Here is a 57671-nt window from a genome sequence, read left to right as displayed (position 1 = left end):
AGAGGAACAATTAAAAAAAGCTAACATAGCACTTGATACTAAAAGAAATAGTGTTATTAATGCTGATAATTCCTTAAAGAATATGAAAACTACAATTTCAAGTACAGAAACTGAAATAAAAGAAATGGAAAGACAGATAAGTCAAACTTCTAACACATTAGAGAATATAGATAGTGGGAATATAGATGAATTAGGAGATAGTTTTGATAAAGCTAAAGAAGAGGCAGTAGCTTTTGGGGCACAAATAACAATCATAGGTGAAGGTGTTCAAAAAGTTGGTGAATCTGTTACTAATACTGGTAAGAAAATAGTAGGAGCTATGGGAGAATTGGTTACTTCCGGTGCTGAATATTCGGCAGAAGTAGCTGGTACAGAATTTATATTAAAAAGTCTAGATTCAACTACGCAAGATTTAATAAATAGTAGTAGTGAATTAGCTTCTAATATAGGATTAACAAATAAACAATATAAAGATAGTGCTACAAATATAGCTAATTACTATAGAAATATGGGGTTAACTACAGAAGAAACTAATAATCTTACAGAATCAACTATGGGATTAGTAGCAGACTTGGGGGCAATTACAGATATTCCTTTTGATGAATCATTATCTGCATTTAAATCTGCACTTCAAGGAAACTATGAAGCACTTGATAAGTTTGGGGTTAATGTTTCAGCTACTACTTTAGCAAATACTGAATATGTTAAAAGTTTGGGGAAATCTTGGGATAGTTTAAGTAATAATGAAAAAATAATGGCTATTTACAATGAAGTAGCAAGACAGAGTGCATCAGCAACTGGATTAGCAGCACAAGAAGCACAAGAATTTGGTATGCAAAGTAAATTGCTATTTCAAAAAATAGATGAATTAAAAGGATCTATAGGAGAAAAGTTATTACCATTATTACAACCTTTCTTAGAAAAGATTAATGAAATAGTTGGAGTTATATCGAGTTGGGTAGAAAAAAATCCAGAACTGGTAACAGCTATAACTGGTGTAGTAACAGTAATTGGAGCAATTTTATTAGTTGTAGGAACATTAATAACTACATTAGGAACTGCAATAATAATGTGGGGAGCAATATCTACTGCAATAGCAACTGCGAGTATACCGTTTTTAGCTATAACAGGAGTGATAGTAGGAGTTATAGCAGTTGTAGGTTTGTTAGCAGGTGGAGTAGCAAGTAATTTTGAAAATATAAAATTAGCAATAGAAAATCTAAAATCAAAGTTTAGTGAGAACTTTGGTAATATACAAGAAACTTTCAATAATACTTGGTCTATGTTACAAGATATTTATAATACAATAGTTCAACCTTTATTTGATATGGTAGGAGTATTAATAGAAGCTACAGTTAACTTTATATCAGATTGTATGCCAGGAATATCTCAAGCTTTTCAACTTGTATTTAATATTATGAAAACTGTTTGGGAGTCAGTAGGAAAACCAATAGTAGATTTTATGATGGAGATATTCAAAGTAGTCGTAGATTGGTTTGTAGCAAATTTACCATTCTTAAGTCAAGTATTTAATCAAGTAATAAATACATTTGTAACTGTTTGGAATAACCTAGGGAAACCATTATTTGAATTTGTAAAGACTTATATTAATTATGTGATAACATTTCTTAAACCTGTTATAGCTATATTAGGTACTGCTTTTAGTGGGGCATTTACAGTAATAAAGGTAGCATGGAATATATTATATCCTATATTTGATTTGTTAGTAGGAGTAATATCAAAAGTAGCAGGGGTAGCTGTTACTGCTATGAGTAAATTTATGAGTGCTATAACTACTGCTATGAATGCAGTATTAACTCCTATACAATGGGTAATTGATAAGTTATCAGATCTATTTAGTTGGTTAGGTAGTGTTAGTTCTAAAGTAGGAGGAGTTTTAGAAAAAATTAATCCATTTAAAAATTTATTTAAAAGTGCTGATTTGCCTTCTAGTATTGGAACAGTAGGAATTGGAGTAGATACTAGTGGAATATCTACATTAGGATTAAATGACATAGCTTTAAGTGGTTCTTATTATACTTCTACAACTAGAGCATCTTTAGGTGCAACAGATATGATTAGACAAATTAATGGAGGATCTAATTCATTTTCTCAAACTGAAGTTTTAGATAGTATCGCAAGACAATTTACACAAGAATTAAATAATATAAAAGAAGAAAATAGTAATTCTATGAGCCTTATTGCTAAAGCTTTAGAATCAATGTCAAATGCAATTAAAGATTTAAAAGTAGAAGCAGTAATAGATGGTGAAAAATTATCTAGTAGGTTAAATAAAATAGATGGCAAAAACTTGAGTTTATATGGAAGGTGGAATAGTGCGTGATAAGACAAATTAAATTTAATAATTTAAAGTCTTTTGATGATTTTGAATTAAAAATAAAATCAATTGAAATAGCATATCCAACTCCTAAAACTATAAAAGAGAGTGTACCATTTCAAAATGGAGATTATGATTTCACAGAATTATATGGAGAAACAACATATAACAATAGAAGTATAAAAATTGCATTTATATATGATGGCTTTAAAGCAATAACTAGAACTAAGTTAAATTCTTTTTATACAAAAGTTATAAATTGGTTATATAATGCAGGAAAAAGTGAATTAATAATTGATTATGAAGTTGGAAGTTTTCAAGGTAGAGTTATTAATATATCATCTATAGAAGTTTTAACATGTGTTGGGGAAATAACTGTAGAGTTCGATTGCTATCCATTTAGAATTTATAAACAAAGTGAAGGAAATATTCCATGGGATGATTTTAATTTTGAATTAGATTATTTACAAGAAACTAATTTTAATGTATTAGTTAGCAAATCTATAAATATAATTAATTCAAGTTCAAAAAGAATTTCTCCAACGGTTATATGTTCAGAAAGTTTTGAGGTAATTAAAGGTGACACAACATATAAATTTAATTCAGGTACTACAAAAGATTGGAGATTTACCTTAGATAAAGGAGATAATAATTTAATTTTAAAGGGTACTGGCAATATAGAGTTTGTATTTAGAAAAGAGGTGCTTTAATGTATCAAATAACTATAAAAAATAATAATGAAGAAACAATAATTAATGCTTTATCTACTGATATTGAAGCACCAAGATTACTTTCTGGAAGTATAAAACATGGAATAAATACTATAGATAATTTTACTTTTAATATAGCTTTTAATAATCCTGGATATAATAAGTTAAATGCTCTTACTACTTTAGTAGAAGTTTTAAATATTAAAAATAATACCTTAGAATTTAAGGGAAGAGTATTAATTCCAACTGAAAATATGAGTAGTGATGGAGGAATTATTAAAAGTGTTACTTGTGAAAGTGAATTAGGTTATTTAATGGATAGTAGTACTGTTTATGGAGAGTATCATAATATTTCAGTGCGAGATTTTCTAAAAGTTATAATAGATAATCATAATTCACAAGTAAGTGAAGATAAGAAATTCCAAGTTGGAATAGTAACTGTAATAGATAATAATGATAGCCTGTATAGATATTTAGGGTATGTAAAAACTTTTGATGCTATTAAAGATAAGCTTATAGATAGGCTTGGTGGAGAACTGAAAATAAGATATGAAGATGGAATAAGGTATTTAGATTATTTATCAAGTATAGGAGAATTAAAAAATACAGAAATAAGAGTAGCTAAGAACTTACAAACAATAGAGCAGGAGAAGGACCCAACTTCTATAATAAGTAGATTAATACCTTTAGGAAATAAGTTAGAAGATAGTGAAGAAAGATTAACAATAGAAAGTGTTAATAATGGAATTAAATATATAGATGATATTGCAGCTATAGGAGAATTTGGGGTTATAGTTGATTCTGTTACTTGGGATAATGTTACTGATTCTTCTAATCTATTAAGAAAAGGTCAAGAGTATCTTAAAGAAAATAATAGAATTAAGAAAAAATATAAAGTAACAGCTTTAGATCTTAGCACTATAGGATTAGATTTTGATAGCTTTGAAGTAGGGAATAGTTATCCAGTTATTAATCCTTTAATGAGTATAAATGAAAATCTTAGAGTTATTGAAAAAACTATAGATATATATAATCCTCAAAGTTCATCTTTAAGTATTGGAGATAAATTTGAAGATATTAAGGCTTATCAATTAGGAATAGTAAAAGCTAATAGAAATATCCAAATTATAAATGATAACTTGAACACAACAATAGCAACAGTAGCTACAGTTTCAACAGAAGTTAATAATACTGTAGAAGTAGTTAAAAATACAAATGAAATACTAACTAATACAAATGAAACTCTAGCAGATTTAACAGGAACAATATCTAATATAAATCAATCTTTACAGGATAATATCAATAAAACTCTAGAATTAGCAAATACAATAACAAATATAAATAAATCATTGCAAGATAATATAAATAAGACTTTAGGACTAGAAAATACAACTTCTAATATACAAAATACTTTAAATAATACTAATGAAAAACTTGAAAAATTAAAACGCAGAGTAATGTTGGAGGTATATTAATGGAAGAGGTAAAAAGAATAGCAGCTACAACATTAACAGATACAGAAACAGAATTATATAAAAATTCAAATGGATCTATTGTAAAAACAATACTCTTATATAACTCTAATAGTTCAGAGAAACAGGTAACACTAAATTTAGATGGTGTTACTTTTTTATTTACGCTAAATTCAAATGAATTTAAGGTAATAGATACTCCTATAATGACAAATTCAATAAAAGGAAAAGGGCAAGGAGTTAATATTCACATTACAGGAATACAATTAGGAGGTGCTTAAAATGGGAGTTATAGCAGATAAAATAAGAAGAGCTATATTTGGTGGAGAAGTTAGAGATAGCATAGCAGATGGAATTGAGGTTGTAGAGCAGTTAAGAGAAGATTATGATAGACAAGTAATTAATGCTGGAAATAGTAATGCAGAAATTGTAGATGCAAGAGGTGGCCAAGCTAAATTAAAAAATAGGTTAGATAACTTTGATTCGCATCTGGAACAAATTAATACGGAAATAGGAGTTTTACCTGAAACTTATATAGCTAAATCTGGAATATGGGGAGAAATAAATTTAAGAGGAATAAATATAGAATGGTTCGGAGCAGTGGGGGATGGCAATACAGATTGTACAATAGCTATAAGAAATGCAATGGATTTCGCTGGGAATATTCCTGTAATAATACCAGAAGGTAATTTTATATCTAAATATATTTATTTAAATTCAAATCAAAAAGTAATTTTAATAGGTAATTTGATTTGTGAGCAGAATGAATTGGGAAATTTATTTTATTTAGATAATAAAGAAAATGTTACGATATTAGGCATTGGAGGAAAGGCAAAAGGTAGTACTAAGGATACTAATAATTTCATTAAGGCAATTAACTCAAACAATATATGCATAGAAGGGGTTAAATTAGAGGGATTTAAGAATAAGGGAATTGATATAGGGGATAATTGTTTTGATGTAATTGTAAGAAAAAATATTGTTAGTGGTTCAACTAGTGTTTCTGGAGCAGGAATATCTGCATTGGGTATTAATTGTAAAAATGTAATTATATCTGACAATATAGTTAGCAATTGTAGAATAGGGATAGCTGTTAATGGAGGAAGTAATCATATAGTTTCAAACAATGTTTGTAAAGATAATATACTAATGGGGATAGGAATTGATGGGATTGTTGCTGAAAGTGGTGACGGTGTTAAGGATAGTATTATAAAAGGTAATATAATTACAGGAACTATAGGAGATTCTTATGGAGGATTGTATATAGGAAATGGTGCAAGTAGAAATTTAATTTCTAACAATGTAATTACTAATAATGGTCGTGCTGGAATAAGAATATCGGGTGGAGAAGGTTTTAAAAATATTAGAAATATAATTCAAAATAATAATATATACAATAATACAAATGGAATAGAAGCTTCGTATTCTGAAGAAAGTTTGTTTTTAAGCAATATTATAAGTAATAATGGTAAAGGGATAATTTTATTCAACTCTGATGAAAATAATATATCTAACAATGAAATATTGGGTAACTTAGATGATGGAATAAAACTTCAATCGGGAAATAATAAAATAAATAATAATAAAATAAAACTAAATAATGTAGGGATAAGAATTGCATATGGAGGCTCTAATCCATCTTATAATGTAATTGAAAATAATGATATAACTAAGAATACAACATCTAGCATAATAAATGCTGATATTAATACATTTAATCATAATAAGGGTTATATTACTGAGAATCAGGGGATTGCAACAAAACTAGTATCTGGTGGGAAAATACCTCATGGTTTATCTGGAAATCCTTCTGTAAGTCCGTACGGTTCTGTGTTAGTTCAAGCAAAAGGAGGAAGTGCAATTGGACCCCAGAATATAATGGTTACATCAGATGAAACAAATATAACTATTTATTTTTCTGGAAATGAATCATATGATTTTTATTGGAGGGCATCTGTTGGATCAATAAATTAATTATGTTAAAATTATTATTATAGTATCATTTATGGGGGAAGGTAATGAAGGAAGATTTTAAAGCAAGTGAATATAGATTATTTGCAATGTTCATAATTTTTATATATAGGATTGGGAATAGAGTATATTATTCTAATTCATTGTTACGAGGTATTTTACTAGTCGGTTTGAATATAATACGTAAAATATTTATAGATATATTGTTCCAAGTAGATATACCATTTAAAGTAAAGATAGGTAAGGGTTTAAGATTAAAACATCCAAGAGGAATAGTAATACATCCTAATGTAGAGCTTGGAGAAGGTTGCTCTATTTATCATCAAGTTACTATAGGAGTCAATGAATTTAGTAGCAATGGAGGCGTTGCTAGAATTGGGAATAATGTTTTCATAGGAGTCGGAGCTAAAATAATTGGAGATGTAATTATTGGAGATAATGTACGAATTGGAGCAAATGCAGTTGTAACAGAAGATGTTATGAATAATTATACTGTTTATTCAAAACAATTCATAAAGGAAAGATCTAAATAATAGAGTATTAAAATTTAATACTCTATTATTAAAAATTGATTACTTACGTTGAGGTATCTAAAAATTTACAACTAAAAATAAAATAATGCCAGCTAGGCGATAAAGCAGTATGTAATATCCTAGCTGGCAAGGTTAACTACTAAAAAGATAATAAAGTAAAGACAAGTAATATGTCAATAAGAGCTTACTAATTGTAGGCTCTTTTTTATATAGAAATTTAAAGGAGGGAGGCAATTTATGAATGATGAACTAATAAAACATCAGCTTGAAACGCATGAGAAAAGATTAAATAATCATTCAGAGCGATTGGATGAATTAGAAAAAGGAAGAGCTGCAACTGATGTTAAGATGGATAATCTTTGTGAAAAACTTGAAGCTCAAACGAAAAGTATAAATTGGCTTATAGGTATAATGGCAAGTAGTTTAATAGGATTCTTTTTTTATGTAATTCAACAAGGAATATTTAAATAAGAAAGGTGAAGTTGAAAAATGAGTAAAGTTTTAAAGTCTATATTAACAAGATTGAATAATAAAGGAACTATATTAGCTTTAGCAGGATTAGGAGTAAGTTTACTAGTACAATTAGGAGTTAATATTGATTCTGATAAGGTAGTTGGAGTTATAAATACAGTATGTAGTATTTTAATATTACTAGGTGTGCTAAATGATCCAACTGAAAACACTAAGGCTTATATACCTTATGTAAGTGATAAGTTAATAGAAACAAATATGGAGCAGGAGTAATCTTGCTTCTTTTTTATATAAAAATTAATTAATGAAAGAAGGAATGTAAAATGAAAACAATACAAAGAAAAATAAGTCCATATAACCATTATGATTATAATAATCCTAAATTTTTAGTATTTCACTATGTAGGAGCTCAAAGTTCTACTGCAGCAAATAATGCAACTTATTTCTTTAATGGAGACAGACAAGCTTCAGCTCATTACTTTGTTGATGATAATGAAATATGGCAATCAGTAGAAGATTTATGTGGAGCTTGGTCAGTAGGTAATACTAAAACAGAAGTAAATAATCAAAATTCAATTAATATAGAAATGTGTTGTATGGGAACTAATCTTTTAGTTACAGAAACAACAGAAAATAATGCTATTGAATTAGGAGCTTATTTAATGAAAAAATATAATATTTCTATGGCCAATGTAAGAAGCCATTATGATGTTACAGATAAATGTAAATTATGTCCTAACTTTGCTAATACTGAAAGATGGAATACATTTAAAAATAAACTTCAAGCTAAATTAAACAACACTAATATTTCAACTAATAATTCAACTTCAAGTGATGTTATTTATAGAGTTAAACTTGCTAATGGAGAACAAATAGGAGCATTTAGAAATTTAGATAGTGCTAAGAATTTAGCTAAAATTAATAAGTGTAATGTATATAGTAGTGTAGATAATGGATTAGTAGTTTCTTATGTTACTAATTCAGCTGTAGCAATAAAAACTATTAATTATAGAGTTAAAAGAAAAAACGGAGAACAACTTGGTGCATTTAATAGTTTAGATAATGCAGATACTTTAGCAAAAGCTAATCAAGCAATAATATATGATAGTAATGGTAATGTAGTTAAATCATATGTACCAGATACAGGATTAGGATATTTAAACTTAAAGCCACATATGTCAAGTTGGAGGGTTTATCCTGTAGATGGACCATATACAATTAATTATGCAGTAGGAGCATTAGCACCAGCTCAATATGGAGGACTATCTTATAAGATATTAGAAAAGAAATCTGCAGATGTGTATAAAATAAAAACAGAAAGATTTGGAGTAGTTGCAATATATGCACCAAGAGATAATGATAGTAGTATAACAGAAAATCCAATATATTAATTTAAAGCCTAGTATGTAGGAGGAATCTTACTTACTAGGCTTTTTTTTTTATTTTAGTAAATATAATTATAAATTTGGAATATTTAATTGAAATATTATTAAATATAATTTATTATATAATAAATTGTATTTTTATGGCAATATTTAAATGAATAGCAAGAATACTGTGGGAATTTTATATTGGTATTTGTAAAGGGAGATGATATAAATGAGTAAAAGTTATTTAAATAAAAAATGGAATGTAAATGGAAATTTTATTGAGTTAAAAGATGGAGATGTATTAATAAATAATAAAGTAATTCATATTAGTGGATATGAAGTAAAAGGGTACATAGGTAAAGGTGATAATGGAGTTATTTTAGAAGTTAAAGAAGTAATTACTAAACAAATTAGAGCATTAAAAATATGGCTACCAAATCGTAAGAAAAAAAAGTCTAATGATGCAAGAGGATTAGAGGAAATAAAAAAGATAGCGAAGTTAGATCATGACAATATAGTTAAATATCTTCATTCTCAAATAATTGAAGGTTACAAGTGTTGTATTATGGAGAAGATTGATGGAGTTACATTGAGAGAGCATTTGAGAAGTAATAATCCTGGATTAAATGAACGATATGATATATTGCAAAATATATTCAAGACACTAAGATATTCTCAAGAAAATGGTATATATCATGGAGATTTACATTTAGATAATATAATAATAGGACATAATAGAGAAATGAAGATATTAGATTATGGAACTAGTATATTTAGCGGTAAATATTCGTTAGAACGAGATAGTAAATTATTATATGAATCTACTATTAGAATTATTGGAGAAAAATTTGATGAGAAAATGATGTTATTAGGAGTAAATGAAATAAAGATGCTTTCTCCTAATATTGTAAGAATTTTATGTAAGGCGATGAGTAAAATTGTAGTTTTATTAGATTTTGCGAGTTATCAGTTAGTAGATACAATTATAGAAGATATAGCTACAATTGTAATGTTAGTTCCTTTTTTTGATCTTAGATATATACTAAATAAAATAGTAAGTTATAACTATGAAAACTCATCTATAGAAGCAGGGAGATACTTTATGAGATGTTTATTAAAGGAAAGTGATTATGCTATAGAAAATTACAGAATATATAATTTTTTAAAAGATAGTAAAGACAGAGAGGGATCAATATATAAATTTTATGAAGATGTAAGAAAAGCTTTTATAGAAAAAATAAATAAAGAGATAAAAGAAAGCTGTATATATGTTAATAGATTTCAAGCAGAAATTTTTAATCAAGAACTATATTTTAAATATAATGGTGAAGGAGAACTTGAAATAGAAAGAAAAGAAATAGAAAGTCTTATAGTATAGTATCAAAATTTAATTATATTAAAAATAATATTGAATTATAAATTTGAAAATAATATAATTATGATATGTAGTATAAATAGAAAGGAGTTGATTGAGATATTTAATGAGCTTCCTAAATTTAGTGTTTTTATTAGGGATTTAACTTACGACGTAATATTTTTTATGTTTAGAGTAACATTTATATTTTTTATTGTACTTCTAATCGTAAGATTAATATTTTCTAAAAAACATTAATTATTATATTTAATTTTTAAATATATGGGAGGATTTTATTGCTAGAGCAGGAGATTAGTGAAAGTCTGCAATTGTAGGCCCTAAATAACATAAATGTTATTTGCACATTGTGCGCTTTAGTAAATTATATTAAAAATAAATTAAATAGATTTTTAAATAAATATTAACATTTAATTTAATGTTTTTATATACGATAAATAAATTTAGAGCTAGTAAATAAACGTAATGTTATTTACTAGCTTTTTATATAACAATAAGAAAGAGAATAGTAAGCAATTACTTTAAATTCTGTATTATAATATTGTAATTATTTAAAAATAATAAAAAGTAATTATAAAATATTGTTAATTAAAAATTAAATTGATAATATATTGTTATAAATTAATTTTTGAGGTGTATTTTATGTTTAAAGTTGATTTAGTTGGGAGAATAAATAAATATAAACTATCTAAAAATGAAATATTATTACCTTTATATGAAGCAGTAGTGAATTCATTTCAATCTATAGAAGAATTAGGGAATAAAAAAGAATTAGAAATAAGAATTAAGGTTTTAAGGGATATAAGACAAGATGTTTTAGAAAATAAAGATAAGGGAGAAAGTTATCCTATTACCGGATTTATCATTGAGGATAATGGAATAGGATTTAATGAGAATAACTATAATTCCTTCCTTACATCAGATTCTACTTATAAAAAAGCAAAAGGTGGAAAAGGTATAGGTAGATTTTCGTGGTTAAAAATCTTTGATGATATAAATATTGTTAGTATATATAATGAAAATAATAAGAATCAAAAAGTAGAATTTTCTTTTGTACTAGATAATGATAATCCTATAAAAGATAAAATAAACACTGAAACTGATGAAGATAGAAAAACTATAGTAAAGTTATGCAATATAAAAAGTGAATATTGCGATAAAATACCAAGAGAGTTGAATAAAATAGGAATGAAAATTATAGAACATTGCTTAGCGTATTTTATTCAAGAAGATGCCCCAAGAGTTATAATTGAAGATAACTTTGATATTATTGATTTAAGAAAAAAGTTTAATAAAAGTTTATCAATAGATGTAGAGACTGAAAGCTTTAAAATATCAGGGATTAAATTTGATATTCAACACATCAAATTATTTGAATCTGATGGTAATAAAAATAGAATTCATTATTGTGCAAATTGGAGAGAAGTAAAAACAGAACCTCTTAATTCTGCTATACCAGAATTAAAAGGAAAGATAAAGGATGGAGAAAGAGAATTTTTATATTCAGCTTATGTTTCAAGTTCATTATTAGATGACATTGTAAATGATGAAAGAACTGAATTTAATTATAAATTAATAGATCAAGATTTATTAAATCAAAATGGAGTTACTAAAAATCAAATAGAAAGTGAAGTTGTTGAAGTTGTAAAAAAATATTTGAAAAATTATATAGAACCAATAAAAAAGGAAAAGAAAGAGTTTATCGAAGGTTATATAAAAAAAGAAAAACCACAATATAAATCTTTATTAAAGTATAAACTCAAAGAAATAGAAAATTTAAAGTGTGAGCTTAGTGGTGAAGAGCTTGAATTAGAGTTATTTAAAATACAACAAAAATTTCATTTGGAAGTAAAAAAACAAGGTAAAGAGTTTTTGAAAGAAAATAAGATAAAAGATATAACTAAATTTGAGGAGTATAAGAAAAGATATATTGATTATATAGAGAAGGAAAATGAAGTTGGTAAATCAACTTTAGCAGAGTATATAATTCATAGGAAGATAGTTATTGACTTATTTGAAAATGCCATGAATTATAACGAACAAAACAAATATGCATTAGAAGAATATATTCATAATTTAATTTTTCCTATGAAAACCGTATCTGATGATATTGATTATGAAAAACATAATTTATGGTTAATAGATGAAAGATTATCTTATCATTATTACTTGGCTTCAGATTTGCAGATGAAGAATATTGAGGTAATAAATGTGGATACAAAAGATAGACCTGATATCTTAATTTTAGATAACCCAGTTGTATTAAGTAACGAAGATTCTAAGCCATTTAATGCTTTAACATTGATAGAGTTTAAAAGACCTATGAGAGATGATTATACAGATGAAGATAATCCAATTAACCAAGTTTTAAGATATACAAGTGATATACGTTCTGGAGCCAAAAAAGATAAAAAAGGCAGACCTATATCAGTTACAGATAATGCTCCATTTTATTTATATATAATAGCAGATTTAACTCCTAAATTAAAACAACAAGCTATTTTTTCAGGATTAAAGTTAACTCCTGATGGGTTAGGTTATTTTGGATATAAAGATTCAAACGAATTGAATGCATATATTGAAATAATTTCATATGAAAAATTACTTGAGGATTCAAAAAAGAGAAATAGAGTTTTATTTGATAAATTATTTAAGTAGCATAAAAGCACCTAGGATTGATCCTAGGTACTTTTTGTATTTTAAAGAGTAATAAATAAAAATATTATTTAAATTATAAATAAAATATAAAGTATTACAAAGAAACTTTTAAAAAGTTCACCAAGAAACACAATCTATATTTATTTATCTATATTCAATATTAATTAGCTATATATTAGCTAATACAAAGTATTTGCTTAAAAGAAAAAGTCTTAGATTTAAATTTCTAAGACTTAAAGTTTATTATAATCTTTTAATAATAATTCTAAAGCTTTATCTAATAACTTAGACATTGGAATAGATGTTTCTTTAGAAAGTTCTTTCATTTTTTCTAATAATTCTATATCAAATGTACTTGAATATCTTTGTCTATTAACAAGACTATCTTTTTTATCAGCCATAATAACACCTCCTATATATATTATAGCATTATTAATCAAACTTAATCAACTTTAATTAAAAAAAGACTTGATTAAAGTTGATTAAGGTGGTAATATTTAATTAAGGTTAATCAACCTTAATTAATGAAAGGAGGAAACTGCAAATGCAATTCTTAAAATTATCTACAGATCTAATAACAGATAAAAATATCACATCTAATGAATTCAGAATATATACATATTTATTAAGTCTTTATAATGAAGAAAAACAATGTAGTTATCCTTCGATAGATGTTATTTCAGAAAGACTTAATATTTCTATTTCAACAGTTAAAAGAAGTATAAAAAAATTACAACAACTAGGTTATATAGTTATAGAAAAAAGAAAGGGATTAGCTGGTAACTTTAATATATATAAGAAATTAAAACACCTTATAAATAAAGTAGTAGCTAAGAAGAATGTTTCTAAAATTGGAGTAGATAGTAATGGAGAAATACCAATAGATGGACAAGTAACTATCGAAGAAGCTTTACAGGAAGTAGAGGAAAATGTATTTGAAGTAAATAGCTTAGATAACAATAGTAATGTAAGGTTAGCAAGAAGTGTAACAAATATAGATAATAGTGGATTTGCTAAGAAAGTAATATCTTTAGCAGATAAGGAATTATTAAGAGAAGCTATAAAAGATTTTAAGAAGAAAAGAGGAAAAACTCCAACATTTCTTATAAAAATATTAGTAGACCAATATTATAAAACAGGAGTAAATTTATCTAAACCTTTATTAAATTTATTAAGGAAAGATTATATAATTATATAAAATAAATATTTACAATCGAATGTATGTTCTTTAAAATAGAAGTGAAAATATTTTAAAGAAGGTGATATTATGTTGAAGCCACCTATATGCAGAGTAGGAGGAAAATCTAAATTAAGAAAAACTATAATAGAAATGATTCCAGAGCATACTTGTTATATAGAAGTGTTTTTTGGAGCTGGATGGGTTTACTTTGGTAAAGAAACAAGTAAAGTTGAAGTTATAAATGATATAGATAAAGAATTGGTAAATTTATTTAGAACAATAAAGTATCATGCTCCAGAAGTAGAAAGGTTATTAGAATATGAATTTAGTGGACGAGATATATTTGAAGAGTATAAAAATTGTACATTAGAATATATGACAGAAATTCATAGAGCTATAAGATTTCTATATATAATAACACAAAGTTTTGCTGGCAAGGGGAAGAATTATGGATATGGAACAACAACTAAGCCAGGACAACAAATATTTTATAAACAAGTATTATTAGAGTTAAGAGATAGACTTAAAAATACATATGTAGAGAATTTAAGTTTTGAAAAAATAATCGATAAATATGATAGAGAGCATAGCTTTTTCTTTTGTGATCCTCCATATATTGAAACTTGTGGATATGGAAATAAATTTGCAGAAGAGGAACATATACTATTAGCAAATAAACTTAAACAAATAAAAGGTAAGTTCTTATTAACAATAAATGACCATCCTTTAGCTAGAGAGTTATATAAAGAGTTTAATATAAAAGAAGTTAAAGTAAATTATTCTATTGCTAAAGAGAATAGTGCAAGAGGTAAATACAATGAGTTAATAATAACAAATTACTAAATAAAAAGAACTGATAAGTAAATACCAGTTCTTATATTAATTTATACATATATCTTAAATGTTCTAATTCCTCTGTTCCTATATCAGTTAATAAAGCTTTAGCTTTGTTAGTAGGCATAGAGTATCTTTGATCTAAATATCTAAGTGCTGCAGATAGTTCACCATCTGGGCCACCATATTGACTTACTAATAGCTTAGCCATTCTTAAATCAGTAGATTTTAGGTTTACAGGATATTCTAAAGTTTTAACGTAATACCACATTATTTTTTACCTCCTTTAGATTTTTCCCAAGGCCATGGTGAATTGACCCATTTTTCTGGGTTTTGAAAATAAGCAGAACCAAAGTTTGTTAAAGGACCATGTTCTTTTTCATAATCCCAAATAGTTTTTTTGAGTTCGCAAGAAATATTTTCATAGTCAGATTTTGCTTTTTCGCAAGTTGGAAAATTGTCTAAATATAAATTAAGGTCAACAATAAAAAATTGAAGTCTATAAATTTTATCTAAATATTCATGTTTTGTCATTTCTTATCGTCACCTCCAACATATTTAACATCACAATATGGACTATATAAGTCCTTAAATATTGTTCCTGCTGAAAATGCATCATTCATATTAAATAAGTTCTCATATGGCTGTAAGTTTATAAAAACTTTTCCGTAGAAGTTTGGAGTAAAAACTTTGTAAGATTCATAACAGTTTTTACTTGAATCATTACAAGTAGTATTACAATAATCTTTATCAGGATTATTTATACAATCATTGCATTTATTGCAATCATCATTTTTACGATAATACATAAAAACATCCTTTCAAATATCGAGCTTTAATAACAAACTATGTCAAAAAAAGAAAAAACGTGATAAGAATTTAAAATATATTTATAAATTAAATTTTATTTATAGTAAATTATTAAATAGCTAGAAATAAAGTTAAAAGATTTTTTATCAATATACAGTATGTTATTTATATACTTATTATTTAACTTTAAATAGTTGTATGATATATTATTTTATATATAAAAAATAAACAGAAGGTGATTAAATGAACGGAAATGATTATTCAGGGCTTACAGGTAAAATAGTTACAAAGGAAAGTTGTGAATATAATCAAAGTATACAGTCTTGGAATAGAGCCATTGAAAAATATCCGTCAGTTATTATATATTGTTATAATGATGAAGATGTTATTAATGCTGTTAAGTGGGCGAGAAATAATTCAAAGGAAATAAGGGTTAGATCTGGTGGACATAATTATGAAGGGTATTCAACAGGAAATAATTTGGTAGTAATAGATGTAAGTAAAATTAACAGTATTTATATAAATGAAAAAGAAAAAATAGCTAAATTAGGTGGTGGTGTTAGAAACAGAGAAGCTTATGAAGCTTTTGGTGCAAAGGGTTATGCCTTTCCAGGAGGTGGATGCCCTACAGTAGGTGTATCTGGATTAATTTTAGGTGGAGGATGGGGATACTCCTCTAGATATCTTGGACTAGCATCAGATAGCTTAGTTGAAGCAGAGATTATTAATTATGAAGGTAAAAAGCTAGTTTTAAATAAAAATGAAAATAGCGATTTATTTTGGGCTATTATGGGAAGTGGTGGTTGTAATTTTGGTATTATAACATCAATGACTGTAGAGTTAAAAAAAGAGGCTAATAGGGCTACTTTGCTTAATATAAACTATCCATATGATAACGAAGAAGTTATTTTAAATGTTATATTAGAAATACAAAAATTATTTAAAAACTTAGATATAAAGATGAATTTCAAGACTGCTATATATAACTCTAAGGAAAAAGGAATAGGAGTTAAATTAGTAGGATTATTTTATGGAAGTTCAAGTGAAGCTAAAAAAATACTGAAGCCTATATTAAATATAACAGATGATTTTGAAGTAAATATAGAAGAAAAAAGTTTAGTAGAGTGTAATAGATGGATACAGGATAGTCATCCTGAGTATGAAAAATATAAATCTACGGGAAGGTTTGTATTTAGAGACTATAGTGAAAAAGAAATTAGCAATTTAATTAAAATTATAAAAAATCCTTCAGAAGGATTTTATTATACAGCTATATCTTTATATGGGCTTGGAGGAGTAATTTCTAATATAAATAAATTAGATACAGCCTATTACTATAGGGATGCAAGTTTTATAATGGGAATACAATCTGTTTGGGATGAAGATAAGTATTCTATTGAAAATAGAGAGTGGGTAAAAAAGAATTTTAAATTTATAAAAACATTAACAGATGGGTCATTTGTAAATTTTCCTTTAGATGAATTAGAAAGTTATGAAAAGGAATATTATGGTGATAATATTTTTAGATTGAGAGATATTAAGAGAAAATATGATCCGTATAATATGTTTGATTATCCTCAGTCTATTAAGGTGAAAAAGTAGTATTTTAAAATTGAAGACAATAATAATAAATGATGATATAATTGATAAATATTATTAAATGAGGTGATAAATTGGTTAGTATAGCGGGAAAAGGCTGTGAAAGACTTATTCCAACTGAAGAAAAAAAATCGTTAGAGGAAATTGAGCGTAGCCTTGTTAAAACATATAGAAAACATATATGGACTAAATTTGTGAAAGCAATTAAAGATTATAATTTAGTAGAGGAAGGAGACAAAATAGCAGTAGCTATTTCTGGAGGAAAGGATTCGTTATTATTGGCTAAATGTTTTCAGGAATTAAAGAAACATGGTCAAATGAACTTTGAACTAGAATTTATTGCTATGGATCCAGGATATCATCCACAAATAAAGGATTTACTGATAGAAAACTGCAATCATTTAGGAATACCTGTACATATTTATGAAGGAAAAGTATTTGAAGTAGTTGATAAAATGGCTAGAGATTATCCATGTTATCTTTGTGCTAGAATGAGAAGAGGATCTTTATATAATAAAGCACAGGAACTTGGATGTAATAAATTAGCTTTAGGACATCACTATAATGATGTTATAGAAACTACGCTTTTAAATGTCCTATATGGTGGTAATTTTAAAACTATGTTACCAAAACTTAAAGCGGCAAACTTTGAAAATATGGAACTTATAAGACCTCTTTATTATGTAGAAGAAGAATATATAAAGAGATTTACTAATAACGCAGGTATTTGGCCATTAAATTGTGCATGTATGGTAGCTGCAGAAAAAATAGGTAACAAAAGATATGAGATTAAAGAGCTTATCAAAGAACTTAAAAAGAATTTTGATGGAGTAGAAAAATCTATATTTAAATCTGCAGAAAATGTTAGTATGGATTCAATTCTTGGTTGGGAAAAGAATGGTGTAAAAACTAAATATTTAGAAGTTTATGATGAAGAATAAATAAATTTATATGATTTATACTAATGGTATAGCGGAGGTGATTTCATGGCTAAAAAGAATCAAGAAGCAAGTTGGGAAAAGAGAGGATATAAATCTCCTAAAAAAAGTGAAGCTTCTAAAGTACCAGAGGTAAAATAAATCATAAAAATAAAGCTGCTTAGAAGATTATCTTTTAAGCAGTTTTTCTATAATGTATAAATTTTACCATAATAACGAAACATTATACTTTTTTTATTAAAAAATATATGGTATATTTTATTTAGATTACAACTTAAAAATATGTAAAAAGGAGAAGTATTATGGAAGATAATCAATATATAAATATGAATCCTAATATTTTATTAAGTATTGTAAATATGAAACTTAGAGATTTTTACTCTAATTTAAGTATTTTATGTGATGATTTACAAATTGATGAAAAAATGTTGAAAGAAAAATTAAATTCTATAGGATATACATATGATGAAAATATAAATCAGTTTAAGTAATTTGTTAGGAGGAGTATTAATGAAAATAAAAAAAATAGGAAAACTTGCTGTTCTTGTAGCAGCAGGAGCGGCATTAGTTACAACTTTAATAAAGGATAATAAGGAAAAAGCAGAGAAAGAAGAAGTTGTAGAGGAAAATAAGTAAAATAAAGTCTGAAAAGGATTATTGATATGAATAGGGAAAGGTTTATTAACAAGGATGTTGGTTCCCTTAATATAGATAATAAGGATTTTTTTTATCTAAATGAGGATGAGGAATTTTTATTAAATTTCAAGCAGTCGTTTATAAAATCTATAAAAGGATTGTTTATTTATGCAAGTTTGGAAAAAAACTTAATAATGTTTTATGGGAACAATAAAGATATTTTAGGCTATGATGATCAATTTCTAATTATGAATACTGAAGAAATCAAGGAATATATTAGGAATGATTATATAAATTTTCTGATAGATGGATTAAAAAATAATAAAGAAGTTGAACTGAAAATTACAAATAAATTAAAAAAAGAAATCTGGATTAGCATAAAAGGATTTACTAAGAAAGATGAAAAAGATAATATTATAGAGTTTGAAGGTTATATACATAATATTAATATTGAAAAAGAAGCTAAATTGATGTTAGAGTATATAACCTTTTATGATGAATTAACAGGATTAAGTAATAGGAAACATTTTAATAAATTAATAAAAGCGGAATTAAATAAGCAATCTTTATTAGAAAGCAGAGGAGCTTTAATAATTGTTGATATTGATAATTTTAAATTTATTAATGATTCTTATGGACACAAATGTGGAGATTTTTTTCTAGAAAAGTTTTCACAGGATTTAAAGAAAATTTTTAGTTTTAATGAATTATTATGTAGATTTGGAGGAGATGAATTCATAATTTTTGTTCCTAATATATTAGATTTAAAACAAATAAAAGAGATAATTAATAAAATTATGAATCTTCTAAAAGAACCATATATAATTAATAACAAAAAGATAGTTACTACTGCAAGCATAGGAGTGGCTACATTTCCAGATGATGGAGAGGAATCAGAAGTTTTATTAAAAAATGCTGATTCAGCTATGTATATTGCTAAAAGTAATGGAAAAAATCAATGGCAAATGTTTAATAGCAATATTTCAAAAGAAATAAATAGAATTTATTCAATTCAAAAAGAACTTAGAACTGCATTAGATAATGATGAAATGTTTGTTGTTTTTCAACCTAAAGTAAATTTAACAGACGATGAAGTAAATGGATTTGAGGCTTTAATAAGATGGGAAAATTCTGAAATGGGATCTGTAAGCCCAGGAGAGTTTATTCCTGTTGCTGAAAGTACAAGATTAATTATACCTATAGGGAAATTTGTGCTAAGAGAAGTTTTTATAAAAATTAGTTATTTATTATCAAAAGGATATGATAATTTTAAAATTGCAGTTAACTTATCAGAAATTCAATTAAGAGAAGGAGATTTATTAGAGTACATAAAATCTCTAGTTGAAGAATTTAAAGTTTCACCTAAATACATAGAAATTGAAATTACAGAAAGTATGATAATGAAATCGGTAGATAGAAATATAAAATACTTGCTTGAAATAAAAGAATTAGGAGTATCTATAGCACTTGATGATTTTGGAACAGGATATTCTTCATTGAATTATTTAACTAAGTTACCAATAGACGTGCTTAAAATTGATAGAAGTTTTGTAATTGATATGGTTGAAAATGATAAAAGTAGATATATAGTAGAAAAAATAATTCAGTTATCTCATAAACTAGGAATTAATGTAGTAGCGGAAGGGGTAGAAGAGAAAGAACAAGTTGAATACTTAAAAAGTATAGATTGTGATACTGTACAAGGTTATTATTACAGTAGACCAGAGAATTTTGAAAATGTTGTAGAAATGTTAAATAAAAATATAGATTATAAATAAAGTTAAGTTAACTTCATAATTTAAAATAAATTTTGTAGCAATAAAAGTATAATTGTAAAATTTGTTTTAATTATGAGGTTTTTTATAGAACTTTTATAGGGGGCATAATGAAAAAATCAATAAATTTAGTTTCAGGAAATATATTAAGTACGCTATTTAAATTAGCAGTACCAATATTAGGCACATCTTTTATACAAATGGCTTATAATATGGTTGATATGATTTGGGTAGGAAGAATAGGCAGTAATGCTGTTGCAGCTGTAGGAACAGCAGGATTTTTTACTTGGTTTGGTACTTCATTAGTTTTTATATCTAAAATAGGTGCCGAAATTGGAGTAGCACAATCTATAGGAAAGAAAAATGATAAAGAAAAGAACAAGTTTATATATAATAGTTTATTTATTAATATTATAATAGCTATAATTTATACTATTATTCTACTGATATTTAGAAAAAGTTTTATAGACTTTTTTAAATTAGGAGACTTAGAAATAGTAAATATGAGTATTAATTTTTTAGTTATAGTATCTATTGGAATGATATTTAGCTTTTTAAATCCATTATTTACAGGAATTTTTAATGCTTCAGGAAGTAGTAAAATTCCTTTTTTAATTAATACTATTGGTTTAGTTTTTAATATAGTTTTTGACCCAATTTTAATATTTGGTTTATTTGGATTTCCAAAGTTAGGAGTTGAAGGAGCAGCAATAGCAACAGTTAGTGCTCAAGCAATAGTAACAATAATATTTATAATATCTTTTGTTAAAAATGGATATAATTTAAGTTTAAAGAATAAGAAATACTTAGATAAAGAAGTATGTTTTAAAATTTGTAAACTTGGAATTCCAACAGCACTTCAAAATTGTGGATTTGCATTTTTTGCAATGATTATTGGTAGAATAGTAGCTTCATGGGGACCTGTAGCAATTGCGGTACAAAAGGTAGGCTCTCAAATAGAAGCAATATCTTGGATGACTGCAGAAGGGTTTGCAACAGCTTTAACAGCATTCGTTGGACAAAATTATGGTGCTAATAAGTGGGATAGAATTTTAAAAGGATATAAAGCTACAATGATAATGGCATGTACAATAGGAATATTTTCAACAATTCTTTTTGTGTTTTTTGGAGAAAGTATATTTTCTATATTTATACCAGAAGAAGAAGCTATACTATCTGGTGCTATTTATCTTAAAATATTAGGTTACTCTCAATTGTTTATGTGTATTGAAATAACTACGTCTGGAGCCTTTTCAGGATTTGGAGATACTGTAACTCCATCTTGGGTAAGTATAATACTTACAGGATTTAGAATTCCTATAGCTATATTTTTAAGTAGTATTTTAGCCTTAGGGATTAATGGTGTTTGGTGGAGCATAAGTGGGACAAGTATAGTCAAAGGAATACTATTGCTAATATTATTTATATTTATGATTATAATACCTAATAGAAAAAAATTCCAAAATGCTATTGACAAATAAATACTTAAAGAATATCATATAAATAACAAAATAAAGAAAACCTGTGATAAGGAAGAGTAGCTGGTGTGTAAAGTTTAAGAGAGCTGAAGATGGTGTGATTTCAGTACTATAGCAAATAGTGAATGGGCCTTTGAGGTGTGATGCGAAATTTTTAAAGTAGTTGAACCGTATGTCCTACGATATAAGGAATAGAGTATAATAGTACTTGAAGAGAGAGGCTTTTTTAAAGCAATTTAGGTGGCAACGCGGATAATACCGTCCTATACAAATAGTATAGGGCGTTTTTTTTATTTAGAAATTTATAAGGAGCTGGTATTTATGAGATGAAGGAGAGTAGATAATAAAGTTTAAATATTTAATAAAAAGGAGAATTAATATGGAGAAAAATATTAATGTTAAAAAAATGATATTAAATGCAATACTAATATCTATTGGAGCACTATTACATCAAATAACGCCAGCTTTAGGATTACCAATGCAACCAGATTTTGCTTTGACTATGCTATTTATAATTATTTTAATTAATGATGATTATAAGACAACTTTAATTTCTAGTTTGATTATTGGAATAATTACTGCTTTAACAACGAAATTTCCAGGAGGACAACTTCCTAATATTATAGATAAGGTAGTTGTAGGGCAAATTATATATTTAATTTTTAAGCTTATAGGAAATAGATTAAATAATGATATAAAAATTATAGTATCTTTAAGTTTTGGTACAATATTAAGTGGAGTTATATTTTTATTTTCAGCAAGTATATTAGTTGGGCTTCCAAGTAGCTTTATTTCTTTAATAATAGTAGTGGTTTTGCCAGCTGTATTTATAAATATATTTGCAGGAACAATCTTATATAAAGCTATAGGAAGAGCATTAAAAGTCACAGGAGCAGTAATTAGTAAATAATAAAATAACTAATTACTATATAAATAAAGAGGCTGTTACAAAACTTTTAAATTGTAGCAGCCTAAGTATTTTATTTTTTCATAACCTTATAAATTTCTGGAGTATTTTCATCTATAGCTTTGAATTCATAACCTTTATCTTTATAATACTTAATGATAGAAGGTAATGCCTTAGCTGAAGTTTTATTTAAAAATGAACAATGCATTAAAATTACAACATTATCATCATTTTTACAACTCTTTTTTATAATATTTTCAGGAGAAGATTTATAGTTTGCTCCATCTCCACTATCAACATTCCAGTCGTAAATTTTAAAGTTTTTATTATGTAATTCATTTACTAATCCTTCAGTTAACTTATAACTGTTATTATTACAGCCAAAAGGAAATCTCAAAATATTGTACTTTTCGCCAGTAACATTATAAAGAATATCTTGACTTTTAATCATTTCATTTAAAAAGTTATCATTACTACAATAAAGCTTACTTCTATCATGAGAATAGCTATGTAATCCTATGCTATGGCCTTCATTTTTCATTCTTAATATAATATCTTCTTGACCTTTAATTTGTGATCCTATTACAAAAAAAGTAGCAGGAACATCTTCTTGTTTTAAGGTATCTAATACATCTTTTGTTACATTTCCCCCAGGTCCATCATCAAATGTAATGTATACAGTTTTTTTATTAGAACCTTCTAAATTTATATTATTAGTTGTAGCATAAACCTTAAATGAAGTTGTAAATAATAAAGAAAATAATACTGAAAGTAGCATTAACTTTTTATTTAATTTCATTAAAATCACCTCCTAAAAGTAGTATTCCTAAAAAAACATAAAATAAAATAATATATATTGGAAATTATATATTATGAAATGATATTAATAGTAAATAAATAATATTATGTTAAAATATGGAATAAGGTGATAAAATATATATATTAATTTAAATCTAAAAAGGCTTTGGTGATAAGAGTGGAAAGAAAGTATAAAGAGTTAAAGTTTTTCAGTATTTTACCTGTTTTAAGTGTAGTGCTTTTTTATTTAAAGTTAAATATTGTAGTTATAGTATTTATATTTATGTTAAGTATAATTTTTATACTTATTATTAATTTAATATATAAAAACAATAAATATAAAAAGCTATATAATAAATATGAATCTAATAAAAGGAGATATAGAATTGCTATAGAAGCTTTAGATTCTGCTATATGGGAATGGAATAGTGAAACAAATAAATTATTTATATCTAAGAAAATAAAAGATTTATTAAAAATTAATAATGATATAACTAATTTTGAAGAATGGCTATATTTTATTTCTGATGAGGAAAGAGAAGATATAAGAATTTTTATTGAATATACGATTAAAAATAGAGTATTAGATAATTTCGTATTAGAACATAGTGTCATAGATGTAGAAGATAAAAAATTAACCATAAAATTTAGTGGTAAGGGAAGTATTAAAGAGGATAGATTCTATTTATCTGGTACAATTACAGATTTTACAGAAAGAAGAAGATTAGAAGATATAAATAAAGATAGAGAGGATAAAAATCGTTTAGCATTAGAAGGATCTAAGGATATAGTATATTGGTGGAATGTAAAAGAAAATATTATTTCAGTAGGAAGTAGTATAAGAAAATATTTAAATATATCAGGAAATGGAGATTTATTAATTCCATCAGCTACTTGGGAAAGTTATATAGTTAAAGAAGACTTAGAGATGTATAAGTGTAAACTTAATAAAGTATTAAATTCTAATAAGAATGAGTTTTATACTATTGAATATAGAATACTTGGAAAAAATAACAAAGCATATTGGGTTGAATTTAAAGGTAAAAAAACTATTAAAAAAAATGGGGATATATTTATACATGGAGCTCTTTCGGATATTACAATAAGAAAAGAAAAAGAAATTGAAATAAATCACCTTACTTTTAATGATGAGGTTACAGGAATACCTAATAGGAGATATTTTAGTAGAGAAATAAGTAATAGAATTAAAAGTTTTCCAGATAAAAAATTTGCTTTAATTTTTATTGATATTGATAATTTTAAATATGTAAATGACACATATGGTCATGATACAGGAGATTCACTATTGAAAGAATTTTCTAAAACTATACTAGAAATGAAAATAGAAGAGCTATTATTAACAAGATATGGTGGAGATGAATTTGTTTTAGTGAAAAATAATATTAAGGATAGGAAGCAAATTAAAGACTTATTAGATAATATAATTAAGAAGTTTAGTAAGCCTATAAATATTAATGGAAAGGATATATTTTGTACTCTTAGTATTGGTGTTAGTATATATCCTACAGATGGAAAAGAACTAGGGATTTTAATAAAGAGAGCTGATATGGCAATGTATTTAGCTAAAATAAATGGAAAGAATAGATATGAATTTTTTGATTTTAAAATTTTAGAAGTTTTAAATAGAGAGTTTGATATAGAAAAAGGTTTAAGAATTGCTATAGATAATGAAGAGATAAAATTAGTTTTTCAACCTAAAATAAGATTAGACACAACAGAAGTAATTGGATTTGAAGTTTTAGTACGTTGGAATAGCAAAGACCTAGGCGTTGTTCCTCCTAATGAATTTATTCCTATTGCTGAAAATTCAGGAATAATAATATCAATTGGAAATTATATAATAAATGAAAGTTTTAAAAAATGTAAAGAATTATCACTAATGACAAATAGAAAATTTAAAATGGCTATTAATTTATCAGATGTACAGATTAGAGATGAAGAAATAGTAAAGTATATTGCAGAAACTTTAAAAAAATATGAATTAGATTCAAGTTATATTGAGTTTGAAATAACAGAAAGTATAATTATGAAGTCAGCAGAAAGAAATATAAAAACTTTAGAAAAGTTAAAAAAAATAGGAGTTACATTGGCGTTAGACGATTTTGGAACAGGATATTCTTCTTTAAGTTATTTAAGAATATTGCCAATAGATGTATTAAAAATTGATAAAACTTTTATAGATGGAATAGTAATAGAGGAAAAAAGTGAATATATAATAAATAGTATTATTAATTTATCACATTACTTAAATTTACTAGTAGTTGCAGAAGGTGTTGAGACTAAAGAACAATTAGATTATTTGAGAATAAGTAATTGTGATATAATTCAAGGATATTATTTTAGTAAGCCAATTAATTTTGAAGAGGCAGCCAAGATGTTGGTAAAATAAAAATTAGTTTTTATTAAAAAATAATCACAAACCATAATATAAAATCATATTATGTAACTATATTATGCTTTGGAGGTTAATATGAAAATAATAATTGATGATCAATATCAAAATGATGAAAATAATCAATATACTATGGATGAGGATGGAAATATAAATTTATTTATCAATATAGACAATGCAACTGAACAAGATGAAACTATAAATTTTAATAACAACATAGACTCTAATAGCCTTATAGGGGGAATAGAAAGTAATTTTGAAGAATTAAGGGAAGAAGAGATAAAGGATACATTTATAGTTGAATCCTTTGTAAAGGAAGAAAATATAATAAAGGAAGATAATACAATAAGTGAGGAAAATATAATAAGTGAAGAAAGTCAAAGAGAGGAAGAAAAAAATAAGAGAAATTATCACAGTATATATGCTGAAATAGAAAGAAATTTACAGACAAAATATAGTGGTGATGATAAAGTAGAATACGATCTAAATAATCAATTAGAATATGGGTTAAATAACCAAGTAGAATATGTAGCAAATAATCAAGAAGAATACGATTTAAATAAAAAAGTAAAAAATCAATACGATAATCCAATAGAGAGAAGAGAAGAAGAAAAAAAGGGGATTATTGAAGTGTATTCAAAATTAGGCTCTAGAGAAGGGCTAGAACTTAGAGGAGCTAGAATTAATTTATATTTATTAAATGGAGTTTCTCCTAAATTATATGATTCAAAATTCACGGATAGCATTGGAAAAGTAACCTTCAATAATTTACCTAATGGATGCTATAGAATTATAGCAATAGTTGATAGAAGATATTTTGAAAAGCCAATTTACTACAATTGGAATGAAGTAACAATAGATTCTAATAACAAAGAAAAAAGTATTGTTGTAGTAAATAAAATTAAATCTGGATATTACAGATAATATCTTTAAAATAAAGCTTATAATGTATAAAATGTAAGCTTTATTTTTTTATTTTCTTAATATAAAATAGAAGTAGATAAATAGAAATTAAAAAGAGGAGATACGAATGAGAATTAAAATAAAATACTTTGATAATGCTACTAAACTAAAAAAAATAGTTAAAGGAAATTGGATAGATGTATATTCAAATAAAGATGTTTTTGTAGAAGAGGGTACTAGAGCTATGATACCATTAGGATTTGCTTTAGAATTACCTAAAGGATGGGAAGGACATTTAGCTCCTAGAAGTAGCACTTTTAAGACATGGGGAATAATACAAACTAATTCTGTAGGTGTAGTAGATGATACATATATAGGAGATAACGATCAATGGCATATGCCTATTTACTGCCTTCAAGGAAAAGAAGAGAGTGAAGGAAAAAAAGGAACATGGATTAAATATGGAGATAAGATAGGACAATTTAGAATTATGGAAGTTATGCCAGAAATAGAATTTGAAGAAGTTGAATCCTTTGGAAATGAAGATAGAGGAGGATTTGGATCAACAGGAAAAAAATAAAGATTGCGTAACAATCTTTAAATGAAGAATGTAGAATGAAGAATGTAAAATTAAGGATGTTTTGCATAGCAAAACTTAAAATAAATGGTGCGAAGCACTTCTATTTAAAAATCCGTAGGATTTTTTCATTAATTTTTCATTCTTCATTATTAATTTTTAATTATTAATTATTAATTATTAATTATTAATTATTAATTATTAATTTCTATTCCTTCCCATTCTTCGTAAAGAGAAGAAATTTTTTCTTCTAATGCTTTTATTTCTTTACTAATTCTTTCGCTTTCTGTTGGATTTGAGTAAACTTCTTCAAGGCAAAGTTTTTCTTGAAGGGAAAGTAAATCATCTTCAGCTTTAGCAATATCATCTTCTAATTTTTTTAGTTTTAATTTTTGAGCCTTTTCTTCTTTTTCTTGCTCTTTCTTTTTCTTTTTTTCTTCTTTTAGTTGAGTTTTTGTTTTACCGTTAGCTAGTTCTTCAAGTATTTCAAATCTATTAGGATTAACTTTCTTTTCTTGGTAGTAGCTATAGTTTCCAAGGTATTCCTTTGTACCGTCTTCTTTAAGTTCCAGTATTCTATTAATAACTTTATTTAAGAAATATCTATCATGAGATATAACAAGCAAAGTTCCGTCGTAAGTTAATAAAGCATCTTCTAAAGCTTCTCTTGAAATAATATCCAAGTGATTAGTAGGTTCATCTAATAACAGTAAGTTTGCTTTAGAAAGCATTAATTTTAGTAAATTAATTCTACATTTTTCTCCACCGCTTAAAGTGTTAATAATTTTAAAAACATCATCCCCTGTAAATAAGAAAGAGGCTAGAGCACTTCTTAGTTTAGAGGTAGTTAATTTAGGGAACTCATCCCAAACTTCATCTATTATAGTTTTAGATAAGTTTAAATCTGATTGTTCTTGATCGTAATAACCGACATTTACATTAGTTCCTAAAATAACTTTACCATTATCAGCTTCTATATTCTCAAGAATTATTTTGAATAATGTTGTTTTACCACGACCGTTTTCGCCTATTAAAGCAACCTTTTCACCTCTTTTTAAATCCATATTTAAATTTGAAAAAAGTTTATTTTCTCCGTAGCTTTTAGCTAAATTTTCAATATGAAGAACATCATGTCCGCTTTTAACAGAGGTTTCAAATTTAATTTTAGAAGCTTCCTTATCCTTATCAGGTGCATCGATTTTCTCCATCTTTTCAAGGGCTTTTTCACGACTTTCTGCAGCTCTAATACTTTTTTCTCTATTAAAGCTTCTAAATTTTTCTATAATAGCTTCTTGTCTTTTAATTTCTGCTTGTTGCAGATTATAAGCTTTAAGTTGAGCTTCAAAATTCTTTTTTCTTTGTTCTATAAATTTAGTATAAGAAACATTATAACAATTAACATGACCATTAATAACTTCAAAAGTATTATTAGTGACAGAGTCTAAGAAAAATCTATCATGGGAAATTACTAAAACTGTTCCTTTATAATTTTTTAAGTATTCTTCAAGCCATTCTATAGCATCTAAATCTAAATGGTTAGTAGGCTCATCTAATAAAATAATATCAGGATTTTTTAATAAAAGTTTACATAATGAAACTCTAGTTTTTTGCCCTCCACTTAAAGTTTCTATAACTTTATCAAAATCTTCTTCTAAAAATCCAAGTCCTTTTAAAACTCTAGAAATTTCACCTTTATATGTATATCCACCTTTATGTGAATAGAGATCTTGAAGAGTGGTATAATCCTTTATTATTTTTTCATGATAAGTAGCATTATTTTCATCATAAGGTTCTGCCATTTTAATTTCTAAAGTATGTAGTCTATTTTCTATATCTAATAATTCTTGAAACACTAAATTCATTTCATTGTAAATAGTATTTTTCAAATCTAAATCTACATGCTGAGATAAATAACCTATAGTTCTATTTTTATCTAAAAATATTTCTCCATCATCTTGTATAATCTCTTTAGATATTATTTTAAATAGAGTTGATTTACCTTCTCCATTTCCGCCAATAATACCAACTTTATCCCCTTCATTTATCGAAAAAGTAACTTTTTTTAAAACTTCTTGAATTCCATAGCTTTTCGATATATCTTTACAACTTAAAACTACCATTTTTGCCTCCTAAAGTAACTGTATATATAAACTTAAATTACATAAATTCAAAATCAATAATTTTATTATACTCTAAGGCTTAAACCTAGGCAAATAAAAAGAAACTGTCTAAAAGACAGCTCTTATTTTGAAATAGTTTTAAATTTAGGTAAATGATTATCTATAATTAATGAAGGAGCACCAGAAATTAAAGGTAAGAAGTAATCTAAAGCTTCTTCTTTTATATTATTTCCTTCTTCATTTATTAATTTCGTAGGGAAATATTTTACGTTATTAGCTATTTTATCAGCTTCCACAAGAATGTGAGAAGTTTTATATGGAGAGCTAGATTCTCTTTTGATTGCTACCATATAGCCACTATTACCCTCTAAAGCAAATTTTAAAGCAGAAGAGCCTACTTCTAAAGCTTCTTCTAAATCTATATTAGAAGCACAGTGCATAGCACATCTTTGTAATACTCCAAGTTCTAAGGATTTAACTCTAGTTGTAATGCTTGAATTTATTATTAAATTCTTAAGATAAGAACCAACACCACCTAATTGAGCATGTCCAAATTTATCATGGGATTGGCTTTCAACTTCTGTTATAAATTTTCCTTCAGAATTTCTAAGCCCTTCCGAAACAACTATAAATACTTTATTTTTTTCTTTAAATCTTTGTCTAACATCAGTTAGGAATTTTTCTATGTCAAATGCAACTTCTGGTAAGTATATAAAGTCAGCAACAGGCTCGCCGTTAATTCTAGCCATGCAAGCAGAGGCTGCAAGCCATCCAGTATCTCTACCCATAGTTTCTAATATAAATATACCATTATTTATGTAAACTGAAGAATCTAAATATGTTTCTAAAGCCGTAGTTGCAATAAATTTAGCTGCACTTCCAAAACCAGGTGTATGATCTGTAAACATTAAATCATTATCAATTGTTTTTGGAATTCCTATAAATTTAATATCTAAGCCAGTTTTTTTAGCATAGTTTCCAAGTTTTGCAATAGTATCCATAGAATCATTTCCACCAACATAGAAAAATGCCTTTATATCATTACATTTTAGTATGTCTAAAAGTTTATCATACTCTTCTGTAGATTCTTCTAAATGTTTCATTTTATATCTACAAGATCCTAAACCAGAGGATGGGGTATATCTAAATTCATTAATTTCATCTTCAGAAAAAGACGATAAATCTATTATGTTTCCATTTAAAATTCCTTCTATTCCATTTAAACCTGCATATACTTTATCAAAAGCTTTAATTTCATTATTAGCTTTTAATAAACCCACTACACTTGAATTTATTACAGCTGTTGGACCACCAGATTGTGCTACTATACAATTAGCCATTTATGTTACACTCCTTTAATTTTAAATAAACAATGTGATATACAATTTGATATATAATATACTCTATTTAATAATATACAATAAAAATTAATTAAAATAAATACTTTAGTAAAAAATAATGCATAAAAATATTTTTAAGAATTATATATATTTTAGAATCTATATTTAAGGGGGAGTTCATAATAAGATGGATTTAAAAGAAGTAATTTTAATTGGAGTAGCTTTATCAATGGATGCACTTGGACTTACTATTAGTCTAGGGATAAATCCACATTTAGTAAAAAGAAATAAAATTAGATTTATTTTATCTTTTGCTTTTTTTCAATTCTTTTTTATATTTTTGGGGGGAGTAGCTGGTAGATTTTTTGATACATATATAGTTTCTATTCCAAATGCAATAGGAGGAATTGTTGTTTTAGGAATAGGTGTAATAATGTTGGTATCAGCATTTAAAAATGATGATAAAGATGATTCTATGTTAATAAAAAAGTCAATGTATTTAATTTTAGGAATGTCTGTAAGTATAGATGCATTAGTGGTAGGGTTTACAGCTTTTTATGAAACCATTAAAGTTTTAATATTTATAGATGCTATTTTAGTTGGACTTATTACTTTATTTTTGTGTACTTTAGGATTTTTCTTATGTAGATATGCAAGAAGGGTAGAATTTATATTTAAATATGCTGATATTTTAGGTGGATTGATATTGTTAATATTAGGAATGAAAATGATGTTTTTTTAGTATTTGATAAGTTTCTTAATAATGATATAATTTAATTATAGATTATAACGTTAGGAGAAAAAAATGATCTGGGAAAATTATCTAAAAGAAAATGGGATTAGGATCACAGCAGGAAGAATTTCAATTTTAAATATAATAGAAGCTTCAGATAAAGGTTTATCGGCAGAAAGTATATATACTGAATGTAAAAAACAAAAGAATAATTTAAACTTAAGTACAATATATAGAACATTAGAATTATTAGAAGATAAAAATGTCATAAAGAAAATTAATATAGATGGGCCAGCTATATTTGTACTTAAAAAAGAAAATCATAAACATATATTACAATGCGATGTTTGCCATAAATCTGTTGAAATACCATGTCCTATGGAAGAAATAGAAGAGGCAATTAAAGCTAAGGTTGGATTTAGTTTAACTAAACACAAGTTAGAGTTAAATGGTATTTGCGATAAGTGTAAAAAAGAAAATTGGTAATATTAAGTTTTGCTAAAAAATGGAGTTATCTTAAGATAACTCCATTTTTTAGCGAATAAAATATATAATTTACTTATTTATATTTAAAAATCTCTCAAGAATGATTACTAAAATAAGTGTGAATACTGATGTTATTGCAATAGTACCTCCAGGAGCACTATTTATATAGTAAGATAAAAATAATCCCATCATTATATCGAATATACCAATAAATATTGCTGAAATTAAAGTGGTTTTAAAACCTTTTTTTAATTGCATAGCAGTAGCAACTGGAACTATCATTATAGATGAAATTACTAATATACCCATAACTCTTATAGACATTGAAATAGTTGCACCAACTAATATAGTAAATATGTAGTTTATAAGCTTAACTTTGATACCAGAAGTTTTTGCACCTTCTTCGTCAAAGGTGATATACACTAATTTATTGTATAAAAATATTAAAGTAATTAAACAAATTAATCCAACAATTGCTATTAAAATTATATCTTGTGAAGATACGGTTAATATACTTCCAAATAAGAATGAATTTACTTTTGCTGATGCTTTTCCACTACTAATTAAAATAATAGCTATACCTAAACTGAAGGTAAGAACTAAAGACATAACAAGTTCAGCATATTTTTTATAATATTCTCTTAATAATTCTATAATAATTGCACATAGAGTAGTAAATAAGAAAGCAGTTATTAATGGATTAACTCCAATAACTAATCCTATAGCAACTCCTGCAAACGATGAATGTGATAAAGTATCACCAATCATTGAATAACGTCTAAGTACAAGAAATAGACCGATAAATGGGCAAAGTATGGATATAATAAAGCCTGCTATAAAAGCATTTTGCATAAAATCTAATTGAAACATATAATTTAAACCTTCCTAAACATTAATTAGCTTTTCTAAAATTCTTAAATTCATCAGTAGTAAATAATTTTATATTTGCATTTTCAATTTTAAGTATATGTGTAGAATTATTTAATGCAATATCCATATTATGTTCTATTGATATTATTGTTTTTTTATTTTCTTTATTTAATTTTTTTAAGATACTATATATATCTTTTTGATTAACTTCATCTACTCCTGTTGAAGGTTCATCTAAAATTATAATTTCTGAGTTACTAAGTAGAGCTCTTGCAATTAATATTCTTTGTTGTTGTCCACCAGATAACATTCCTAAAAGCCTATTTTTAAAATCTTTCATATTGACAGCATCAAGAACAGAATCTACAGAAGTTGTATCAGTTTTTAGTGTTTTTTTATGACATGCTAAAACTTCCTTTACGGTAATTGGAAATTGTGAGTTGAAAGAATCTAATCTTTGTGGTACATAGCCAATTGAATTTGAATTTACTTCAATACTTCCTGAAGTAGGCTTTAATAAGCCAAGAATTAGTTTTATTAATGTAGTTTTACAGCTACCATTTTCACCAACTATAGATAAATAACATCCCTTAGGGATATGTAAATTTATATCTTTAAGTAGATATGGTGGTTTATTTGTATATGAAAAACATAAGTTTTTTATATCAATCATTAAATCATCTCCTAAATATTATAAAGTAATTATATATGATAATGCGAATGATTTGCAAGAAATACTTTTTAAAGCAAAATATTAACTTTTAATAGTCTTAACTAAATAAATAATTTTAAATCATGGAATAAATACATATCTTGCTTTATAATATGGATAAAACATATAATATAAATAATGAAACAAAAGTAAAGAGCGTGGAGGAATATAAATGGATTTTTCAAGTTTAGTATTAATGGAAAAAGATAAGGAGACTGGTTTTATAACAAAAGAACTTGGTAGTTTTCAAGTTTCAGAGGGAGCTTTATATGTAAAAAAGCTGTTTGTATTAAATGAAGAAGTAAATTTATTTTTTGATACAAATAAAGACGTGGAAGAATGGGAATACTCAGCTATATATGATTTATTTAATTATGAAGCTTTTATAAAGGAAGAATTTGAAATAGAAGATATGTTAGATGAATATAATCCTACATTTTTAATAAAATTTAAATATGTGGATGATTATGAATTTATGAAGGAAAGAATTAATAAATGCGTAGAACTAATAGAAAATTCTATGGAGGATGTATTTAAGGCAATTGAAGGAAAAGAAGAAGAATATATTTAGATAAGGAGGGCCTAATTTTTAGGAGGAAATTATGAGTGATTTAAAGGTATTGAAAAAAAGAGAAGAAATTGATAGTAAGGATAAGTGGAAGGTAGAGAAAATATTTAAATCTGATGAGGAATGGGAAGCGGCTTTTAAAAATTTACAAGAAGAAGCACCAAAGCTTAAAGAATTTGAGGGAAAGCTTAATAATTCAGAAAATATAAAAGTATTTTTAGATAAATATGTGGATCTTGGAGTAAAAGCTGAAACTATATATGTTTATGCTCACTTAAAATGTGATGAAGATACATCAAATTCGAAGTATCAAGCTATGATGAATAAGGTAGATGCATATATGGCTGAATATGCATCATACACAGCTTATTTTGTTCCAGAAATTTTATCATTAGATGAAGAAGAAGTAAAAAATATAATAAATAATACAGAAGATTTAAAGCTGTATAAGTTTATGTTTGAAGATATATTAAAAGAAAAGCCACATATATTAAGTAAATCAGAAGAAGAACTTTTAGCTTCAGTTTCTGATTGTTTAGAAGCACCATCATCAATTCATAATATGTTAACAAATGCAGATATGAAATTTGGAGATATTGTAGATGAAGATGGAGAGAAGGTAGAACTTACAGAAGGAAATTATTCAGGCTTTATAAAAAGTAAAGATAGAAATGTTAGAAAAGAAGCATTTAAAACATTATTTAATAGATACAAAGAATTAGAAAATACACTTGCTACAACTTTAAGTAGTTCAATTAAGAATTTTAATTTTGGAGCTAAGATAAGAAAGTATAATTCTGCTCTTGAAGCTTCTTTAAAACCTAATGATATTCCAGTAGAAGTTTATAAAAATGCAGTTAAAACTATAGATGATAACTTAAAATCTCTTCATAGATATGTTTCATTAAAGAAAAAATTATTAGGATTAGATGAAATGCATATGTATGATTTATATGTTCCTGTTATAGAAATACCTAAAGAACATATAGAATTTGATAAAGCTGTAGATATGGTTATAGAAGGATTAAATCCACTTGGAGAAGAATATTTAAATATATTCAAATCTGGAGTAGAGGATGGCTGGATAGATATATATCAAAATAAGGGCAAAAGAGGCGGAGCTTACTCTTGGGGTGGATATAAAACAATGCCATATGTGCTTTTAAATTATAACTATGAATTAAATGATGTTTCAACTTTAGCACATGAAATGGGGCATTCAATTCACTCTTATTACTCAAGAAAAGAACAGCCATATATTTATGCAGGATATACTTTATTCTGTGCAGAAGTAGCTTCAACTACTAATGAAGCATTGCTTATAAATTATTTAATTAATAAAGAAAATGATAAACGAAAACGACTTTATTTAATTAACCAAGAATTAGAACAAATAAGAACTACAGTGTTTAGACAACTTATGTTTGCTGAATTTGAATTATTTACTCATGAAACTTTAGAAAAAGGAACACCACTAACTGCAGAAGACTATAATAAAGCGTGGCATGATTTAAATGTTAAATACTTTGGACCAGATATGATAGTTGATGATGAAATAGATATAGAATGGGCAAGAATACCACACTTCTATTCAGATTTCTATGTATATCAATATGCGACAGGTTATGCGGCAGCATCAGCATTTGCAAAAGCAATACTAGAAGGCAAAGAAGGAGCTGTAGATAAATATATTACTTTCTTAAAGAGTGGTGGAAGTGATTATCCAATTGAAATTCTAAAAAAAGCAGGAGTTGATATGACAACTTCACAACCTTTAGAAGCAACTATAGAAAGATTTAACGAATTATTAGATATGCTAGATAAAGAAATAAATTAGTAATATAAATTTTAATTTACTACATTGCTTTTATAATTATTGATGTAATTTTAATAAATTACATCAATAATTAATTTATTTCTAAAACTCCTAAGGGAGTTTTTTTCATTAATTATAAATTATGCATTATTAATTATCAATTGAATATGGGGTGGTAAAGTGGAAAAGTTTGAAAAAGTATTTTTTAATTTACTTACTAAAGAAATGAATTTTTTTATGAGAGATTATTATAGTAAGTTTAATAATAAAAATAAATGGGTTGGACTTTTAGATATAGATAATGCTTATGTGGCAGTTTTAATAACGAATGATTTAGAGGAAGAAATAGCATACAGTGAAGCTAAAGAATATTTATCTAGTACTTTAGATAAACCATTTATAATTAATTTAATTGTTTTGGCTTCTGATGAATATATAAATTCTGAAAATAGTTATTATAATAAGCTTGTCTTTTCTTTGAAAGAAAGAAAATTGATATATTGTAGTGAAGGATCTAAATCGTTTATACCTATAATTGACTATATTAATAAGAGTGATGAAAAAAAGACCAAAAGGTTTAAAGAATATAAATTTACATATAGTATTATGATAATAAATATTTGCATTTTTTTATTAGAAGTTGTTAAATCAAGAAATATTATAGAAATTGATATTTATACTTTAATAGAAATGGGAGCTAAATTTAATCAGTTAATTAATTATGGACAATTCTATAGATTGATTACAGCTGCATTTTTACATGGAAGTTTAATTCACATATTTTTTAATATGAGTGCACTTAATATTATAGGAAAAGAAGTGGAAACGGTATATGGTGGTAGAAAAATGATAATAATTTATTTATTATCAGCTATAGGAGGAAATATATTTAGTTATATATTTAATTCTAGAGGGATATCTGTTGGGGCTTCAGGAGCAATTTTTGGTCTTTTAGGAGCCATGTTAGTTTTTGGAATAAAGGAAAGACATAATATAGGAAAAAGATATGTTAAAAATATAATACAAACTATTGGATTAAATGTAATTATTGGTGTAGCTATACCTAATATTGATAATTTTGCTCACTTAGGTGGGTTAACTATAGGTGCATTAATATCAACGGTTTTATTCAGGGAGTGATTTTTTTTGATAAAAAATAATAGGAATAAAGAATTTTTAGTTGGATTAATATTTATGGTAATTTTAATTATTACTTTAATTTATAAATTTATTCTAGGAGATTATGAAAAAATATTTAGAATAGGATTAACTTTTGTAACTATATGTTTAACCTATTTATTGTATAAAAAAAGTTTTCTAAAGGGATGTAAGATAATTTATTATATAAATCTTTTGTTTATATTTTTATCTATGTATTTAGCAAGTGTTTGGGATTTTTACTCAATACCAAATTATGATAAGTTTTTACATCTTTTATCAGGAGCTGTAATAGCTTTAATTGGCTATGTATTATTTATATATTTAACTACTGAAAATTCAAGAAAAGAAATAAATTCACTTACTGCTGTGATATTTGTGGTTATTTTTTCTACTGCTATGGCTGGAGTGTGGGAAATGTGGGAATTTACAACAGATTCACTATTTGGTTTTCAAGCTCAAAATAATAGTTTAGTAGATACAATGTGGGATATAATATGTGGAAGTTTAGTTGGTATTATAACTTCTATACCTATATATATGCATAGTAAAGGTAAGAAAATTAAAATAATAAATATGATAATTAAAGATATAGAGAAAAATAAAAAGTAATTTAAGTAGAGATATAGAGTATTGCTTATTATAGTATGTTGATAATTAAGCAGAAAATGTATATCTCTACTTTTTTATATTTGCAAAAATTCACCAAAAGTTATATAATTTTATTAAATTAATAAAATTTAAGAATGTTTAAAAAAGATATAGTAAAAAAAACGCTAATATTGTATGATATATATTATTAAACATGGAGGAGTTGGGGACATTGTTAGGAAGAGAATATGTTAATAAAGTAATTAGTGAAGTAGAAAAAAGAAACAACGGTGAAAGAGAATTTTTAGATGCTGTAAAAGAGGTTCTAAGTTCTTTAGTTCCTGTATTTGACAAGCATCCCGAGTACATAAGTGAAGGAATACTAGAAAGATTAGTTGAACCAGAAAGACAAATATTTTTTAGAGTACCTTGGATAGATGATAATGGAAATGTACAAGTTAATAGAGGTTTTAGAGTTCAATTTAATAGTGCAATAGGTCCTTATAAGGGGGGGCTTAGATTTCATCCATCTGTAAATCAAAGTATTATAAAATTTTTAGGATTTGAACAAATATTTAAAAACTCTTTAACAGGTTTACCAATTGGCGGAGGTAAAGGAGGATCAGATTTTGATCCGAAAGGAAAGTCAGATAGAGAAGTAATGAGATTTTGCCAAAGTTTTATGGCTGAATTATGTAAGCATATAGGATTAGATACTGATGTTCCAGCAGGAGATATTGGAGTTGGTGCTAGAGAAATTGGATATATGTATGGGTACTATAAGAAAATAAGAAATGCTAATGATCAAGGAGTATTAACTGGTAAAGGCTTAAGTTATGGTGGTAGTTTAACTAGAAAAGAAGCTACAGGATATGGACTAGTATACTTTACAGAAGAAATGCTTAATGATAATAGTTTAAGCTTTAAGGATAAAACAGTTCTTATTTCAGGATCAGGTAATGTTGCTATATATGCTTGTGAAAAGGCAACTGAATTAGGAGCAAAAGTAGTTGCTTTAAGTGATTCAAATGGTTATGTTTATGATGAAAATGGAATTAATTTAGATTTAATAAAAGAAATTAAAGAAGTTAAAAGAGGAAGAATTAAAGAATATTTAGAAAAAGTTCCTACTGCAAAGTTTGTAGAAGGATGTAGGAATATATGGAAAGAAAAATGTGATATAGCTCTACCTTGTGCAACTCAAGGAGAAATAGATTTAGAAGCTGCTAAGATATTAATAAAAAATGGCGTAAAGGTAGTATCTGAAGGGGCTAATATGCCTACTAATCTAGATGCTATAGAAGAACTACAAAGGGCAGGGGTTCTTTTTGGACCAGCTAAGGCTGCAAATGCTGGAGGCGTTGCATGTTCTGCTTTAGAAATGTCTCAAAATAGTATGAGATTATCTTGGACATTTGAAGAAGTAGATGAAAAGCTTAAATATATAATGATTAATATTTATAAAAATTCTAAAAAGGCAGCAGAGGAGTATGGAAATCCTGGAAATATATTAATGGGAGCTAATATTGCAGGGTTTACTAAAGTTGCAGATGCAATGATGTCTCAAGGAATAATTTAATAGTGTAAATCTCAAAAATAGCAACCCCTATTTTGAGTTTATATAAAGTCTTTTTATGTATAATTTTTGATATACATAAAAGGGCTTTTTATTTAAAAAAAAATTACCACTTAAGATTTATAATAACTTTATATATGTAGGAAAGAATAATAATAACATTTATGAAAATAACAATATTAATATAATTTTAAGATTTCAATACTTGATTTTTTCCCCCTATTGGAATATATTTAATAAAGATGTCTAAAGGAATTTATAAATTAAGATAATAAAAAACCTTTTGTATAAAGGAGTGTATGTAATGGGAAACATTATTTATTCACTAACGGCTGTGTTTCAAATAACTGTTTTTGCAATTATGATGTATTATTTTATATTAGCTTTCTTCGGTTTAAAGAGAAAGAAAGAAAATAAGAATTATACACCAACTAAAAAATTTGCAATGGTTGTAGCAGCTCATAATGAAGAAGTAGTAATAGGAAAATTAATTGAAAGTATGCTTAATCAAAATTATCCAAGAGAACTTTTTGATATTTTTGTAATTGCTGATAATTGTACAGATAATACAGCAAAAATAGCTAGAAAATATGGTGTGTACGTTTATGAAAGATTTAATAAAGATCAAAGAGGAAAAGGATATGCACTTGAATGGATATTTGATAAGATTTTCAAAATGCAAAAAAAATATGATGCAATAGCGATATTTGATGCAGATAATTTAGTTTCAAAAAATTGGTGTAAAGAAATAAACTCAAAGATGTTAGAAGGATATAAAGTAGTACAAGGATATATAGATAGTAAAAATCCAAATGATTCTTGGATAGCTGCTTCATACTCAATAGCTTTTTGGACACAAAATAGAATGTATCAATTAGCTAGAGCTAATGTTGGACTATCTAATCAAATTGGTGGTACTGGATTTGCAATAGATACTGATATATTAAAAGAATTAGGATGGGGTGCAACTTGTCTTACAGAAGATTTAGAGTTTAGTTGTAAGCTAATTTTAAATGGGGAAAAAGTAGGTTGGGCTCATGATGCAATAATATATGATGAAAAACCATTAACATTAAAGCAATCCTGGGTACAAAGAAGAAGATGGATGCAAGGTTTTACAGATGTAGCAACTAGATATTTCTTTAAGTTATTTAAAAAAGGTATAAAAGAAAGAAAATGGTTTGTTATAGACTGTGCTTTATATTCAATTCAACCGTTTTTTACGTTAATGATTGGTATTTCATTAATATTAAATATCATTCAAAGTAATAAAGGGGTTCATGTTTTCTTAGTAAGCTATTTAATTGGAGACTTTTTCTTTAAAATAATAGGTATAATGCAATTCTTAATTACACCTTTAATTTTAAAATTAGATAAAAAAATATCATCTGGATTATTTGCTATGTTGGTATTTTATACATCGAATGTATTTTTACTTCCTATATTTGCTACAAAAGCAGATAACTATTTTGAAGTATTACTAATAGATTTAGTTTATAATTTAGCATTTTTATTAGCAGCAGCATTATTCTTAGGAAAAAAGAAACTTATATTATTCTTTAGATTCTTATTATATTCTTTATATACTTTAACATGGATACCTATAACAATAGAAGGAATAATAAGAAAGAATAATAAAGAGTGGAATCCAACTAAACATATAAGAAACATAGAAATTTGTGATGTTCAATAAAGAAAGACGTAGCTTAATGCTGCGTCTTTATTATTCCTTGAAAATTATAAAAAATTTTACCTTGTGAATAACATTTTTATAATTTCCAACCTTCAGTTTGGAAGTTTTAAATATATAAGAATATAAAATAATAATTGCGAACATTAGTTTGACTTTTGAGAAAGAAACATTTATATTTTTATTTGTACTTTAATTATGTTAGAATTAAAAAGTTATAATCTATATGTATATAGTGATTTAACTTAATGAAAAATAAGTAAGAGAATAAGAGTATTATAAAAACTTATATTATTATTTTGGAGGTTTGTATGAGTACAGAATTAGTAAAAGGATATGATGTTACGGATTTAACTTCCTTAGAAAAATTAGAACCAGTTAGAGTAAGACCGGGGATGTATATTGGTTCTACAGGAACAAAGGGTTTACATCATTGTATATGGGAAATTTTAGACAACTCCATAGATGAAATATCTAATGGCTATGGTAATAAAGCCAAAGTTATTATAAATAAAGATAAAAGTGTAACAATAACAGATAACGGAAGAGGTATTCCTACAGGAATTCATCCTGTTAAAAAGAAATCAGGAGTAGAAATGGTTTTTACTGAACTTCATACTGGGGGAAAGTTCAATAATAAAAATTATAAAACTTCCGGTGGTTTACATGGAGTTGGTGCAGCTGTAGTTAATGCACTATCTTCTTGGCTTGAAGTAGAAGTATGCCAAAATGGAAACAAATATAAACAAAGATTTGAATATGCTTATGATAAAGAATTAAAGAAGGTTATGCCTGGAACTGCAGTTACAAAGCTTGAGATTGTAGGCAAAAGTAATGAAACAGGAACTAAAGTAACATTTATGCCAGATAAAGAAGTTTTTTCAACTATAGATTTTAAAATAGATATAATAGATGAAAGACTTCAGGAATTAGCATTTCAAAATAAGGGAATATATTTAGAACTTATAGATTTAAGAAAAGAAGAAGAGTTTAAAAAAGAATATTATTCTGAAAGAGGACTTTTAGACTTTATAGAATATTTAAATGAAAGTAAAACAGTTCTTCATCAAATTCCTATATATTTTGAAGGAGAAAAAAGCGTTAATAATATACAAATGGCTGGAGAAGTATGTATTCAATTTACTGATTCAACAACTGAAAATATAGCAAGTTATGTTAATAATATACCTACGACTGAAGCTGGAACACATGAAACAGGTTTTAAAACAGGTATGACAAGAGCTTTTAAAGAGGGAGCTAAGAAGCTTGGGCTTATAAAAGAAAAGGATAAAGAATTTGAAGGTGACGATTTAAGAGAAGGGATGACAGCAATAGTTAGAATTAAAATAACTAATCCTATCTTTGAAGGTCAAACTAAAACTAAGCTTGGATCAGCAGAAGCTTACACTATGATGAATGAACTAGCATATACTAAATTTCTTGAATGGATAGAGGACAACAAAGAAGTTGCTAGTATGATAATTAATAATGCTCTTCAAGCAGCTCAAAGAAGAGAAAAGATTAAGAAAATTAATGAAGCAGAAAAGAAGAAAATAGGTAAGGGAGCAGCTCCTCTTGCTGGAAAAGTAGCAGTATGTACTTTAAAAGACAATACTGTTAATGAATTTATAGTTGTTGAGGGAGACTCAGCAGGTGGATCTGCAAAACAAGCAAGAGATAGAAGATTCCAAACAATTATGCCTTCTAAAGGAAAAATAATGAATACAGAAAAGCAAAAGCTTGAAAATGTATTAGCTTCAGAAGAATTAAAGATATTTAATACAGCGCTTGGAACAGGAACTCTTGATAATTATAAAGAAGAAGATTTAAAATATGATAAAATTATAATTATGAGTGATGCAGATGTAGATGGATATCATATTAGAACTTTATGGATGACTTATATTTACAGATATATGAGACCATTAATATCCAATGGACATCTTTATTTAGCTCAGCCACCTTTATATAAAGTATATAAAAATGTTAAAGGAAAAGAAGTTCATAAATATGCATATAGCGATGAAGAACTTGAACAAGTTAAAAAAGAAATTGGTAAAGGTGCTTTAATACAAAGATATAAAGGATTAGGTGAAATGAATCCTGATCAATTATGGGAAACAACCTTAAATCCTAAAACTAGAACTCTTCTTCAAGTAACCATTGAGGATGCAGCTAAGGCTGAAAAAATGGTTTCATTACTTATGGGAGATATAGTAGAACCAAGAAGAGCTTACATGTATAAATATGGAGAATTTTAATAAAGAATTGGAGAAAAGATATGGCGAAGAAAGTTAATGAAATACCAAAGGATAATAATATAATTAGAGTTCCTTTAGAAGAAGCAATGCCTGACAACTATTTGCCTTATGCTATTGAAGTTGCAAAGGATAGAGCATTACCTGATGTAAGAGATGGTCTTAAACCAGTTCATAGAAGAATACTATATGGTGCTTATCAATTAAAAGCTTTTCCAGATAGACCATATTATAAATCAGCAAGAATAGTAGGGGATATATTAGGTAAATATCACCCACACGGAGATACTTCTGTTTATGAGTCTATGGTAATAATGGCTCAAAACTTTTCAACTAGAGAACAATTAATAGATGGTCATGGAAACTGGGGATCTATGGATGGTGATGGAGCTGCTGCAATGAGGTATACAGAAGCTAGACTTGCACCAATTGCTATGGAAATGCTAAGAGACATAGATAAGAATACAGTAGATATGATTCCAAATTATTCTGATAGTGAATTAGAACCTAAGGTATTGCCAAGTAGGTATCCAAATCTTTTAGTAAATGGAAGTTTTGGTATTGCAGTTGGACTTGCAACTAATATTCCTCCACATAATTTAAAAGAAGTTATAGATGGAGTATTAGCTTATATAGATAATAATGAAATAACTACTAAAGAATTAATGAATCATATTAAAGGGCCTGACTTACCGACAGGTGGGATATTAATAGGAGAAAACTCTATTTTATCAGCCTATGAAGCTGGAGAAGGCAAAGTAACATTAAGAGCTAAAACATCAATAGAAAAGCTTGATAATGGAAGAATTGGTATAGTAATAACGGAATTCCCTTTTAGAAGGAATAAGGCTAAATTACTACAAACTATTTCCGAAATGACAGGAGATAAAAAGCATGCTAAGGCTTTAGAATCAATTATTGATATTAGAGATGAAACAGACAGAAGTGGAGTAAGATCTGTAATAGAACTTAGAAAATCGGCAGATGAAGAAACTGCAGATAAAGTATTAAAATATTTATTTAAAAGAACAGATTTACAATGTAACTTAAGTTTTAATATGGTAGCTTTAGCAGATGGTAAACCTCAAACTATGGGGCTTAAAACCATAATAGAACATTATGTTAATCATCAAAGAGAAATAATAATTAGAAGAACTAAAAGAGAATTAGAAGCTTCAGAAAAAAGATTCCATATAGTTGAAGGCTTTATTAAGGCTATAGATGTTTTAGATGAAATAATAAAGACTATTAGAGAATCTAAATCTAAAAAAGATGCAGGTGTTAATCTTATAAATAATTTTGGATTTACTGAAATGCAATCAGAAGCTATTTTAGAATTGATGCTTTATAGACTGACAGGTCTTGAAATAAAAGTATTCCAAAAAGAATATGCTGAACTTGAAAAGACTATAAAAAGGCTAAAGAAAATATTATCAGAAGAAAAAGAACTGCTTAGAGTTATAAAAAGTGAATTAAGTGAAGTATCAGAAAAATACGGTAATCCAAGAAAAACAGCTATAATAAAGGACGACAATGAAGCTAAGATCGATGTTGAAGAACTTATAGTAGTTGAAGATGTAATGGTTACTTTATCTAAGGATGGATTTATAAAGAGAATTCCGATAAAAACTTATAATAGATTAAATGCTAATCCAGAAGATATAGAGTATAGAGAAGGTGATGAATTAAAGTTCTTATTTAATTCTAATACTACCGAAAACATAGTTATTTTCACTAACAAGGGAAATATGTATCAAACTAAAGGTATTAATATACCAGAAGCTAAGTGGAAAGATAAGGGTGAAAGAGTAGATAGTATTATTAAAACTCTTAATTTAGAAGATGAAAGCATAGTTTATTCAGCTTCAATAGGAAGTTTTATGCCAAATAAATATATTCAGTTTATAACTTCAAAAGGTGGTATTAAAAGAAGTTCTTTAGATAAGTTCCAAACTAATTACTCAAAACTTCAAGCATTAAAGCTTAAAGATTTTGAAGAAGTTGTAGATGTAATAATTTTAAATGAAGATGAGAAAAAGGAATTTATAGAGTTTGAAACTAAAGAGGGATTAAACTTTAATATACAAATACCTGAAATTGAAGATTCTCCAAGAAATATTTTACCTATAGCTATGTTTAATTTAATTTCAAAAGATGAAGTTATAAAGGTAAGATACTTAGATAGAATGGAATTTGTTGATTTTTCTATAGGAATAACAGCAAAAGGAAATATAAAAGCATTTAATTCAATTAAGAAAAATGATAACTTAAAGGTAAATACAAATTCATTAAGTAATATATTATTATTTACTAATAGTGGAAAGGTATTTAAGATTCCAGCTTTCTTATTATCAGGAGTTAATAAAGAGGAAATTCCTTTAGAAAAAATTATAGATAACTTAGAAAAGGGAGAAAAAGTTATAAAAATACTTTCAGTTAATTCTTTTAAAAGAAGTAAATTTATATATTTCTTTACTAAAAAGGGAATGATTAAGAAAACTTCAATTAAAGAATTTGATGGAAGCTATTTAGTACAATCTGCATATAAATTTAAATATGATAATGATGAATTAGTTTCTGTAGAAGTGTATAATGAAAATGATGTAGAAATTATGATAATAACTAAAAAGGGAATGGGTATTAAATTCTTATCAAGTAACATAAATCCTATGGGTAAAGTTGCTTCAGGTGTAACTGGAATTAGCTTAAAAGAAGAAGATGAAGTGATTTATGGCAAGGTAATTGGAGGAAATACTAATGATCTATCTGAAATAGCTATTGCATCTGATGAAAAAATAATATTAGTTAGCAAAAATAAAGAAAAGAAGGAAATCTATTTAGAAGAAGTAAAGCTTCAAAATAGAGCTGGAAAAGGTAGCAATATTATGACGTTAGTATTAGATGATGAGATCAAAGAAATTATTTAAAGTTTGGGAGGTAATTAAATGAAAGTTGCAATTTTATTAGCAAATGGATTTGAAACAATAGAAGGACTTACAGTAGTTGATATTTTAAGAAGAGCAGAGGTTGAATGTCATACTTTTGCATTAGAAGGAAAAGAAGCAACTACATCTCATAAAATAAAGGTTCAAGCAGATAAAAGTATAATGGATGAAGAAATACATGATTATGATTTTCTTGTATTACCTGGTGGTATTCCAGGAGCTACTAATTTAAGAGACGATGAAAGAGTTATTGAATTAGTTAAGGAATTTTACAATAATAAAAAGTATGTTTGTGCAATTTGTGCAGGCCCAATATCACTTGGAAAAGCAGGAATAACAGAAGGTAAAAATGTAACTTGTTATCCTGGATTTGAAGATCAGCTTGGAAATTGTAATTATAAAAATGAATTAGTGGTTGTAGATGAAAATATAATTACAGGAAGAGGAGCAGCTGCGGCTATACCTTTTGCTTTTGAAATATTATCTAAAATAGCACCTGAGAAAGTTGATAAAATTAAGAAGTCTATGTTATTTAATGAATAGGTGTTAGTATGAGAGAAAATTGGATATTAGTAAATAAAAAAGAGAGCTTTTTAAAGCTCTCTGAATTTTTGAATGAAAATCCATTAGTTTTAAGACTTTTAGCTAATAGAGGAATAGATGATATTAATTTAGCTAAAAGATTTTTAAGTGGAACTATAGATGATTTTTATGATGGATATCTTATGAAGGATATGCAAAAGGGCGTAAGCATAATAAGTGATGCAATTTTAAATAAGAAAAAGATAATTATCTATGGAGATTACGATTGTGATGGGGTTAATAGCACAACTATTTTTTATAAAGCTTTAAAAGCTGTAGGTGCAAATTACAGTTATTATATTCCTAATAGAGAAGATGAAGGCTATGGTATGCATAGTGGAAGAATACAAAAATTAAAGGATGAGGGATATGAAGTTATACTAACTTGTGATAATGGAATATCTGCCTTTGAACAAGTAGAGTTAGCTAAAGAATTAGGGATGGAAGTCGTAATAACTGACCATCATGACATCCCAATTAGAGAAGATGAAAATGGAATTTTAAAACCAACTACTCCAAAGGCTGATGCTGTAATAAATCCTAAGCAAGAAGAGTGTAAATATCCTTTTAAAATGCTTTGTGGGGCAGGAATAGCTTTAAAATTTTCAAAGTGTTTATTTAATGAATTTAATATAGCAGAAGAAAAATTCTTAGATTTAATTCAATTTGCTGCTATTGCAACAGTATGTGATGTAGTTGATTTAATTGATGAAAATAGAATTATAGTTAAAAAAGGTTTAGAATTATTAAATAGTAGTGAAAATTTAGGAATACAAGAATTAAAAAAAGCGACTTTATTAAATGATAAAAAGATTGAAGAATATCACTTGGGGTTTGTAATAGGTCCTTGTATCAATGCAACAGGAAGACTTGAAACAGCCGATTTATCTGTAGAATTATTAATTACTGAAGATAAGGAGAGAGCTAAATCTCTAGCAAATCAATTAAGTGAATTAAATACTATAAGACAAGATTTAACAAAAGAAAGTACAGAAAGAATAATTGAAAGAATAGAGATTGAAAAAAATCCTTCAGATAAGGTAATAGTTGTATATGATGAAAATGTTCATGAAAGTATAGCGGGAATAGTAGCTGGAAGAGTAAAAGAAAAATATAATATGCCATGTATAGTGTTAACTAGTGGAAAAGAAATGCCAAAGGGCTCTGCAAGGTCAATAGAAGGATATAACATAACAGAAGAGTTAAGTAAATGCTCAGAACTTATAGAAAAGTTTGGAGGGCATCCTATGGCAGCAGGTTTATCTATAAAAGAAGAAAATATAGATAAGTTAAGGAAGAAGTTAAATGAAAATTGTATATTAACAGATGAAGATTTAGTTCCAGTAGTAAAAATAGATTTACCTTTAAATTTAAATTATTTAAATGAAGATTTAATAACAACGATTGAATCATTAAGACCCTTTGGTAAGGGGAATTCAAGTCCTCTATTTGCTGTAAAAGATATCTATATAGAAAGAATGTGGCTTTTAGGAAAAGATAAAAATTTTTTGAAGCTCAGATTTAGCTTTGATATAAATGGAAGAAAAGTTTATATAGATGGTATTAGCTTTGATAAATTTGAAAGCTTTAAAGAAGATATAATAGAAAAGTATGGTGAAAGAAAATTTAATGAAGCATATAATACTAGCTTCTTAAATTTAAAATGTGATTTAATTTATTTTCCTAGTATTAATGAATTTAATGGTAATAGAAATATACAATTAAATATAAAAAATATAAGATTAAAATAGAAAAAAGGTGTCTTAATATGAAAAATTCATTTTAAGACACCTCTTTTTATAAATTTAATGATATACAATCAAAAAAACTATTTTATAGTGTTTTCATATTGTTCTACCATTCTTTTAACCATTTCTCCACCAACGCTTCCGCATTGTTTTGAAGTAAGGTCTCCATTGTAGTCTGAAAAAGGTACCCCCATTTCATTAGCTACTTCGTTTTTGAATTTTGCTAATCCATTCTTAGCTTCTGGTACTAACTTCTTTGCCATAATACATTCACCTCCTTTTCATCTTTGTAATTATAGCTTGTGTAATTTTTAAATAAATATAATATGTAAGTTAAGGAAATTGGGCATAATAGTGGTATATTAAATTAAAAAAATTTTAAATAACATTAAATAACTGTAGATTATATGATATATTGAAATAGTATTTATGTTTTGGAGGATTATTTAAATGAGCAAATATAAAATAATAATGACTGGAGGAGGAACAGCAGGTCATGTTACTCCTAATTTGGCGTTAGTACCAAGATTAAAAGAAAAAGATTTTGAAATAAAATATATTGGAAGTAAGGATGGGATAGAAAAAGAAATAATAGGGGATGCAAATATACCTTATTATGAAATTTCATCAGGAAAATTAAGAAGATATTTTGATGTTAAAAATTTCACTGACCCATTTAAAGTTATGAAAGGTGTTGTAGAAGCAAATAAAATATTAAAAAAAGAAAAGCCAGATGTTATTTTTTCTAAAGGTGGATTTGTTGCTGTGCCAGTAGTTATAGCAGCATCTTTAAGAAAGATTCCTGTAGTTTCTCATGAATCTGATTTAACTCCTGGACTTGCAAATAAATTATCGGCACCATTTTGTACTAAGCTTTGTGTAACATTTAGAGAAAGTTTAAATTATATAAAGGATAATAAAGGAATATTAACAGGAACTCCTATTAGAGAAGAGATATTAAGAGGAGATGCTGAAAAGGGAAGAAAAATTTGTGGGTTTAAAGATAAAAAGGATACGCTATTAATTATAGGTGGAAGTTTAGGGGCTAAAAGTATTAATGAAGCTGTTAGAAAGAATTTAAATGAATTACTAAAAAATTATAATATTGTTCATATATGTGGTAAAAATAATTTAGATAGTAAATTAAATGGAATAAGTGGATATATTCAATTCGAATACGTTAAGGATGAGCTTCCTCATTTATTAAAGATGGCTGATTATATTATATCTAGAGCTGGAGCAAATGTTATTTTTGAATTATTAGCATTAAATAAACCAACTTTATTAATTCCTCTATCAAAGAAAATAAGTAGAGGGGATCAAATTCTAAATGCTAATTCCTTTAAAAAAGAAGGATATTCAATAGTATTAGATGAAGATGAAATGCTAGAAGATAGCAATAAGTTAATATTGAAATTAAATGAACTTAAAACAAATAAAGATAATTTGATAAAAAATATGAAAAAAAGTGGAGTAAGTAATGGTGTAGAGTCAATTTTAGGTGTAATTCTAAAAAGTATTGAGTTAAATAAATAAAATAGTACTTTATTTAAATGAGAAGACAATATTACACTAAGTATTGAACGGATAAAACTTGCAAAAAAAAAATAGTGTTATATAATAAAATAGTAAGTGTAAAAATAGGTAATATATATCCTAAAAGTTGACATTTTAGTCAAGGTATGAGGTGATGTATTAATGGGAAAACTTTCTATTATCTATTGGAGTAATGGAGGAAACGTTGAAGTTCTTGCAAATTCAATTGCAGAAGGTGCAAAAAATCAAAATGCAGAAATAAACATTAAACATGTTTGTGATGCAACAATTGAAGATGTAACTGAAGCTGATGCAGTTGCCTTTGGAAGCCCTTCAATGGATAATAATAGAATTGAACAACATGAAATGGAGCCATTTATAAACCAATTTAAATTGTTACCTAATAAACAAAAGAAGATAATTTTATTTGGATCATATGGATGGGATGATGGTAAATTCATGGTTGATTGGATTCAACGCATGAAAGACTATGACTTTAATGTTTTAGGAAGCATCACTGTTAAAGAATCTCCTAGTGAAGAAGAACTTATAAAAGCAAGAAAGCTTGGAGAAGAATTAATAAAATAAATTCTTAGGATATTAGCCTTAATACAGTACTTAAGAGCGTTAAGTACATGACTTCATAAAGAGTAAAATTTCATTATGAAATTTATTCTTAAAAAATTAATACAGTTTAAATTTCTGTATTAGCGTATTATTAAATTTTATATTTTCATATAAAGGAAGAGAGGTCAAACACTATGAGAAAAATGAAAACTATGGATGGGAATACAGCTGCAGCATATATATCATATGCATTTACAGAAGTAGCTGCAATCTTCCCTATCACTCCATCTTCACCAATGGCTGAACACGTTGATGAATGGGCAGCACAAGAAAAGAAGAACATATTCGGACAACCTGTTAAGGTTATGGAAATGCAATCAGAAGCTGGAGCAGCAGGTGCAGTTCATGGATCTTTACAAGCAGGTGCATTAACAACAACATATACTGCATCTCAAGGTTTATTATTAATGATACCAAATATGTACAAAATTGCAGGTGAAATGCTACCAACAGTATTCCACATCTCAGCAAGAGCTTTAGCAACTTCTTCATTAAGTATATTTGGAGATCATCAAGACGTTATGGCAGCAAGACAAACTGGTTTTGCAATGCTTGCAGAAGGATCAGTTCAAGAAGTTATGGATTTATCAGCAGTAGCACACTTAGCTTCAATTAAAACTAGAATACCTTTCATGAACTTCTTTGATGGATTTAGAACATCACACGAAATTCAAAAAATCGAAGTTTTAGAATATGATGAATTAGCTAAATTAGTTGACTACAATGCTTTAGATGGATTCAGAAAGAGAGCTTTAAATCCAAATAATCCAGTAACAAGAGGAACAGCTCAAAATGCTGATATTTACTTCCAAACTAGAGAATCAGTAAACAGATTCTATGATGAAATTCCAGAAGTAGTAGAAAGCTACATGGCTGAAATCACTAAGCTTACAGGAAGAGAATATCACTGTTTCGATTACTATGGAGCACCAGATGCTGAAAGAATAATCGTTACAATGGGATCTTCAATCGATGTTGCTGAAGAAACAGTTGATTACTTAAATGCAAAAGGAGAAAAGGTTGGTTTAGTTAAAGTAAGATTATACAGACCATTCTCAACAGAAAGATTATTAAAAGTAATACCAAATACAGTTAAATCAATAGCTGTTTTAGATAGAACAAAGGAACCAGGTTCAATAGGTGAACCATTATACTTAGATGTTAAGAGTGCATTCTATGGAAGAGAAAATGCTCCTGTTATAGTTGGAGGAAGATATGGATTAGGTTCTAAGGATCCAAACCCAGCAGATATAGCAGCAGTTTTTGCTAACCTTGCAAAAGAAACTCCAAAGGATGGATTTACAATATCAATAGTTGATGATGTAACTAATACTTCATTAGAATCAATAGCTGATATAGATGCTACTCCAGAAGGAACTAAAGCATGTAAGTTCTGGGGATTAGGATCAGATGGTACTGTTGGTGCTAATAAGAGTGCTATTAAAATCATCGGAGACCACACTGATATGTATGCTCAAGGATATTTTGCATATGACTCTAAAAAATCAGGTGGTATAACAGTATCTCACTTAAGATTTGGTAAGAAGCCAATTAAGTCACCATACTTAGTTGATAAGGCTGATTTTGTTGCTTGTCACAACCAAGCTTATGTATACAAATATGATGTATTAGAAGGATTAAAGAATGGCGGTAAGTTCTTATTAAATACGATCTGGACTCCAGAAGAAGTTAATGAAAAATTACCAGCTTCAATGAAGAAATACATTGCTGAAAATAATGTTGAATTCTATACATTAAATGCAGTTAAGATAGCTCAAGAAATTGGTCTTGGTGGAAGAATCAACATGATAATGCAAGCTGCATTCTTTAAGATTGCTAACATTATCCCAGTTGAAGATGCTGTTAAGTACTTAAAAGATGCTGTTGTAACATCTTATGGTAAAAAAGGTGAAAAAGTTGTTAACATGAACTTTGCTGCTATAGATAAAGGTGTTGAATCAATAGTTAAGATAGATGTTCCAGCTGATTGGAAAGATGCTAAGGAAGAAGTTAAAGAAGAAAGAAATGACGTTCCAGCATTCATCAAAAATATCGTTGAACCAATAAATGCACAAAAAGGATTTGATCTTCCAGTTTCAGCATTTACAGGAATGGAAGATGGTACATTCATGGCTGGTACTGCTGCTTATGAAAAGAGAGGTATAGCTATTAATGTTCCAGAATGGCAACAAGATAAGTGTATACAATGTAACCAATGTGCTTACGTTTGTCCACACGCTGTAATAAGACCATTCTTATTAAATGAAGATGAAAAGACAAATGCACCAGAATCAATGAAACTTGTACCTGCTAAGGCATTAAAGACAGAAGAGCCAACATTCTACACTATTGGAGTTACTCCATTAGATTGTACAGGCTGTGGAAACTGTGCTCAAGTATGTCCAGCACCAGGTAAAGCATTAATAATGAAACCAATTGAAACTCAAGAAGAACAAAATGAAGCTTGGGATTATGCTGTTAAGGAAGTTAAACCTAAGAAGAACCCAATGAACAAGAATACTGTTAAGGGTAGTCAATTTGAACAACCATTATTCGAATTCTCAGGAGCTTGTGCAGGATGTGGAGAAACTCCATATGCTAAACTTGTAACTCAATTATTCGGAGATAGAATGATGATAGCTAATGCTACAGGATGTTCATCAATCTGGGGTGGTTCAGTACCATCAACTCCATATACAGTAAATAATGAAGGACATGGTCCAGCTTGGGCAAACTCTTTATTTGAAGATAATGCTGAATTTGGATTAGGTATGTTCTTAGGTGTTAAAGCTATAAGAGAAAGAATAGCTGAAAACATGAAGAATGGTTTAGAAGTAGAAGCTTCAGAAGAAATTAAAGCAGTACTTCAAGACTGGTTAGATAACATGAACAGTGGAGAAGGAACTAGAGATAGAGCAAATAGAGTAGTAGCTGCATTACAAAATGTTGATGCTGACTATGCAAGAGAAATCTTAAAGGATAAAGAATATCTAGTTAAGAGATCTCAATGGATCTTCGGAGGAGACGGATGGGCATATGACATCGGATACGGTGGATTAGATCACGTTCTAGCTTCAGGAGAAGACGTAAATGTGCTTGTATTTGATACAGAAATTTACTCAAATACAGGTGGACAATCTTCTAAATCAACTCCAACTGCTGCAATAGCTAAATTTGCTGCATCAGGTAAGAAGATTAAGAAGAAAGACCTTGGAATGATGGCTATGACATATGGATATGTATATGTAGCACAAATTTCAATGGGAGCTGATAAGAACCAAACTCTTAAAGCTATAGCTGAAGCAGAAGCTTACAATGGACCATCATTAATCATAGCTTATGCTCCATGTATCAGCCATGGTATTAAGACTGGTATGGCTAATAGCCAAGAAGAAGCTAAAAAAGCTGTTGAATGCGGATATTGGGGACTTTATAGATATAACCCAACATTAATTGGAACTAAGAATCCATTCTCATTAGATTCTAAGGAACCAAAATCAAGCTTCAGAGAATTCTTAATGGGAGAAGTAAGATATGCTTCACTTGCAAAAGCATTCCCAGAACAAGCAGAAGCTTTATTCGAAAAGACAGAAAAGGATGCTATGGAAAGATTAGCAAACTACAAGAGATTAGCTGAACAACAATAGTTTTAAAGTAAGGAGCTATTTTAGCTCCTTATTTTTATTACTTATAAGTATAGAAAGTTTTTCTTTTATTAACTATTTATGCTTTTTGTATTTAATTTTTTATTATTTAGAAAATAATAAAATAAAATTTAATATTTTACTTTTAATTTTAGTAAATTAAGGGTAGAATTAAAGAGAACATTAGTCTCATTAAAGGAGGATTTTAAAATGGATAATGAAAAGAAATGTGGATGTAACGAAGAAGAAAATACATGTGGATGTGGACACGATCATAATCACGATCATGAGTGTGGATGTGGTGAAGACCATCATGAACACTTTGTAGTTGATCTAGAAGATGATAATGGAAATGTTATATCTTGTCCTATAATAGATGCATTTGAATTTGAAGATAATGAATATATTTTAGCTCAAGACCCTAATGAAGATTCAGTTTATTTATTCAAATCATTAGAAGATGGAGAATTAATTATTCCAGAAGAAGATGAATTCGAAAGAGTATCAAAATACTATAGCGAAGAATTATCAGAATAAAACATAGAAAGACACGTAAGTGTCTTTTTTTATTTATAGGAAAGTATAAAAAGGTATGCCTTATTATTAACTATTTATACTTTCCTTCCTTCAGTTTGCAAAGAGATAGACATTGTATGACGGTGACTTTGAGCGTATGAGACGGAGTAATGAATATAATGTTTATCTCTTCTTTTATTTAGAAATTTATAATAAGTTTACCTTGTAAGAAACTTATTATAAATTTTTTCCTTTGGTTTTAAAGTGTTAAAGTATCATAGCAAGGTGACTTGGAACTTGTGACGGAAGCTGAATATGATACTTTAACGCTTTTCTTATTGTTTTTTTATATTAATAATGATATATTTTTATATATAAACTTAGGAAATAAGGTGTTAAAATGAATCATGCAGATTTACATATTCATTCTAATTGTTCGGATGGTACTATGTCACCAGAAGAAATTATTAAAAAAGCAATAGAGGTAGGTGTGAAGAATATTTCTATAACTGATCATGATTCTATTTCATCACAATATGTCACTGAAGTAGAATATGATGATATAAATGTTATATCAGGTATAGAATTAAGTACTGAATATGAAGATTTTGAACTTCATATTTTAGGTTACTTTATTGATATAAAAGACAAAGAATTGATAAATATTGTAGATAAATTAAATAAAGCAAGGATAGAAAGAATAGAAAAAATACTATTTAATCTAAAAAAACATAATATTAATTTGACTTTAGAAGATTTAAATGTTGATTTAAATTCAACATTAGGAAGAAGTCACGTAGCTAATGCTATGGTGAAAAAAGGATATTTTGAAAATTATAAAACTGCCTTTATAAATTATTTGGTTAAAGGAAAACCTGGATATGTTAAAGGATATAAATTAAATTATAAAGAAGCTATACAAATTATAAATAATTGTGGTGGGATATCAGTTCTGGCTCATCCTGGACAAATTTATAAAAGTTTAGAAATAGAAAATATAATTAAAAATTTAAAGGTTTATGGACTCAAAGGATTAGAGGTATATCATCCTAGTCATTCCAGAAGTCAGACTAATAGTTTTTATAATTTATCAAAAAAGCATAAATTATTTATAACTGGTGGTAGTGATTTTCATGGTAAAGAATGTTGTAGAGAAAATAGTATAGGTAGTTATGGGATAAATGAAGATTTATTAAATAAATTAATTAATGCAAAAAGATAAAAGGGGGCAAAACAATGGATTTATCTAATAAGGCAAAGCAAATTAATGCATCAATAACATTAGAAATTACAGCAAAAGCTAAGGAATTAAAAGATGCTGGAATAAATGTGGTGAGTTTTGGGGCTGGAGAACCAGATTTTAATACTCCTGAGAATATTATAGAAGCAGCTATAAAAGCTATGAGAGAAGGGAAAACAAAATATACGGCTACAAGTGGTATTATACAGCTTAGAGAAGCAATTTGTGAAAAATTTAAGAGAGATAATGACTTAAATTATATTCCTAATCAAATAATTGTATCTACAGGAGCAAAACAAAGTTTAGCAAATACTTTTTTAGCAATTTTAAATAAAGGTGATGAGGTAATAATTCCAATTCCTTATTGGGTAAGTTATCCTGAACTTGTTAAATTATCAGATGGAGTACCTGTTTGTGTGGAAACTTTGAAGGAAAATGACTATAAATATACTTTAGATGCTTTGGAAAAGGTAGTTACAAGTAGAACTAAAGCAATCTTGATAAATAGTCCAAATAATCCAACAGGGAGTATTTATACAAAACAAGAATTATTAGAAATAGCTAACTTTGCTAAGAAACATGATTTGCTAATTATATCAGATGAAATATATGAAAAATTAATATATGATGATATAAAACATGTAAGTATAGCATCAGTTTCAGAAGATGCATATAATAGAACAATCGTAATAAATGGACTTTCTAAATCTTATGCAATGACAGGATGGAGAATTGGTTATTCTGCTTGTAGTTTAGAAATATCAAAGTTGATGAGTAGTATTCAAAGCCATGTTACGTCAAATATTAATTCTATTTCTCAATATGCAGCTATTGAGGCTTTGACAGGTCCACAAGAAAGTATAAAAGTAATGATAAAAGAGTTTGAGAAAAGAAGAAATTATATGATTGATAGATTAAACAATATTGAAGGAATTTCTTATATTAGACCAAGTGGTGCATTTTATATTATGGTATGCGTAGAAAAATTCTATGGCAAAAAATTAAATGAAAATATTATTAATTCTTCATTAGATTTTTCAAAAAGTATATTAGAAGAAGAAAAAGTTGCTGTAATACCTGGTATAGCTTTTGGATTAGATAAATATATTAGATTATCTTATGCAACTTCTATGGATATAATAGAAGATGGATTAAATAGAATAGAGAGATAT

Annotated in this window: 50 protein-coding genes, 1 pseudogene and 1 other annotated feature (1 of these 52 running past the window's edge); of the genes and pseudogenes, 41 read left to right on the top strand and 10 right to left on the bottom strand. The window is 26.9% G+C overall.

What is annotated here, in order from left to right; translation table 11 throughout:
* From H9660_RS03530 to H9660_RS03480, 11 genes are all read left to right on the top strand, one after another.
* Nucleotides 1-2344 carry the 3' portion of a phage tail tape measure protein gene (locus H9660_RS03530; RefSeq protein WP_191748625.1) on the top strand. 368 nt of this gene lie to the left of the window's left edge, so the window shows 2344 of its 2712 coding nt (coding positions 369-2712); its start codon lies beyond the left edge, outside the window; the stop codon is at nt 2342-2344.
* Entirely contained in the window at nt 2341-3048 is a 708-nt protein-coding gene (locus H9660_RS03525; protein WP_191748623.1) for a phage tail family protein, read from the top strand. The genes H9660_RS03530 and H9660_RS03525 overlap by 4 nt, the downstream gene beginning before the upstream one ends.
* Nucleotides 3048-4523 carry a phage tail protein gene (locus tag H9660_RS03520; RefSeq protein WP_191748620.1) on the top strand — a complete coding sequence of 492 codons (1476 nt, stop codon included), beginning with the start codon at nt 3048-3050 and terminating at the stop codon, nt 4521-4523. The genes H9660_RS03525 and H9660_RS03520 overlap by 1 nt, the downstream gene beginning before the upstream one ends.
* Nucleotides 4523-4801 carry a hypothetical protein gene (locus tag H9660_RS03515; protein WP_191748618.1) on the top strand — a complete coding sequence of 93 codons (279 nt, stop codon included), beginning with the start codon at nt 4523-4525 and terminating at the stop codon, nt 4799-4801. Before H9660_RS03520 ends, H9660_RS03515 begins: the two co-directional genes overlap by 1 nt.
* A gap of 1 nt (nt 4802) precedes the next feature.
* Nucleotides 4803-6494 carry a right-handed parallel beta-helix repeat-containing protein gene (locus H9660_RS03510; protein ID WP_191748616.1) on the top strand — a complete coding sequence of 564 codons (1692 nt, stop codon included), beginning with the start codon at nt 4803-4805 and terminating at the stop codon, nt 6492-6494.
* Between the two features lie 44 nt (nt 6495-6538).
* Nucleotides 6539-7024 (top strand): serine acetyltransferase, encoded by a 486-nt coding sequence (locus tag H9660_RS03505; RefSeq protein ID WP_207729398.1) that lies wholly within the window; start codon nt 6539-6541, stop codon nt 7022-7024.
* Nucleotides 7025-7261: 237 nt separating this feature from the next.
* Nucleotides 7262-7495, top strand: a complete 234-nt coding sequence (locus H9660_RS03500; protein WP_191748614.1) for a hemolysin XhlA family protein — start codon at nt 7262-7264, stop codon at nt 7493-7495.
* Between the two features lie 18 nt (nt 7496-7513).
* Nucleotides 7514-7768, top strand: coding sequence for a phage holin family protein (locus tag H9660_RS03495; protein WP_191748612.1), 255 nt, complete (start codon nt 7514-7516; stop codon nt 7766-7768).
* Nucleotides 7769-7818: 50 nt separating this feature from the next.
* Nucleotides 7819-8886 carry a peptidoglycan recognition protein family protein gene (locus tag H9660_RS16280; RefSeq protein WP_243190590.1) on the top strand — a complete coding sequence of 356 codons (1068 nt, stop codon included), beginning with the start codon at nt 7819-7821 and terminating at the stop codon, nt 8884-8886.
* A 208-nt stretch (nt 8887-9094) separates the two neighbouring features.
* On the top strand, nt 9095-10243 hold the full coding sequence (locus tag H9660_RS03485) for a protein kinase family protein (protein WP_191748610.1): 1149 nt from the start codon (nt 9095-9097) through the stop codon (nt 10241-10243).
* Between the two features lie 636 nt (nt 10244-10879).
* Entirely contained in the window at nt 10880-12895 is a 2016-nt protein-coding gene (locus tag H9660_RS03480; protein WP_191748608.1) for an ATP-binding protein, read from the top strand.
* 233 nt (nt 12896-13128) lie between these two features.
* On the opposite strand, the gene H9660_RS03475 is transcribed toward H9660_RS03480, so the two are convergent.
* Nucleotides 13129-13296: a ribbon-helix-helix domain-containing protein gene (locus H9660_RS03475; protein WP_191748606.1), complete on the bottom strand. Its 168-nt coding sequence runs from the start codon at nt 13294-13296 to the stop codon at nt 13129-13131.
* Nucleotides 13297-13439: 143 nt separating this feature from the next.
* On the opposite strand from H9660_RS03475, the gene H9660_RS03470 reads away from it, so the two are divergent.
* Together H9660_RS03470 and H9660_RS03465 are read left to right on the top strand one after the other, a co-directional pair.
* Complete coding sequence (locus tag H9660_RS03470; protein ID WP_191748604.1) at nt 13440-14093, top strand: helix-turn-helix domain-containing protein; 654 nt, start codon at nt 13440-13442, stop codon at nt 14091-14093.
* A 69-nt stretch (nt 14094-14162) separates the two neighbouring features.
* Nucleotides 14163-14918: a DNA adenine methylase gene (locus H9660_RS03465; RefSeq protein WP_191748601.1), complete on the top strand. Its 756-nt coding sequence runs from the start codon at nt 14163-14165 to the stop codon at nt 14916-14918.
* A 34-nt stretch (nt 14919-14952) separates the two neighbouring features.
* Here the strand turns inward: H9660_RS03465 and H9660_RS03460 are convergent.
* The 3 genes and pseudogenes from H9660_RS03460 to H9660_RS03450 all read right to left on the bottom strand — a co-directional run.
* Nucleotides 14953-15180 (bottom strand): annotated as a pseudogene (locus H9660_RS03460) (manganese catalase family protein); the annotation flags it as partial.
* The gene (locus H9660_RS03455) at nt 15180-15443 is read right to left on the bottom strand and encodes a spore coat protein CotJB (protein WP_191748597.1); all 264 of its coding nucleotides are present in this window, start codon (nt 15441-15443) and stop codon (nt 15180-15182) included. The pseudogene H9660_RS03460 and the gene H9660_RS03455, both read right to left, overlap by 1 nt.
* Nucleotides 15440-15718, bottom strand: coding sequence for a spore coat associated protein CotJA (locus H9660_RS03450; RefSeq protein ID WP_191748595.1), 279 nt, complete (start codon nt 15716-15718; stop codon nt 15440-15442). The genes H9660_RS03455 and H9660_RS03450 overlap by 4 nt, the downstream gene beginning before the upstream one ends.
* A 244-nt stretch (nt 15719-15962) precedes the next feature.
* On the opposite strand from H9660_RS03450, the gene H9660_RS03445 reads away from it, so the two are divergent.
* From H9660_RS03445 to H9660_RS03420, 7 genes are all read left to right on the top strand, one after another.
* Nucleotides 15963-17321: an FAD-binding oxidoreductase gene (locus H9660_RS03445; RefSeq protein ID WP_191748593.1), complete on the top strand. Its 1359-nt coding sequence runs from the start codon at nt 15963-15965 to the stop codon at nt 17319-17321.
* A gap of 71 nt (nt 17322-17392) precedes the next feature.
* Entirely contained in the window at nt 17393-18259 is an 867-nt protein-coding gene (locus H9660_RS03440) for a tRNA 2-thiocytidine biosynthesis TtcA family protein (protein ID WP_191748591.1), read from the top strand.
* 299 nt (nt 18260-18558) lie between these two features.
* Nucleotides 18559-18747 (top strand): DUF4250 domain-containing protein, encoded by a 189-nt coding sequence (locus tag H9660_RS03435; protein ID WP_191748589.1) that lies wholly within the window; start codon nt 18559-18561, stop codon nt 18745-18747.
* 19 nt (nt 18748-18766) lie between these two features.
* On the top strand, nt 18767-18892 hold the full coding sequence (locus H9660_RS16450; protein WP_279289568.1) for a hypothetical protein: 126 nt from the start codon (nt 18767-18769) through the stop codon (nt 18890-18892).
* Between the two features lie 26 nt (nt 18893-18918).
* Nucleotides 18919-20670: a putative bifunctional diguanylate cyclase/phosphodiesterase gene (locus H9660_RS03430; RefSeq protein ID WP_191748587.1), complete on the top strand. Its 1752-nt coding sequence runs from the start codon at nt 18919-18921 to the stop codon at nt 20668-20670.
* A gap of 107 nt (nt 20671-20777) precedes the next feature.
* Nucleotides 20778-22148 (top strand): MATE family efflux transporter, encoded by a 1371-nt coding sequence (locus tag H9660_RS03425; RefSeq protein ID WP_191748585.1) that lies wholly within the window; start codon nt 20778-20780, stop codon nt 22146-22148.
* A 34-nt stretch (nt 22149-22182) separates the two neighbouring features.
* Nucleotides 22183-22414: a binding site (T-box leader), on the top strand.
* A 110-nt stretch (nt 22415-22524) separates the two neighbouring features.
* A complete protein-coding gene (locus H9660_RS03420) occupies nt 22525-23055 on the top strand; it encodes a tryptophan transporter (RefSeq protein WP_191748583.1) in 531 nt (176 codons plus the stop codon).
* A 70-nt stretch (nt 23056-23125) separates the two neighbouring features.
* On the opposite strand, the gene H9660_RS03415 is transcribed toward H9660_RS03420, so the two are convergent.
* Nucleotides 23126-23851 (bottom strand): polysaccharide deacetylase family protein, encoded by a 726-nt coding sequence (locus tag H9660_RS03415; RefSeq protein ID WP_191748581.1) that lies wholly within the window; start codon nt 23849-23851, stop codon nt 23126-23128.
* Between the two features lie 177 nt (nt 23852-24028).
* Here H9660_RS03415 and H9660_RS03410 point away from each other — a divergent pair, with 177 nt between their 5' ends.
* The 3 genes from H9660_RS03410 to H9660_RS03400 all read left to right on the top strand — a co-directional run bounded on the left by H9660_RS03410 (nt 24029) and on the right by H9660_RS03400 (nt 27746).
* Nucleotides 24029-26260, top strand: a complete 2232-nt coding sequence (locus H9660_RS03410; protein ID WP_341479566.1) for a sensor domain-containing protein — start codon at nt 24029-24031, stop codon at nt 26258-26260.
* Between the two features lie 81 nt (nt 26261-26341).
* Nucleotides 26342-27187, top strand: a complete 846-nt coding sequence (locus H9660_RS03405; protein WP_191748579.1) for a calcium-binding protein — start codon at nt 26342-26344, stop codon at nt 27185-27187.
* A gap of 106 nt (nt 27188-27293) precedes the next feature.
* On the top strand, nt 27294-27746 hold the full coding sequence (locus tag H9660_RS03400) for a dUTP diphosphatase (RefSeq protein WP_191748577.1): 453 nt from the start codon (nt 27294-27296) through the stop codon (nt 27744-27746).
* A 191-nt stretch (nt 27747-27937) separates the two neighbouring features.
* Here the strand turns inward: H9660_RS03400 and abc-f are convergent, their stop codons facing one another.
* Both abc-f and H9660_RS03390 read right to left on the bottom strand, forming a co-directional pair.
* Nucleotides 27938-29863: a ribosomal protection-like ABC-F family protein gene (gene abc-f, locus H9660_RS03395; RefSeq protein WP_191748575.1), complete on the bottom strand. Its 1926-nt coding sequence runs from the start codon at nt 29861-29863 to the stop codon at nt 27938-27940.
* Nucleotides 29864-29985: 122 nt separating this feature from the next.
* Complete coding sequence (locus H9660_RS03390) at nt 29986-31203, bottom strand: 6-phosphofructokinase (protein WP_191748572.1); 1218 nt, start codon at nt 31201-31203, stop codon at nt 29986-29988.
* A gap of 187 nt (nt 31204-31390) precedes the next feature.
* On the opposite strand from H9660_RS03390, the gene H9660_RS03385 reads away from it, so the two are divergent.
* Both H9660_RS03385 and H9660_RS03380 read left to right on the top strand, forming a co-directional pair.
* Nucleotides 31391-31945, top strand: a complete 555-nt coding sequence (locus tag H9660_RS03385) for a manganese efflux pump MntP (protein WP_191748570.1) — start codon at nt 31391-31393, stop codon at nt 31943-31945.
* 63 nt (nt 31946-32008) lie between these two features.
* Nucleotides 32009-32422, top strand: coding sequence for a Fur family transcriptional regulator (locus H9660_RS03380; RefSeq protein WP_191748568.1), 414 nt, complete (start codon nt 32009-32011; stop codon nt 32420-32422).
* A 69-nt stretch (nt 32423-32491) separates the two neighbouring features.
* Here H9660_RS03380 and H9660_RS03375 read toward each other — a convergent pair whose 3' ends face one another.
* The gene (locus tag H9660_RS03375; RefSeq protein ID WP_191748566.1) at nt 32492-33292 is read right to left on the bottom strand and encodes a metal ABC transporter permease; all 801 of its coding nucleotides are present in this window, start codon (nt 33290-33292) and stop codon (nt 32492-32494) included.
* Nucleotides 33293-33314: 22 nt separating this feature from the next.
* On the bottom strand, nt 33315-33965 hold the full coding sequence (locus tag H9660_RS03370; RefSeq protein ID WP_191748564.1) for a metal ABC transporter ATP-binding protein: 651 nt from the start codon (nt 33963-33965) through the stop codon (nt 33315-33317).
* A gap of 211 nt (nt 33966-34176) precedes the next feature.
* On the opposite strand from H9660_RS03370, the gene H9660_RS03365 reads away from it, so the two are divergent.
* From H9660_RS03365 to recJ, 10 genes are all read left to right on the top strand, one after another.
* On the top strand, nt 34177-34575 hold the full coding sequence (locus H9660_RS03365) for a DUF6762 family protein (protein ID WP_191748562.1): 399 nt from the start codon (nt 34177-34179) through the stop codon (nt 34573-34575).
* 31 nt (nt 34576-34606) lie between these two features.
* Nucleotides 34607-36409, top strand: coding sequence for an oligoendopeptidase F (gene pepF, locus H9660_RS03360; protein ID WP_191748559.1), 1803 nt, complete (start codon nt 34607-34609; stop codon nt 36407-36409).
* A 159-nt stretch (nt 36410-36568) separates the two neighbouring features.
* Nucleotides 36569-37528, top strand: coding sequence for a rhomboid family intramembrane serine protease (locus H9660_RS16585; RefSeq protein WP_191748551.1), 960 nt, complete (start codon nt 36569-36571; stop codon nt 37526-37528).
* A 6-nt stretch (nt 37529-37534) separates the two neighbouring features.
* Nucleotides 37535-38158, top strand: coding sequence for a DUF2238 domain-containing protein (locus tag H9660_RS03350; protein ID WP_243190589.1), 624 nt, complete (start codon nt 37535-37537; stop codon nt 38156-38158).
* 211 nt (nt 38159-38369) lie between these two features.
* Nucleotides 38370-39716 (top strand): NADP-specific glutamate dehydrogenase, encoded by a 1347-nt coding sequence (gdhA, locus tag H9660_RS03345; protein WP_191748549.1) that lies wholly within the window; start codon nt 38370-38372, stop codon nt 39714-39716.
* A 301-nt stretch (nt 39717-40017) separates the two neighbouring features.
* Nucleotides 40018-41406: a glycosyltransferase family 2 protein gene (locus tag H9660_RS03340; RefSeq protein WP_191748547.1), complete on the top strand. Its 1389-nt coding sequence runs from the start codon at nt 40018-40020 to the stop codon at nt 41404-41406.
* 308 nt (nt 41407-41714) lie between these two features.
* Nucleotides 41715-43664, top strand: coding sequence for a DNA gyrase/topoisomerase IV subunit B (locus H9660_RS03335; protein WP_191748545.1), 1950 nt, complete (start codon nt 41715-41717; stop codon nt 43662-43664).
* Nucleotides 43665-43684: 20 nt separating this feature from the next.
* A complete protein-coding gene (locus tag H9660_RS03330) occupies nt 43685-46588 on the top strand; it encodes a DNA topoisomerase IV subunit A (RefSeq protein WP_191748543.1) in 2904 nt (967 codons plus the stop codon).
* 18 nt (nt 46589-46606) lie between these two features.
* Nucleotides 46607-47149, top strand: a complete 543-nt coding sequence (locus H9660_RS03325) for a DJ-1 family glyoxalase III (RefSeq protein ID WP_191748541.1) — start codon at nt 46607-46609, stop codon at nt 47147-47149.
* A gap of 8 nt (nt 47150-47157) precedes the next feature.
* A complete protein-coding gene (recJ, locus tag H9660_RS03320) occupies nt 47158-48939 on the top strand; it encodes a single-stranded-DNA-specific exonuclease RecJ (protein WP_191748539.1) in 1782 nt (593 codons plus the stop codon).
* A 77-nt stretch (nt 48940-49016) separates the two neighbouring features.
* Here recJ and H9660_RS03315 read toward each other — a convergent pair whose 3' ends face one another.
* Nucleotides 49017-49199 carry an alpha/beta-type small acid-soluble spore protein gene (locus H9660_RS03315; RefSeq protein ID WP_191748537.1) on the bottom strand — a complete coding sequence of 61 codons (183 nt, stop codon included), beginning with the start codon at nt 49197-49199 and terminating at the stop codon, nt 49017-49019.
* Between the two features lie 187 nt (nt 49200-49386).
* Between H9660_RS03315 and H9660_RS03310 the strand changes: the two genes are divergently transcribed.
* The 6 genes from H9660_RS03310 to H9660_RS03285 all read left to right on the top strand — a co-directional run.
* On the top strand, nt 49387-50472 hold the full coding sequence (locus H9660_RS03310; protein ID WP_191748535.1) for an undecaprenyldiphospho-muramoylpentapeptide beta-N-acetylglucosaminyltransferase: 1086 nt from the start codon (nt 49387-49389) through the stop codon (nt 50470-50472).
* Nucleotides 50473-50634: 162 nt separating this feature from the next.
* A complete protein-coding gene (locus tag H9660_RS03305; protein WP_191748533.1) occupies nt 50635-51060 on the top strand; it encodes a flavodoxin in 426 nt (141 codons plus the stop codon).
* A 173-nt stretch (nt 51061-51233) separates the two neighbouring features.
* On the top strand, nt 51234-54746 hold the full coding sequence (gene nifJ / locus H9660_RS03300; protein ID WP_191748531.1) for a pyruvate:ferredoxin (flavodoxin) oxidoreductase: 3513 nt from the start codon (nt 51234-51236) through the stop codon (nt 54744-54746).
* 207 nt (nt 54747-54953) lie between these two features.
* Nucleotides 54954-55280, top strand: a complete 327-nt coding sequence (locus tag H9660_RS03295; RefSeq protein WP_191748529.1) for a DUF1292 domain-containing protein — start codon at nt 54954-54956, stop codon at nt 55278-55280.
* A gap of 379 nt (nt 55281-55659) precedes the next feature.
* Nucleotides 55660-56481: a PHP domain-containing protein gene (locus tag H9660_RS03290; RefSeq protein ID WP_191748527.1), complete on the top strand. Its 822-nt coding sequence runs from the start codon at nt 55660-55662 to the stop codon at nt 56479-56481.
* A gap of 14 nt (nt 56482-56495) precedes the next feature.
* Nucleotides 56496-57671: pyridoxal phosphate-dependent aminotransferase (locus H9660_RS03285; protein WP_191748525.1), on the top strand; the 1176-nt coding region annotated here is incomplete at its 3' end.

It is taken from the genome of Clostridium gallinarum, from assembly GCF_014836325.1.
In the GTDB taxonomy this organism is placed as follows: domain Bacteria; phylum Bacillota; class Clostridia; order Clostridiales; family Clostridiaceae; genus Clostridium; species Clostridium gallinarum.
The sequence above is the reverse complement of the archived record's forward strand: the minus strand, read 5'-3'. Positions and strand labels throughout refer to the sequence as shown.

Excerpts from the sequence above, each read along its gene's own strand:
- H9660_RS03520 (WP_191748620.1), top strand. The coding sequence starts at position 3,048 with ATGTATCAAATAACTATAAAAAATAATAATGAAGAAACAATAATTAAT.
- H9660_RS03515 (WP_191748618.1), top strand. The coding sequence starts at position 4,523 with ATGGAAGAGGTAAAAAGAATAGCAGCTACAACATTAACAGATACAGAA.
- H9660_RS03510 (WP_191748616.1), top strand. The coding sequence starts at position 4,803 with ATGGGAGTTATAGCAGATAAAATAAGAAGAGCTATATTTGGTGGAGAA.
- H9660_RS03505 (WP_207729398.1), top strand. The coding sequence starts at position 6,539 with ATGAAGGAAGATTTTAAAGCAAGTGAATATAGATTATTTGCAATGTTC.
- H9660_RS03500 (WP_191748614.1), top strand. The coding sequence starts at position 7,262 with ATGAATGATGAACTAATAAAACATCAGCTTGAAACGCATGAGAAAAGA.
- H9660_RS03495 (WP_191748612.1), top strand. The coding sequence starts at position 7,514 with ATGAGTAAAGTTTTAAAGTCTATATTAACAAGATTGAATAATAAAGGA.
- H9660_RS16280 (WP_243190590.1), top strand. The coding sequence starts at position 7,819 with ATGAAAACAATACAAAGAAAAATAAGTCCATATAACCATTATGATTAT.
- H9660_RS03485 (WP_191748610.1), top strand. The coding sequence starts at position 9,095 with ATGAGTAAAAGTTATTTAAATAAAAAATGGAATGTAAATGGAAATTTT.
- H9660_RS03480 (WP_191748608.1), top strand. The coding sequence starts at position 10,880 with ATGTTTAAAGTTGATTTAGTTGGGAGAATAAATAAATATAAACTATCT.
- H9660_RS03475 (WP_191748606.1), bottom strand. The coding sequence starts at position 13,296 with ATGGCTGATAAAAAAGATAGTCTTGTTAATAGACAAAGATATTCAAGT.
- H9660_RS03470 (WP_191748604.1), top strand. The coding sequence starts at position 13,440 with ATGCAATTCTTAAAATTATCTACAGATCTAATAACAGATAAAAATATC.
- H9660_RS03465 (WP_191748601.1), top strand. The coding sequence starts at position 14,163 with ATGTTGAAGCCACCTATATGCAGAGTAGGAGGAAAATCTAAATTAAGA.
- H9660_RS03455 (WP_191748597.1), bottom strand. The coding sequence starts at position 15,443 with ATGACAAAACATGAATATTTAGATAAAATTTATAGACTTCAATTTTTT.
- H9660_RS03450 (WP_191748595.1), bottom strand. The coding sequence starts at position 15,718 with ATGTATTATCGTAAAAATGATGATTGCAATAAATGCAATGATTGTATA.
- H9660_RS03445 (WP_191748593.1), top strand. The coding sequence starts at position 15,963 with ATGAACGGAAATGATTATTCAGGGCTTACAGGTAAAATAGTTACAAAG.
- H9660_RS03435 (WP_191748589.1), top strand. The coding sequence starts at position 18,559 with ATGGAAGATAATCAATATATAAATATGAATCCTAATATTTTATTAAGT.
- H9660_RS16450 (WP_279289568.1), top strand. The coding sequence starts at position 18,767 with ATGAAAATAAAAAAAATAGGAAAACTTGCTGTTCTTGTAGCAGCAGGA.
- H9660_RS03430 (WP_191748587.1), top strand. The coding sequence starts at position 18,919 with ATGAATAGGGAAAGGTTTATTAACAAGGATGTTGGTTCCCTTAATATA.
- H9660_RS03425 (WP_191748585.1), top strand. The coding sequence starts at position 20,778 with ATGAAAAAATCAATAAATTTAGTTTCAGGAAATATATTAAGTACGCTA.
- H9660_RS03420 (WP_191748583.1), top strand. The coding sequence starts at position 22,525 with ATGGAGAAAAATATTAATGTTAAAAAAATGATATTAAATGCAATACTA.
- H9660_RS03415 (WP_191748581.1), bottom strand. The coding sequence starts at position 23,851 with ATGAAATTAAATAAAAAGTTAATGCTACTTTCAGTATTATTTTCTTTA.
- H9660_RS03405 (WP_191748579.1), top strand. The coding sequence starts at position 26,342 with ATGAAAATAATAATTGATGATCAATATCAAAATGATGAAAATAATCAA.
- H9660_RS03400 (WP_191748577.1), top strand. The coding sequence starts at position 27,294 with ATGAGAATTAAAATAAAATACTTTGATAATGCTACTAAACTAAAAAAA.
- abc-f (WP_191748575.1), bottom strand. The coding sequence starts at position 29,863 with ATGGTAGTTTTAAGTTGTAAAGATATATCGAAAAGCTATGGAATTCAA.
- H9660_RS03390 (WP_191748572.1), bottom strand. The coding sequence starts at position 31,203 with ATGGCTAATTGTATAGTAGCACAATCTGGTGGTCCAACAGCTGTAATA.
- H9660_RS03385 (WP_191748570.1), top strand. The coding sequence starts at position 31,391 with ATGGATTTAAAAGAAGTAATTTTAATTGGAGTAGCTTTATCAATGGAT.
- H9660_RS03380 (WP_191748568.1), top strand. The coding sequence starts at position 32,009 with ATGATCTGGGAAAATTATCTAAAAGAAAATGGGATTAGGATCACAGCA.
- H9660_RS03375 (WP_191748566.1), bottom strand. The coding sequence starts at position 33,292 with ATGTTTCAATTAGATTTTATGCAAAATGCTTTTATAGCAGGCTTTATT.
- H9660_RS03370 (WP_191748564.1), bottom strand. The coding sequence starts at position 33,965 with ATGATTGATATAAAAAACTTATGTTTTTCATATACAAATAAACCACCA.
- H9660_RS03365 (WP_191748562.1), top strand. The coding sequence starts at position 34,177 with ATGGATTTTTCAAGTTTAGTATTAATGGAAAAAGATAAGGAGACTGGT.
- pepF (WP_191748559.1), top strand. The coding sequence starts at position 34,607 with ATGAGTGATTTAAAGGTATTGAAAAAAAGAGAAGAAATTGATAGTAAG.
- H9660_RS03340 (WP_191748547.1), top strand. The coding sequence starts at position 40,018 with ATGGGAAACATTATTTATTCACTAACGGCTGTGTTTCAAATAACTGTT.
- H9660_RS03335 (WP_191748545.1), top strand. The coding sequence starts at position 41,715 with ATGAGTACAGAATTAGTAAAAGGATATGATGTTACGGATTTAACTTCC.
- H9660_RS03330 (WP_191748543.1), top strand. The coding sequence starts at position 43,685 with ATGGCGAAGAAAGTTAATGAAATACCAAAGGATAATAATATAATTAGA.
- H9660_RS03325 (WP_191748541.1), top strand. The coding sequence starts at position 46,607 with ATGAAAGTTGCAATTTTATTAGCAAATGGATTTGAAACAATAGAAGGA.
- recJ (WP_191748539.1), top strand. The coding sequence starts at position 47,158 with ATGAGAGAAAATTGGATATTAGTAAATAAAAAAGAGAGCTTTTTAAAG.
- H9660_RS03315 (WP_191748537.1), bottom strand. The coding sequence starts at position 49,199 with ATGGCAAAGAAGTTAGTACCAGAAGCTAAGAATGGATTAGCAAAATTC.
- H9660_RS03310 (WP_191748535.1), top strand. The coding sequence starts at position 49,387 with ATGAGCAAATATAAAATAATAATGACTGGAGGAGGAACAGCAGGTCAT.
- H9660_RS03305 (WP_191748533.1), top strand. The coding sequence starts at position 50,635 with ATGGGAAAACTTTCTATTATCTATTGGAGTAATGGAGGAAACGTTGAA.
- nifJ (WP_191748531.1), top strand. The coding sequence starts at position 51,234 with ATGAGAAAAATGAAAACTATGGATGGGAATACAGCTGCAGCATATATA.
- H9660_RS03295 (WP_191748529.1), top strand. The coding sequence starts at position 54,954 with ATGGATAATGAAAAGAAATGTGGATGTAACGAAGAAGAAAATACATGT.
- H9660_RS03290 (WP_191748527.1), top strand. The coding sequence starts at position 55,660 with ATGAATCATGCAGATTTACATATTCATTCTAATTGTTCGGATGGTACT.